48 protein-coding genes (1 of these 48 running past the window's edge) are annotated in these 57,671 nt (G+C 74.6%); 18 read left to right on the forward strand and 30 right to left on the reverse strand.

The annotated features are described in order from the left end of the window. Positions 1-858, reverse strand: an 858-nt coding sequence (locus tag FB00_RS11755) for a DNA polymerase Y family protein (RefSeq protein WP_047233120.1), incomplete at its 3' end; no start/stop codon positions are given. Then, the gene (locus FB00_RS11760; protein ID WP_052877622.1) at positions 855-1,874 is read right to left on the reverse strand and encodes a hypothetical protein; all 1,020 of its coding nucleotides are present in this window, start codon (positions 1,872-1,874) and stop codon (positions 855-857) included. The genes FB00_RS11755 and FB00_RS11760, both read right to left, overlap by 4 nt. A 374-nt stretch (positions 1,875-2,248) precedes the next feature. Here FB00_RS11760 and FB00_RS11765 point away from each other — a divergent pair, with 374 nt between their 5' ends. Beyond that, positions 2,249-2,830 carry a YbaK/EbsC family protein gene (locus FB00_RS11765; protein ID WP_047233121.1) on the forward strand — a complete coding sequence of 194 codons (582 nt, stop codon included), beginning with the start codon at positions 2,249-2,251 and terminating at the stop codon, positions 2,828-2,830. 60 nt (positions 2,831-2,890) lie between these two features. On the opposite strand, the gene helR is transcribed toward FB00_RS11765, so the two are convergent. The 6 genes from helR to FB00_RS11795 all read right to left on the reverse strand — a co-directional run bounded on the left by helR (position 2,891) and on the right by FB00_RS11795 (position 11,710). Beyond that, positions 2,891-5,125, reverse strand: coding sequence for an RNA polymerase recycling motor ATPase HelR (gene helR, locus FB00_RS11770; protein WP_047233122.1), 2,235 nt, complete (start codon positions 5,123-5,125; stop codon positions 2,891-2,893). A 293-nt stretch (positions 5,126-5,418) separates the two neighbouring features. Continuing rightward, entirely contained in the window at positions 5,419-6,411 is a 993-nt protein-coding gene (locus tag FB00_RS11775) for a siderophore-interacting protein (protein ID WP_047233123.1), read from the reverse strand. Positions 6,412-6,491: 80 nt separating this feature from the next. Next, positions 6,492-8,555, reverse strand: a complete 2,064-nt coding sequence (locus tag FB00_RS11780; protein WP_047233166.1) for an iron ABC transporter permease — start codon at positions 8,553-8,555, stop codon at positions 6,492-6,494. Between the two features lie 214 nt (positions 8,556-8,769). Beyond that, entirely contained in the window at positions 8,770-9,771 is a 1,002-nt protein-coding gene (locus FB00_RS11785; RefSeq protein ID WP_047233124.1) for an iron-siderophore ABC transporter substrate-binding protein, read from the reverse strand. Positions 9,772-9,882: 111 nt separating this feature from the next. Further along, a complete protein-coding gene (locus FB00_RS11790; protein ID WP_047233125.1) occupies positions 9,883-10,743 on the reverse strand; it encodes an ABC transporter ATP-binding protein in 861 nt (286 codons plus the stop codon). 82 nt (positions 10,744-10,825) lie between these two features. Beyond that, complete coding sequence (locus tag FB00_RS11795) at positions 10,826-11,710, reverse strand: endonuclease/exonuclease/phosphatase family protein (RefSeq protein WP_082141248.1); 885 nt, start codon at positions 11,708-11,710, stop codon at positions 10,826-10,828. 130 nt (positions 11,711-11,840) lie between these two features. On the opposite strand from FB00_RS11795, the gene FB00_RS11800 reads away from it, so the two are divergent. From FB00_RS11800 to FB00_RS11810, 3 genes are all read left to right on the forward strand, one after another. Continuing rightward, complete coding sequence (locus FB00_RS11800) at positions 11,841-12,473, forward strand: nucleotidyltransferase family protein (protein ID WP_082141249.1); 633 nt, start codon at positions 11,841-11,843, stop codon at positions 12,471-12,473. An 82-nt stretch (positions 12,474-12,555) separates the two neighbouring features. Continuing rightward, positions 12,556-13,005 carry an SRPBCC family protein gene (locus tag FB00_RS11805; RefSeq protein WP_047233126.1) on the forward strand — a complete coding sequence of 150 codons (450 nt, stop codon included), beginning with the start codon at positions 12,556-12,558 and terminating at the stop codon, positions 13,003-13,005. A 198-nt stretch (positions 13,006-13,203) separates the two neighbouring features. Next, positions 13,204-13,908, forward strand: a complete 705-nt coding sequence (locus FB00_RS11810; protein WP_047233127.1) for an esterase/lipase family protein — start codon at positions 13,204-13,206, stop codon at positions 13,906-13,908. 9 nt (positions 13,909-13,917) lie between these two features. On the opposite strand, the gene FB00_RS11815 is transcribed toward FB00_RS11810, so the two are convergent. The 3 genes from FB00_RS11815 to FB00_RS21125 form a co-directional block, all read right to left on the reverse strand. Then, the gene (locus FB00_RS11815; RefSeq protein ID WP_231581819.1) at positions 13,918-16,128 is read right to left on the reverse strand and encodes a HelD family protein; all 2,211 of its coding nucleotides are present in this window, start codon (positions 16,126-16,128) and stop codon (positions 13,918-13,920) included. 101 nt (positions 16,129-16,229) lie between these two features. Then, the gene (locus FB00_RS11820) at positions 16,230-17,108 is read right to left on the reverse strand and encodes a TrmH family RNA methyltransferase (RefSeq protein WP_047233128.1); all 879 of its coding nucleotides are present in this window, start codon (positions 17,106-17,108) and stop codon (positions 16,230-16,232) included. A gap of 9 nt (positions 17,109-17,117) precedes the next feature. Further along, a complete protein-coding gene (locus FB00_RS21125) occupies positions 17,118-20,477 on the reverse strand; it encodes a hypothetical protein (RefSeq protein WP_156186387.1) in 3,360 nt (1,119 codons plus the stop codon). 137 nt (positions 20,478-20,614) lie between these two features. On the opposite strand from FB00_RS21125, the gene FB00_RS11830 reads away from it, so the two are divergent. Beyond that, positions 20,615-23,512 carry a cation-translocating P-type ATPase gene (locus FB00_RS11830; RefSeq protein WP_082141250.1) on the forward strand — a complete coding sequence of 966 codons (2,898 nt, stop codon included), beginning with the start codon at positions 20,615-20,617 and terminating at the stop codon, positions 23,510-23,512. Here FB00_RS11830 and FB00_RS11835 read toward each other — a convergent pair. Both FB00_RS11835 and FB00_RS11840 read right to left on the reverse strand, forming a co-directional pair. Then, the gene (locus tag FB00_RS11835; RefSeq protein WP_082141251.1) at positions 23,421-24,584 is read right to left on the reverse strand and encodes a glycosyltransferase; all 1,164 of its coding nucleotides are present in this window, start codon (positions 24,582-24,584) and stop codon (positions 23,421-23,423) included. The two genes, FB00_RS11830 and FB00_RS11835, sit on opposite strands and share 92 nt — an antisense overlap. After that, positions 24,584-25,612, reverse strand: a complete 1,029-nt coding sequence (locus tag FB00_RS11840) for a phosphodiester glycosidase family protein (RefSeq protein ID WP_082141252.1) — start codon at positions 25,610-25,612, stop codon at positions 24,584-24,586. Before FB00_RS11840 ends, FB00_RS11835 begins: the two co-directional genes overlap by 1 nt. 151 nt (positions 25,613-25,763) lie before the next feature. Between FB00_RS11840 and FB00_RS11845 the strand changes: the two genes are divergently transcribed. From FB00_RS11845 to FB00_RS11855, 3 genes are all read left to right on the forward strand, one after another. Next, positions 25,764-27,530: an FAD-dependent oxidoreductase gene (locus tag FB00_RS11845; protein WP_047233130.1), complete on the forward strand. Its 1,767-nt coding sequence runs from the start codon at positions 25,764-25,766 to the stop codon at positions 27,528-27,530. Further along, complete coding sequence (locus FB00_RS11850; RefSeq protein ID WP_047233131.1) at positions 27,527-27,886, forward strand: rhodanese-like domain-containing protein; 360 nt, start codon at positions 27,527-27,529, stop codon at positions 27,884-27,886. The genes FB00_RS11845 and FB00_RS11850 overlap by 4 nt, the downstream gene beginning before the upstream one ends. Before the next feature lie 277 nt (positions 27,887-28,163). After that, positions 28,164-28,436, forward strand: a complete 273-nt coding sequence (locus FB00_RS11855) for a metal-sensitive transcriptional regulator (protein ID WP_047233132.1) — start codon at positions 28,164-28,166, stop codon at positions 28,434-28,436. A gap of 98 nt (positions 28,437-28,534) precedes the next feature. Here FB00_RS11855 and FB00_RS11860 read toward each other — a convergent pair whose 3' ends face one another. From FB00_RS11860 to FB00_RS11885, 6 genes are all read right to left on the reverse strand, one after another. Next, positions 28,535-30,664, reverse strand: coding sequence for an ABC transporter ATP-binding protein (locus FB00_RS11860; protein ID WP_047233133.1), 2,130 nt, complete (start codon positions 30,662-30,664; stop codon positions 28,535-28,537). Then, a complete protein-coding gene (locus FB00_RS11865; protein WP_052877624.1) occupies positions 30,661-32,394 on the reverse strand; it encodes an ABC transporter ATP-binding protein in 1,734 nt (577 codons plus the stop codon). Before FB00_RS11865 ends, FB00_RS11860 begins: the two co-directional genes overlap by 4 nt. 126 nt (positions 32,395-32,520) lie before the next feature. Beyond that, positions 32,521-33,315 carry a TetR/AcrR family transcriptional regulator gene (locus tag FB00_RS21130; RefSeq protein ID WP_052877625.1) on the reverse strand — a complete coding sequence of 265 codons (795 nt, stop codon included), beginning with the start codon at positions 33,313-33,315 and terminating at the stop codon, positions 32,521-32,523. Positions 33,316-33,560: 245 nt separating this feature from the next. Continuing rightward, entirely contained in the window at positions 33,561-34,886 is a 1,326-nt protein-coding gene (locus FB00_RS11875; protein ID WP_047233134.1) for an SPFH domain-containing protein, read from the reverse strand. 64 nt (positions 34,887-34,950) lie between these two features. After that, a complete protein-coding gene (locus FB00_RS11880) occupies positions 34,951-35,421 on the reverse strand; it encodes an NfeD family protein (protein WP_308463674.1) in 471 nt (156 codons plus the stop codon). 79 nt (positions 35,422-35,500) lie between these two features. Continuing rightward, positions 35,501-36,289 carry an ABC transporter ATP-binding protein gene (locus FB00_RS11885; RefSeq protein WP_047233136.1) on the reverse strand — a complete coding sequence of 263 codons (789 nt, stop codon included), beginning with the start codon at positions 36,287-36,289 and terminating at the stop codon, positions 35,501-35,503. 27 nt (positions 36,290-36,316) lie between these two features. On the opposite strand from FB00_RS11885, the gene FB00_RS11890 reads away from it, so the two are divergent. Both FB00_RS11890 and FB00_RS11895 read left to right on the forward strand, forming a co-directional pair. Continuing rightward, positions 36,317-37,150 carry a hypothetical protein gene (locus FB00_RS11890; protein WP_231581821.1) on the forward strand — a complete coding sequence of 278 codons (834 nt, stop codon included), beginning with the start codon at positions 36,317-36,319 and terminating at the stop codon, positions 37,148-37,150. Positions 37,151-37,423: 273 nt separating this feature from the next. Further along, positions 37,424-37,891, forward strand: coding sequence for a hypothetical protein (locus tag FB00_RS11895; protein WP_047233137.1), 468 nt, complete (start codon positions 37,424-37,426; stop codon positions 37,889-37,891). Between the two features lie 90 nt (positions 37,892-37,981). Here FB00_RS11895 and FB00_RS21690 read toward each other — a convergent pair whose 3' ends face one another. The 4 genes from FB00_RS21690 to glgA form a co-directional block, all read right to left on the reverse strand. Then, the gene (locus tag FB00_RS21690) at positions 37,982-38,614 is read right to left on the reverse strand and encodes a hypothetical protein (RefSeq protein ID WP_156186388.1); all 633 of its coding nucleotides are present in this window, start codon (positions 38,612-38,614) and stop codon (positions 37,982-37,984) included. Positions 38,615-38,874: 260 nt separating this feature from the next. Next, a complete protein-coding gene (locus FB00_RS21135) occupies positions 38,875-39,444 on the reverse strand; it encodes a DUF6318 family protein (protein ID WP_052877626.1) in 570 nt (189 codons plus the stop codon). A gap of 191 nt (positions 39,445-39,635) precedes the next feature. Then, entirely contained in the window at positions 39,636-40,118 is a 483-nt protein-coding gene (locus FB00_RS11910; RefSeq protein ID WP_047233138.1) for an SRPBCC domain-containing protein, read from the reverse strand. Next, a complete protein-coding gene (gene glgA, locus FB00_RS11915; RefSeq protein ID WP_047233178.1) occupies positions 40,115-41,326 on the reverse strand; it encodes a glycogen synthase in 1,212 nt (403 codons plus the stop codon). Before glgA ends, FB00_RS11910 begins: the two co-directional genes overlap by 4 nt. 173 nt (positions 41,327-41,499) lie before the next feature. On the opposite strand from glgA, the gene glgC reads away from it, so the two are divergent. Next, positions 41,500-42,741: a glucose-1-phosphate adenylyltransferase gene (gene glgC, locus FB00_RS11920; protein WP_047233139.1), complete on the forward strand. Its 1,242-nt coding sequence runs from the start codon at positions 41,500-41,502 to the stop codon at positions 42,739-42,741. A 116-nt stretch (positions 42,742-42,857) separates the two neighbouring features. After that, positions 42,858-43,526, forward strand: coding sequence for a phosphoserine phosphatase SerB (serB, locus tag FB00_RS11925; RefSeq protein ID WP_255365124.1), 669 nt, complete (start codon positions 42,858-42,860; stop codon positions 43,524-43,526). Positions 43,527-43,601: 75 nt separating this feature from the next. On the opposite strand, the gene FB00_RS11930 is transcribed toward serB, so the two are convergent. The 3 genes from FB00_RS11930 to fabG all read right to left on the reverse strand — a co-directional run bounded on the left by FB00_RS11930 (position 43,602) and on the right by fabG (position 45,776). Beyond that, a complete protein-coding gene (locus FB00_RS11930) occupies positions 43,602-44,138 on the reverse strand; it encodes a SixA phosphatase family protein (RefSeq protein ID WP_047233140.1) in 537 nt (178 codons plus the stop codon). Between the two features lie 14 nt (positions 44,139-44,152). Next, the gene (gene fabI, locus FB00_RS11935) at positions 44,153-44,920 is read right to left on the reverse strand and encodes an enoyl-ACP reductase FabI (protein WP_047233141.1); all 768 of its coding nucleotides are present in this window, start codon (positions 44,918-44,920) and stop codon (positions 44,153-44,155) included. 130 nt (positions 44,921-45,050) lie between these two features. Beyond that, the gene (gene fabG, locus FB00_RS11940; RefSeq protein ID WP_047233142.1) at positions 45,051-45,776 is read right to left on the reverse strand and encodes a 3-oxoacyl-ACP reductase FabG; all 726 of its coding nucleotides are present in this window, start codon (positions 45,774-45,776) and stop codon (positions 45,051-45,053) included. A 210-nt stretch (positions 45,777-45,986) separates the two neighbouring features. Here fabG and FB00_RS11945 point away from each other — a divergent pair, with 210 nt between their 5' ends. The 4 genes from FB00_RS11945 to FB00_RS22765 are packed head-to-tail and all read left to right on the forward strand — an operon-like array spanning position 45,987 to position 47,633. Further along, positions 45,987-46,355: a DUF3099 domain-containing protein gene (locus FB00_RS11945; protein ID WP_082141254.1), complete on the forward strand. Its 369-nt coding sequence runs from the start codon at positions 45,987-45,989 to the stop codon at positions 46,353-46,355. Then, complete coding sequence (locus tag FB00_RS11950) at positions 46,352-46,600, forward strand: hypothetical protein (RefSeq protein WP_047233143.1); 249 nt, start codon at positions 46,352-46,354, stop codon at positions 46,598-46,600. Before FB00_RS11945 ends, FB00_RS11950 begins: the two co-directional genes overlap by 4 nt. Further along, positions 46,597-47,127 (forward strand): SURF1 family protein, encoded by a 531-nt coding sequence (locus tag FB00_RS22760; RefSeq protein WP_231581822.1) that lies wholly within the window; start codon positions 46,597-46,599, stop codon positions 47,125-47,127. Before FB00_RS11950 ends, FB00_RS22760 begins: the two co-directional genes overlap by 4 nt. Then, positions 47,124-47,633, forward strand: coding sequence for a hypothetical protein (locus FB00_RS22765; protein ID WP_231581823.1), 510 nt, complete (start codon positions 47,124-47,126; stop codon positions 47,631-47,633). Before FB00_RS22760 ends, FB00_RS22765 begins: the two co-directional genes overlap by 4 nt. Here FB00_RS22765 and FB00_RS11960 read toward each other — a convergent pair. Continuing rightward, complete coding sequence (locus tag FB00_RS11960) at positions 47,606-49,204, reverse strand: ABC-F family ATP-binding cassette domain-containing protein (RefSeq protein WP_047233144.1); 1,599 nt, start codon at positions 49,202-49,204, stop codon at positions 47,606-47,608. The two genes, FB00_RS22765 and FB00_RS11960, sit on opposite strands and share 28 nt — an antisense overlap. A gap of 257 nt (positions 49,205-49,461) precedes the next feature. Here FB00_RS11960 and FB00_RS11965 point away from each other — a divergent pair, with 257 nt between their 5' ends. Continuing rightward, positions 49,462-50,364 carry a neutral zinc metallopeptidase gene (locus FB00_RS11965; RefSeq protein ID WP_047233145.1) on the forward strand — a complete coding sequence of 301 codons (903 nt, stop codon included), beginning with the start codon at positions 49,462-49,464 and terminating at the stop codon, positions 50,362-50,364. A 33-nt stretch (positions 50,365-50,397) separates the two neighbouring features. Here the strand turns inward: FB00_RS11965 and FB00_RS11970 are convergent, their stop codons facing one another. Next, complete coding sequence (locus tag FB00_RS11970) at positions 50,398-51,531, reverse strand: GNAT family N-acetyltransferase (protein WP_047233181.1); 1,134 nt, start codon at positions 51,529-51,531, stop codon at positions 50,398-50,400. A gap of 194 nt (positions 51,532-51,725) precedes the next feature. Here FB00_RS11970 and metH point away from each other — a divergent pair, with 194 nt between their 5' ends. Then, complete coding sequence (metH, locus tag FB00_RS11975; RefSeq protein WP_047233146.1) at positions 51,726-55,319, forward strand: methionine synthase; 3,594 nt, start codon at positions 51,726-51,728, stop codon at positions 55,317-55,319. A 53-nt stretch (positions 55,320-55,372) separates the two neighbouring features. Here metH and FB00_RS11980 read toward each other — a convergent pair whose 3' ends face one another. Continuing rightward, entirely contained in the window at positions 55,373-56,377 is a 1,005-nt protein-coding gene (locus tag FB00_RS11980) for an NAD-dependent epimerase/dehydratase family protein (RefSeq protein WP_047233147.1), read from the reverse strand. Then, positions 56,374-57,671: the final stretch of an alpha/beta fold hydrolase gene (locus FB00_RS11985; protein ID WP_156186389.1), read on the reverse strand. The gene runs 1,357 nt beyond the window's last position; only the last 1,298 of its 2,655 coding nucleotides appear in the window; the start codon falls outside the window, past its right edge; it ends in the stop codon at positions 56,374-56,376. Before FB00_RS11985 ends, FB00_RS11980 begins: the two co-directional genes overlap by 4 nt.

A 57,671-nucleotide genomic window follows, 5' to 3' on the forward strand; every position in this document is an offset into this window, starting at 1 on the left:
CCCGGCGACGAGCGAGCGCGCGACGAGCTGGTCGTGCAGGTCCTCGGAGAGCCGGCGCGCGGCGAAGGTCGCGACGTCGACGCGCTCGGCGGGCGGGTCGAGCTCGGCGCTCACCGCGACGTCGGGCTCGACGCGGCGGCGCGCGGGCGGGCGCAGGTCCTCGCCGCGCGCGAGCCGGTGGGCCCACGCGCCGAGGTCGCCGAAACGCCCCTCGACGGTCGCGGGCGGCAGGGCCGCGAGCGCCCCGAGCGTGCGCACGCCGAGCCGGCCCAGGAGGTCCACGAGCTCGTCGACCGCGACGGCGGCGTCCGGCCGGGCGGTGACGTGCACGAGTTCGCGCGCCGGCCGCGGCGCGAGGAACGCGGCGGAGCGGCCGGGCGGGACGACGGCGGCGTCCCGCGCGGCGAGAACGGCCGCGAGGATGCCGTCGGCGACGCCCACCTGGCTCTCGTGCCCGGTGCGCTCGGCGACGCGCGCGACGAGCGCCTCCGCGAGCGCGGCGTCGGAGCCGTGGTACCGGCTCGCCCCGGCGGCGGGCAGGAGCAGCAGGCCGGGCCGGGTGATCTCCAGCCCCGCGACGACGGTCTCGGCCGCGAGCGCGACGGGCTCGAACTCGCGGGCGTCGCGCGCGTCGTCGACGTCGAGCAGCTCGAGCTCGGGGCAGCACTCGCGGGCCCGACGGCGGCGCATGCCCCGGCGCACGCCCTGGGCGCGGGCGGTCGCGGAGACGGCGACGACGCGGCGGCCGTCGTGCGTCGCGGCGGGGACGTGCGCGGGGACGTCGCGCACCGCCATCGCCGCGAGCACCGGCCAGTCCGGCACCCACAGGGCCGCCGTGCGGGTCGGGCTCGTGGTCATCCGACGAGCCGGAGCCGGGAGGGCCGGTCAGGGTCGTCGACCCGGCCGGCGTCGGTGACCACGGCCTCGGCGTCGGGCCGGGTGCCCCGGACGTCCTCGGCGAGGAACGCGGGCCAGTCCTCGTGGGCGAGCGGGAGCTCGACCTCGACCCGCGTGGGGCGCGCGGCACCCCCGCGGCCCGCGCGCTCGACGACGAGGGTGCGACGGCGCAGCCAGCCCGCCCCGCGGTCCGCACCGGACCAGCCGCCGCCGGTCACGGTGAGCGCGACGTGCGCGCCCGGCCACGTCCCCGCGGCGACGAGCAGCGCCCCGCGCTCCCGCGCCCGCGCGGCCAGGCGCCGTCGGTCGGCGTCGGTGAGGGCGGCGTCGGGCCCGACGACCACGACGTCCAGGCCGTCGACGAGCGCAGCGATCGCGAGCGCCGCGTCCGGCCCGGGCCGCGGGACGAGGACGACGCGGTCGAGGTCCGCGCCGGCGTCGGCGGCCGCGAGCAGCCCGACCGCGGGGAACCCGACGGCGGCGGTCCACGCCCCGGCCCGCGACGGCCGCGCGACGAGCGCGAGCAGGAGGCTCGTCGACCCGCGCACCGCCAGCACGGTGCCGCGCTGCAGGGCACCGAGCGGCAGGAGCGGGGCGAGCGCGTCGTGCACCGGCCACGCCCGCTCGTCCGGGATCACGTCCCGGCTCGGGTCACGCCTCGCGACGTGGCGGCCGCGAGCGCGCGCCGGGCGCTCGGCCGGCGCGACAGGGGCCGGGCGGGCGGCCGCCGCCGAGGAGACGTCGACGAGCGGGACGTCGGCGAGCGAGACCGTGTCGGCGAGCGGGACCGTGTCGGCGCGCGGGACGGCGGCCGGTGCTGCCGGGACCGCGGGTGCGACGACCGGGCGGTGTCGGCGGACGCCCGTACGCTCCTCCGCGCGGCGCAGGACGGCACGGGCGCGCTCGGCCTTGTCGACGGCCGCAGCCGTCGGGCCTGGTGCCCCCGCCCGTTCGGCGGGGTCGGCGAGAAGGGTCATCTCGCCTCCCGGGATGCTGCTCGGACGGGACGCGCACCGCGCGTCGACTGCTGGGGGCGTCGTTCTGCACCCGCCATCGTTCGAACAGACGTTCGAACACTTCCAGTGAACGACCGCCGTCGCGGGGTGTCAACTCCGCAGGTGAGAGCCGTCGGCTTCGTCCGAGATGCCCGCCGCAACTCTCGACCGTCGATCGAAGGTTGACCCCAACCCTCGACCTCTACCTGAACCTCCTCCCTGCCGAACCTGGGGTCGCAGTCCGTCCGGCGTGCGGCACGAGCCACGAGCCACGAGCGCATGCCCGGCGAGAGCAGGCGCATGCTCGGCATCCGGCCCTCCCCGCACGGTGCCCCGCCGGATGGCAGGCTGACGCCATGGACGCCCGCACGACCCTGCCCACGCTCGGCTCGCTCACCTGGGAGCCGGCGCTCGACCACCTCGACCTCGTCGCCCCCGTGACCGCCGACGCGCTGCGCCGCTGGGCCGAGGCCGACCCGGACGTCGCGGCGCTCGTCGCCGTGACGGAGATCGATCCCGACCTCGCGGACACCGCGACGCTCAACGCCGCGTTCGACCTGCCCGTCGAGGCGTCGGCGAACTGCGTCGTCGTGGGCGGCGCACGCGCGGGCGACGAGCGGATCGCCGCCGCCGTGGTGCGCGCGCACACGCGCGCCGACGTCAACACGCGCGTCCGCAAGCTGTTGGACGTGCGCAAGGCGTCGTTCCTGCCGACCGACCGCGCGACGGCCGAGTCCGGGATGGAGTACGGCGGCATCACGCCCGTCGGGCTCCCGGACGGGTGGCGCGTGCTCGTCGACTCACGCGTCGTGACGGACGGTGAGCTCGCGCTGATCGGCAGCGGCGTGCGGCGTTCGAAGCTGCTCCTCCCCGGCGGCCTGCTCGGGCTCCTGCCCGGCGTCGAGGTCGTCGAGGACCTGGCCGTCCCGGTCGCCTGACCCGCCCCACCCTGCCGAGCACGACATGACGACCTCCATGTCGTGCTCGGCGGGGGATCGTCAGCGTTCGAGGACGACGAGCCGCTGCGTCGCGCGCGTCATCGCGACGTAGCGGTCCACGGCGCCCTCGACGCCGTCGCCGAATCCCTGCGGGTCCACGAGGACGACGAGGTCGAACTCGAGGCCCTTCGCCGTCTCGGGCGTGAGCACCTGCACGCGCGACGCCCCGTCCTCGCCGAGCCGCGCCGAGACCGACTCGGTCGACACCGCGACGGAGCCCGCGCCACCGATCACGCAGGCCGTGCCCTCGGCGTGCTCGGCGAGCCAGCCGTCGAGCACCCCGTCGAGGTCCGCGACCGCGCCGTAGGCGACCGGCACGCCCGTGCTGCGGACCGACGTCGGGACGTTGGCGTCCGGGAGCGCGGCCCGGATGACGGGCTCCGCCGCCGCCATGACCTCCTGCGGCGTGCGGTAGTTGACGCTCAGCGACGTTTCCGCGACCCGGTCGAACCCGACGCGCCCGAGCCGTTCGCTCCACCCCTCCGCGAACCCGTGACGCGCCTGCGCGCGGTCCCCCACCACCGTGACGCTGCGGGACGGGCAGCGGCTCAGCACCATCTGCCACTCGGCGTCGGTCAGTTCCTGCGCCTCGTCCACGACGACGTGCGCGAACGGGCCGGCGAGCCGGTCGGGCGTCGCCGTGACCATCGCCCCCTCGTCGACGAGCGCGTCGCGCAGGTCCTGCCCCTTGAGCATCGTCATGACCATGAGCTCGCTGTCGTCGGACGCGACGAGGTGGTCGACGACGTCGTCCATGCGGGCCCGCTCGGCCGCCGCGGCCGCCGCGTTGCGGCGACGGCGACGCGACGCCCCCGGGTCGCCCAGGCGCTGCCGGGCGGCGTCGAGCAGCGGCAGGTCCGCCGTCGTCCAGGCCTGCGCGTCCGGGCGCTGGAGCGCGCGCACCTCCTCGGGCGTGAGCGACGGCGCGCACAGGCGCAGGTAGGCGGGCACCGACCACAGGTCGGCCACGAGGTCCGTCGCCTCGACGAGCGGCCACGCGCGGTCGAACGCGGCACCGAGCGCGCGGTGGCCGCGCAGGGCACGGCGCACGTCGTGGGCGTCGAGGTCCACGCCGTCCTCCGCGGCGCCCCCGCACGCCTTGTCCACGAGGATCTCGACGAGCGCGGCCCAGACGTCGTCGCGCGCCTCGTTGTGCGGGGTGCCGGGGTCCACGGACTCGAACGCCTCCGCCCAGTCGGCGGTGGAGAGCCAGACGTCGGCCCACGGCGTCTCGACCTCCATCCCCTCGGTCGGTGGGCGCTCGGAGAAGCGCACCGCCGGCTCGATCGCGGCGACGAGCTCGGTGGACGCCTTGAGCCGGGCGACCTCGGGGTCGGTCTCCTCGCGCGCCGCGGCGCCCTCCGGGACGAGGTCCCGGAGCGTGCACGTCTGCACGCCCTCCTCGCCGAGCCCCGGCAGCACGTCGGCCACGTACGCGAGGTACGGGCGGCTCGGCCCGACGACGAGGACGCCCCCGTGGCCCTCGCCCACCCGGGGGTCGGCGTAGAGCAGGTAGGCCGCGCGGTGCAGCGCCACGACGGTCTTGCCCGTGCCGGGGCCGCCGTCGACGACGAGCGCGCCGCGCGAGCCCGCGCGCACGATCGCGTCCTGGTCCGCCTGGATCGTGCCGAGCACGTCGCGCATGCGCGGCGACCGGCTCGCACCGAGGCTCGCGACGAACGCCGACTGGTCGTCGAGCGCCGCGCCCGACCCCGCGCCGTCGGGCACGAGCTCCTCGTCCCAGTAGTCGGTGACACGGCCGCGCGCCCAGCGGTAGCGGCGGCGCGCCGCGAGGCCGAGCGGGTGCGCGGGCGTCGCCGCGAAGTACGGCTCGGCGGCGGGCGAGCGCCAGTCGACGAGCAGCCGCTCCCCCGCCGGGTCCGTGAGGCCCACGCGACCGACGTACACGGGCTCCGACCCGTCGGCGAAGGTCATGCGACCCAGGCACAGGTCCACGCCGTAGCGCTGGAGCAGCCGCAGCCGGCTGCTGAGCCGGTGGATCTCCTGGTCGCGCTCGAGCGCCCCGGTCCCGCTCCCGCCGGGCGCGCGGCGCGCCGCGTCGAGGCGCTGCGAGAGGTCCGCGACGGAGTGCTCGAGGCTCGCCGCGATGGCGGCGAAGTGCCGCTCGTCGGCGTCGACGAGCGCGGGGTCGGCCTTCGCGGCCAGGCGGTCGGGGAGGTCGAAGACCCGTGCGGGCCTGGGGGTGGGACGGTCGGTCGGGCGGTCGGCGGTCACGGGGGCGTCGGGCAACGTTATCAGCTCCGGTCCGAGGTCCAGCGGGGACGGCGCGGACCACGACGACCCACGCACGAGCGGAGATTCTGCGCCCCCAGGGGGGCCTTGCCGCAAGACCCCCCGTGCGCTATACCTTGGAAAGGGAGGCCGGTCGGCCTCCCTTTCCTGTTCCCGTCGCCGACCAGGATCGGACCCGCGCGGACGCGGCCACGTCCACGACGATGAGCCGAGATGCGAGAAGTGGCCCCTCACCGCGCTCGGTGAGGGGCCACTTTCTCGTCTCGTGGAGCGCGTCAGCTCTCGGCGCGGCCCTCTCGCCAGTAGCCCATGAACGCGACGGCGCGGCGGTCGACGCCGAGGTCGGTGACGAGGTGGCGGCGCAGCGTCTTGATCGCGCTCGCCTCGCCCGCGAGCCACGCGTAGAGGACGGTGTCCTCTTCGAGCAGCCCGGGGACCTCCCAGAGGATCGACGCGTCGACGTCGACGTCCTCGAGGTCCTCGGCCGTGCGGCACTGGGCGGGCGGGTCGGTCCCGAGGACGCCCGCGCCGAGGATGCGCTCGGCGGCCTCCTTGACGGCGGGCACGAGGCGCGCGCCATGGGCGTCGCGCTCCCCGCCGGGGGCGTCGTCGCGGGCCAGGAACGTCACGCGCACCCCGGGCGGCGTGACGAGGTCGCGCGCGTCGCCCACGTGCGGCACCTCGACGTAGACCTCGCCCCACGCGTGGGCGGGCAGGTCCTCGCAGATCGCGGCGATCGCGGGCAGCGCCGTCTCGTCGCCCGCGAGCAGGAGCGCGTGCGGGCGCGTGGGCGGGCGGAACTCGATGCCGCCGGCCGGGCCGTCGAACGTGGCGTCCGGGCCGAGCAGGACGAGCGGCGTGCCGACCTCGGCGGCGAGCGCCCAGCGCGACGCGGGGCCGGCGTCGCCGTGCAGCACGACGTCGACGTCGACCTCGCGCGCCTCGGGGCGCACCGCGACGGTCGTGTAGGTGCGCAGCGGGTTGCGGCGCTCCTCCGGCTGGTCGCGCCACGCGGCGTACCAGGACTCGGCGTCGCGCACGAGGTGCTCGTAGCCGCCGTCGGGCGCGGGGAGCACGAACTTGATCCGCACGTCGAGGCCCGGGTCCCCGAAGAGGTCGAGCTCGGGGCCGGTGAACGTGAACCGGCGGAAGCTGGGCGTGAGCTGCTCGACGCGCGCCACCTCGACGTCGAAGAAGCGCCACGGCGCGGTCGCCCGAGCGACGGGGCGACGGGCTCGGGTGCGGGGTGCGACGACGGTCTGGCTCACACAGGTGAGGCTAACCTACGCACCCTCACCGGGGTCAACCCGTCCGGGACGCGGACCCGGCTCCGGCACCGTGAGACGCGTCACGCTCCCCGACCGCGGCTGCGCCACAGCAGGTAGACGAAGTACGGCGCGCCCAGGAGGGCCGTGCCGAGGCCCGCGGGGATCTGCTCGGGGGCGATGACGACGCGACCGAGCGTGTCCGCGACGGACACCAGGAGCGCGCCGAGCAGCATCGCGACCGGGACGACCCGGCCGTGCCGCGCGCCGACCAGCGCCCGTGCGGCGTGCGGCGCGACGAGGCCCACGAACGCGAGCGCCCCGATCGCGCACACGGCCGCGGCCGTGAGCAGCGCCGCAGCCGCGAGCAGCAGCAGGCGCGTGCGGTCGAGCGCGACGCCGAGGACGCGCGGGGTGTCGTCGTCGAGCGCCAGCACGTCGAGGTCGCGGCGGTAGACGGCGGCCAGCGGCGTGAGGACGAGCAGCGCGAGCGCGACGGGGATGAGCTGCTCGAGCGTGCGCCCGTACGTGGAGCCGGAGAGCCACGTGAGCGCGAGGTTGACGTCCCACGGCGCGACGACGACCACGAGGAGCGTGATGAGCGCCATGACCCCGGCCTGGGCGCCGATGCCGATGAGCACGAGCCGGTCGGAGCTGAGCCCGCCGCGGTAGGAGAGCCCGTACACGAGGCCGAACACCACGAATGCCCCGATGGCCGCCGCGGCGGACATGGGCCAGATCCCGACGCCGGGGACGAGGAGGATCATCGTCACGGCCCCGAGCCCGGCGCCCGACGTCACACCGAGCAGGCTGGGCTCGGCGAGCGGGTTGCGGCACACGGCCTGCACGATCGTCCCGGCGAGCGCGAGCGCCGCACCGGCCAGGAGCGCAGCGAGGACGCGCGGGAAGCGCTGGTCGAGGACGAACGTCACGTGCCGTCCGGCGAGCCCGTTCCACCAGTTGGCCACGTCGCCCAGCAGCACGACCCGGTCGCCGAGCAGCAGGCCCGCGACCGCGGCCGCGGCGACGGCGAGCGACAGGACGACGACGACCACGAGCACGGCCCGTCGCGCGCGCGGGCGGGACAGCGACCCGTGCGCGCCGCGCGACGACGCCGGCCCGGAGTCGCGCAGGCGCCGCGCGAGCCAGATGAGGAGGATCGCGCCGAGGACGGTCGTCACGATGCCGGTCGGCACGGCGATGGACAGCATGCCCGGCAGCAGCAGGCGGAGCAGCACGTCGGCGCCCAGGACGACGACCACCCCGACGATCGCCGCGAACGGCAGGAGCAGCACGTGCCGCCCGAGCCCGGGCACCCGGCGCGCGACGAGCCGCGCCACGACCGGTGCGGCGAGTCCGACGAAGCCGACCGGTCCCGCGACCGTCACCGCGATCGAGGCCAGGAGGACGGCCACGAGGACGGACAGGACGCGCGTGCGGCGCACGTCGACGCCGAGGACGGTCGCGGCGTCGTCCCCGAGACCGAGGAGGTCGAGGCGGCGGGAGAGGAGGAGCGCGGCGAGGACGCCGACCACGACGACGGGCGTCGCCATCGAGACCGTGCGCGTGCCCGACTGGACGATGGACCCGCTCCCCCACGCGAACAGGCCCATCGTCTCCTGCTCGAACAGCACGAGGAGGACCATCGTCAGGGAGTGCAGCGCGAGCATGATCGCCGACCCGGCGAGCACGAGCCGGGTCGGGCCGTCGGCGCCGCCGCGCGCGAGGACGAGCACGAGCCCGGCCGCGGCGAGCCCGCCGAGGAACGCGAGGCCGCCCTGGAGGTAGAACGGGATCGAGATGCCGAACGCCGCGACGACCACGACCGTGAGGTAGGCGCCCGCGTTGACCGCGAGGGTGTCGGGCGACGCGAGCGGGTTGCGCGCGACCGACTGGAGCACCGCACCGGCGACGCCGAGCGCGACGCCCAGCAGCAGGCCCGCCAGGAGCCGCGGCACGCGCGAGGCGACGAGGACGGCGACCGTCTGGTCGACGCCGTCGCCCCCGGTCGCCAGGCGCAGCAGGTCGAGCGGGCCGACGTCGGCCGTGCCCTGCGTGAGGTGCACGGCGGCGAGCACCGCCGCGACGACGACCGCCACCACGAACGCCCCCGCGATCCCGAGGCGAGACGTCCTCGGGCGGGGCACGGTCGTCGCCGTGCCGGCGCCGTCGCCCGCGCGCCCGCCGTCGGCGGTCCCGTCGGTGCCCGGGACGACGGCCGGAGCCGGGTCCTCCAGGAGGAGGGTGTCCGGCTCCGCCGTCGTGCGCTGCTCGCGCCGCGTCACGGTGTCCTCGTCAGCACTGTGGTTCTCGTCAGCCTTCTCGTCGTCCGGGCGCGGCCGGTGGTGGTGCGGAGGGGTCTCAGGCGGCCGTCAGCGCGTCCACGACCGCGTCGGCGTAGGCCGCGGCGGACAGCGGGCCGCCGAACATCCAGATGCCGTCGGGCAGACGGTGCACGTTCCCGGCCGTGACGAACGGGAGCTGCTCCCACACGGCGTTGCCGGCGAGGCCCTCCTCGAACGGGTTGGCCTCGGAGTCGCTCGCGACGTAGAGGAACTGCACGTCGCCGAGCTGGGTCAGGCCCTCGACGTCGGTCTGCGCGAGGCCGTAGTCCGGGTCGCCGCCCTCGGTCCAGGCGTTGACGAGGCCGATCTCCTCGCCGATGGCGCCGAAGAACGAGCCCGGCGTGTACATGCGGATCGAGACGGCGCCGTTCGTCACCCAGCCGTCGGCCATCGTGAACTCGGCCCCGGCGAGGCCCGCCTCGTCGAGCGCCGCGGTGGCCTCGGCGATCTTCGCGTCGTAGGTCTCGAGCGCCGCGGCGGCCTCGTCCTCGCGGCCCGTCACCGTGCCGAGCGTCTCGACCGTGGAGCGCATGTAGCCGATCGGGTCCTCGCCGTCGGAGCCGCGCAGCGTGAGCACCGGCGCGACCTCCTCGATCTGGGCGATGACGTTCTCGGGCAGGTCCGTCGTCGTGACGACCAGGTCCGGCTCGAGCGCGGAGATCGCGTCGAGGCTGGGCTCGCCGCGCGTGCCGACGTCGGGCGTGCTCGCGTCGATCGGCGCGACCGTGTCCCACGTGTTGTAGCCCTCGACGTCGGCCTGGCCGACGGGCTCGACGCCGAGCGCGACGAGGTTCTCCGTGAGGCCCCACTCGAGCGAGACGATGTCGGTCGCCGGGGCGTCGAGCGTGACCTCGCCGCGCTCGTCGGTGACGGTGACGGGGCCGGACGCCGCGTCGGTCGTCGCGTCGGCGGCGTCGTCCGCGGCCGCGGGGTCCTCGGTCGTGCCGCACGCGGTGAGCGCGAGCGCCGTGGCGAGCGCGAGGGCGCCCGCGGCGAGGGAACGGGTGGTCGAGCGCATGGGTGTCCTTCGGGTTCGGTCGGTGCCCGGGCGTGCTCCGTCGGGGCGGGGCCGGTGGCCGCGCGTCGGGGCCGGGCGAGGGGTCGTGGAGGTACGTCGGGGTGGTGCGGGTCAGACGAGGACGGCGGTGTCGAGGCGCGCGGCGTGCCGCCCGAGCGGCTCGCAGCACGTGCGCCCCGTGAGGGGGTGCGTGTAGACGTCGACGTGGATGCCGTACACCTCGGTGAGCAGCTCGGACGTCAGGACGGCGTCGGCGGGTCCCGTGGCGCGCACGACGCCCGCGTGGAGCAGGACGACGCGGTCGGCGACGGCGGCCGCCTGGTTGAGGTCGTGCAGCACGACGCCGACGGCCACGCCGTGCTCCGTGGCGAGGTCGCGCACGAGGTCCAGCAGCTCGACCTGGTAGCGCAGGTCGAGGTACGTCGTCGGCTCGTCGAGCAGGAGCACCTGCGTGTCCTGCGCGAGGCACGTCGCGAGCCACACGCGCTGCAGCTCGCCGCCGGAGAGCTCGTCGACGCCGCGGTCGGCCATCGCGGTGATGCCCGTGACGTCCATGGCGTGCGTGATCGCGCGCGGGCCGTCGGGGTCGTTCGAGCGGAACCGGCCGCGGTAGGGGTGGCGCCCGTAGGCGACGACGTCGCGCACGCTCACGCCCGACGGCGTGGGCCGGCTCTGCGACAGCAGCGTCACCCGCCGGGCGAAGTCCTTGGGGTGCAGGGCGAGCGCGTCGGGCGCGTCGTCGAGCGCCACGGTCCCGGCGTCGGGGCGGTGCAGCCGCGCGAGCGAGCGCAGGAGCGTCGACTTGCCCGAGCCGTTGGGCCCGATCAGGGCCGTGACGGCCCCCGGTGCGAGCTCCAGAGCGGCGCCGTGCACGACGGTGCGCGCGTCGTAGGACAGCCGCAGGTCGTGCCCGGCGAGCGCCGGGGCTCCGGTCGCGGCGACCGGGCTCGGGACAACTGAGGGTGCACTCACATAGGTGAGGCTAATCTATGCCGCCCTGTCGGAACCAGCCCCTCCGACGCGTGTGACGCGGTTCACGGGCGACGCGCCCGCGTCAGTCCTCGACCGTCCGCGCGGGGCGCCGACGCGGCTCGCCCACGGCGGCCGTCGGGGGCGCATGGTCCTCGTCGGCTGCGTGGGCGCGCGTCGGGGAGGCGTGGTGCTCCCCGCCCAGGGCCACGGGGACCACGAGCGCGCGATGGTCGGACAGGCCGGTGTCGACCGCGACCCCGGGCTCCGTCGCGCGCACGGCGCCGTGGGCGAGCACGTGGTCGAGCTGGCGTGCGGGCTCGCCGACCGGGAACGTCGCGGCCGAGGCCAACGGCCGCCACCCGCTCGTGCGGGCCGCCTGCGGGGCGTCGATGTTGAGGTCGCCGAGCAGCACGACCGGCTCGCCGTCCGGGGTCTCCGCGGCGAGCGACCGGGTGAGCCGCACGAGCTGGGTGAGGTTGCGCCCGGGCACGAACGTCAGATGCGTGCACGCGACGGTCAGCGGACCGCCCGGGGCGTCGACGCGCGCCACGAGCGCCGCGCGCGGCTCGTCGCGCACGAGCGTCGGCAGGCGACTGCCGGGGAACCGGACCGGGACGCGCGTGCGGGGCGCGGGCAGCAGGACCGTGCGCCATGCCGAGACGGGGAACCGGCTCACGACCGCGATCCCGTAGGCCGCCCGGCCCGGCTGGTGCTCCCCCGTCGGCGCGGTCCACACGCCGGGCTCGCCGACGAGCGTCGCGACGAACCGGTGCTCGACGGCGCCCGCCGCCTCCGCCGCGACCGCCGTGAGGTCGGCACGGTGCGAGCGCGGCTGGTCCCGGTCCACCTCCTGGAGCGCGAGCACGTCCGCGTCGAGAGCGCGGACGGCGTCGGCGAAGCGGTCGACGTCGACCCGGTCGTCGACGAGCGACCGCCCGTGCAGGATGTTGAACGTCGCGAGGCGCACCCTCCCGATTCTGGGCACGGCGGCGCGGGGTCGCACGCGCTCGGGACGGTCCGACGCCGCGCCACGGACGGCGCGGCGTCGGAGGGCCGCGCGACGTGCCAGCGCACCGCGGGTGGTGTAGACCCTGGGCATGGTGGACGACAGGGACGCGCTGCACGACGGCCTCCGCATGACCGCCGCGGCGCTCGCCGAGGCGGAGATCCCGCACGCCCTCGTCGGCGGGTACGCCGCGTGGGCGCGCGGAGCGCCGGAGCCGAGCCACGACGCCGACTTCGCGATCCGCGAGGTCGACGTCGACCGCGCACGCGAGGTGCTTCGCGCCGCCGGGCTCGAGATCACGGAGCCCACGGAGAACTGGCTCTTCAAGGCGTACCACGGCGGGGAGCTCATCGACATCCTCTACCGGATGGTCGGCGAGCCGATCGACGACGACCTCCTCGCCCGCACCGACGAGCTCGAGGTGCTCGCGGTCCGCATGCCCGTGCTCTCGGCGACCGAGATCATGACGTCGAAGCTGCGCGTCGTCGGCGAGCACTACTGCGACTTCTCGCGGCTGCTGCCGGTCGCGCGCGCGATGCGCGAGCAGATCGACTGGCCCGAGGTCCGCGCGCGCGTCGACGACAACCCGTATGCGCGCGCGTTCCTCTTCCTCCTCGACGAGCTCGGCGTCGTGGACGCGGAGCAGATGGAGGACGCCTCGCTCGGCGGGCGCCGTGCGTCGGCAGAACCGGCGTCCGGGGACCCGTCGAACGCCCTCGAGTGAGCGGGGCGCGTTCGACGCGCGAGCGAACCAGACCCCGGACAGGGTGAAGAGGTACCGCCCGCTACCTCACGAGGTCACACCGATGAGCACGGTCACCCAGTCGATCGACGTCGACGTCCCCGTCCGCACGGCCTACGACCAGTGGACGCAGTTCGAGGAGTTCCCCCGCTTCATGGAGGGCGTGGAGGAGATCCGGCAGCTCGAACCGACGCACACGCACTGGAGGACGAAGATCGGCGGTGTCGAGCGCGAGTTCGACGCGGAGATCACGGAGCAGCACCCGGACGAGCGCGTCGCGTGGAACAGCACGTCCGGCCCGGACCACGCGGGCGTCGTCACGTTCCACCGGCTGAACGACACGCAGACCCGCGTGACCGTCCAGCTCGACTGGTCGCCCGAGGGTGTCGTGGAGAAGGTCGGCGACGTCCTCCAGCTCGACGAGCGCCGCGTCAAGGGTGACCTCGCGCGGTTCAAGGAGTTCATCGAGTCGCGCGGGACCGAGACGGGCGCCTGGCGCGGAGACGTCGGCTGACGCCCCGACGCGCAGCCCCGCCGGCCACCGGCGACATGACGGAGCGGGTCCGGGTCCCCGGGCCCGCTCCGTCGCGTCCGGCGGCTGCCGCGCGCGAGGCCGACCCGCCCGCCATCCTGGTGCGATGACCGCGCACGCCCCGACCCGCTCGGGACCGGACACCGTCGACGCGGCCGTCCTCGCCGCGGGAGGGATCGCGTGAGGGCGCCCCGGTGGGCCGGGACGCTGCGGCTGCGCGACCGCGCGGCGGACTACGCGTACGTGGCGGCGCGCCAGGTCGCGGGCGTCGTCCGGCCGCGACGTCCCGTCCCGCGCGGCCCGGGCGGCCGCGACCCCGTCGTGCTGCTGCCGGGCGTCTACGAGACGTGGCAGCTCCTCGCGCCCGTGGCGACGGCGCTCGCGCGGGCCGGGCACCCCGTGCACGCGGTGCCCGGCCTCGGGTACAACCGGCGCCCGTTCGCCGAGGCGGCCGACCGCACCACCGCCTTCCTCGTGGAGGCGGACCTGCACGACGTCGTCCTCGTCGCGCACAGCAAGGGCGGTCTCGTGGGCAAGCGTGTCATGCTCTCGCCCGCCGGGTCGCGCGTGGCCGGCATGGTCGCCGTCGCGACGCCGTTCAACGGCTCCAGCTACGCGCGCTACCTCCTGGGCCGCACGCTGCGCGCGTTCTCACCACGGGACGCGGCGCTGCTCGCGCTCGCCGCGGAGCACCAGGTCGACGCCCGCATCACGGCCGTCTACCCGCGCTTCGACCCGCACATCCCCGAGACGGGCCGGCTCGAGGGCGGGCGGAACGTCGAGCTGCCCCTCGCGGGCCACTTCCTCCCGCTCGGCGACCCGTCGCTCGTCGAGGTCGTGGTGCGGGAGGTCGACCGGCTCGCCCGGTCGACCTCCCGCGACTGAGCGGGGACCTCAGACCCGGCCGGACGGCGCGCCGACGGTGACGCGCGCGAGCTCCTGCGTGCAGCGGGTCATCGCGACGTACAGGCCGTTCCAGCCGCGCGGCTCGGCGGCGATGCCGTCCGGGTCGACGACGACCACCGCGTCCCACTCGAGCCCCTTCGCCTCCGAGGTGCTGAGCACGGGGACCCCGCGCACGGCGGCGCCCAGGTGCGCCAGCCGGTGGCGCGGCGCCACGACACCGACCGAACCGCCGTCGTACCGCTCCGCGAGGCGCACGACCTCGGCGGCGACGGCCGTGCCCAGCGCCGCGCCAGCGGTGCCGGCGGGCACGACGACGTCGCGCGGCTCGACCCCCGCGTCGCGCACCGCGCGTGGGGGTGCGTTGCGGCTGCCCGCCGCGCGCAGCACGGGCCCCACGAGCTCCATGACCTCGCGCGGCGTGCGGTAGCAGATCGTCAGGTCCGCGCGGTGCCAGCGGTCCCCGAAGACCGGGCCGACGACGTCCGCCCAGTCCGTGTGGCGGTGCGGCGCCTCGGTCTGGTCGACGTCCCCGACGGCGGTCACGGACCGGGTCGGGCAGCGGCGCAGCACCATGTGCCACTGCATGGGCGAGAGCTCCTGCGCCTCGTCGACCACGACGTGCCCGTAGACCCAGTCGCGGCGCGTCGAAGCGCGCTGCGCGAGGAACTCGCCCTGCTCGCCGGGGGCGTCCGGGGTGCCCAGCGCGTCGGCGAGCGCGTCGAGGAGGGGGACGTCGCTCGGCGCGAGCGCGGCAGGCTCGCCCACCACCCGGCGGACCTCGTCGGGCGAGAGCTCGGGCGCGTGCCGCGCGAGCAGGGCGGCGTCCCCCAGCAGGTCCGCGAGCGCCGCGCGGGCGTCCGCGACGGGCCACCAGGCGTCGACGACGGCCGTGAACCCGGCCTCGCGCGCGAGGTCGCCGCGGAGGCGCTCGAGGTCGTCCTCGGTCAGCTCGCCGTCGACGTCGCCGCCGCGCGCGCCGGTCGTCGGGGCGCGGTCGTCGCGCGCGGCGAGGCCGGCGTCGAGCTTCCCGAGGACGTCCTCGTACCCCTCCTCGACACGTTCGAGCAGCTCCGCGTGCCGCGCCGCGGCCTCGTCGACGAGCGTGTCGAGCAGGAGGTCCACGGCCCGGCGCCGCGCGGCGAGCACGCTCCGGCCGCCCGCCCGGGCCGCGCGCAGGACCTGCCCGACCCGGGCGGCGTCGAGCGTGAGCGCCTCGCCGTCGAGGCGCACCGTGAGCGCCCGGGCGTCCGGGACGAGGGAGTCGGCGTACCGGGCGACGACGTCCTGCCACAGCGCGCGCCCCTTGAGCTCGGCCACGTCCCGGTCCTCGCCACGCTCGGGCGCGACGCCGGGGACGAGCGTGTTGCACGTGGTCGACACGACCGCCGTCTCGCCGAGCGCGGGCAGCACCTGGGCGACGTACTCGAGGAACCTTGAGGTCGGGCCGAGCAGGAGCACGCCCCGCTCCGCGAGGTGCGGGTGCGTGAACAGCAGGTACGCGACCCGGTGCAGCGCGACGACCGTCTTGCCCGTCCCCGGACCGCCCTGCACGACGAGCGTCTGCTCGGCCGGGGCGCGCACGATCGCGTCCTGCTCGACCTGGAGCGTCGCGACCGCGGTGCCCATGCGGCCCGTGCGGCGCTCCGACAGCGCGGCCAGGAGCGCCCCCTCGCCGACGAGGCCGTCCTCGTCGTCCGGCCCGGTCGCCGAGCCGTCGAGCGGCTCGTCGTCCACGCCGGTGACCCGGTCCCCCGCGGTCCGCACGTGCCGGCGCCGCGCGAGGCCCTGCGGCTCGCGCGCGGTCGCGGTGTAGAAGGCGCGAGCACCCGGGGCGCGCCAGTCGAGGACGAGCGGGTCCGCGTCGGCGTCGGACGCGGCGATGCCGACGCGCCCGACGTGGCGCGTGACGCCGTCCACGGTGTCGACGCGCCCGAACACGAGCCCCCTCTCCGCGCGCTCGAGCTCGGTGCGTCGACGGCGCAGGCCGGCGCGCCGGGAGCGTTCGACGACGTCCTCGGCTCCGGGACGGTCCGGGTCGGCCGGAAGGGCGAGCTGTGCGTCGAGCTCCGCGAGGAGCTGGGACCGGCGCGAGAGCGCGGCGTCGAGGTGCTGCTGCTCCTCGGCGACGGCGTGCGTCGCAGGACCGCGCTGGTCGTGGTGATCGGTGTCAGGCAGGGACGGGGAGGGATGGACCGGCACGGAACCTCTTCTCGTACGACGTACGGACACGGGCCCAACGCGCCGCCACGCCCGATTGTTCCCCGAGGCCGGTCACCGTCCTCCGAGACGGAAGGTCGAGGTCAGGGCACGCGCGTCGCCCAGAACGCGACCGCCGACGCCGCGGCGACGTTGAGCGAGTCCACTCCCCCGGCCATGGGGATGGTCACGACCCGGTCGGCCGCCTCGATCGCGCCGCGGGACAGGCCGTCGCCCTCCGTGCCGAGCACGAGCGCGAGCCGCTCGGGCGGGTCGGCCACGACGTCGTCGAGGCTCACCGCGTCGTCGGCGAGCGCGAGCGCCGCGGCGACGAAGCCCTCCTCGCGCAGCACGTCCAGCCCGCCCGGCCACGTCTCGAACCGCGTCCACGGCACCTGGAACACCGTGCCCATGCTCACGCGCACCGAGCGCCGGTAGAGCGGGTCCGCGCAGCGCGGCGAGACGAGCACGGCGTCCACGCCCAGCGCGGCGGCCGAACGGAAGATCGCGCCCACGTTGGTGTGGTCGACGATGTCCTCCAGCACCGCGACGCGCCGCGCCCCGGTGCCGCCGCGGGCCGCCGAGAGCAGGTCGTGGACGGTCGCGAGGGGCGGGCGGTGCATCGCCGCGAGCGCACCGCGGTGCAGGTGGAACCCGGTGATCGCCTCGAGGACGTCGGGCGCGCCCACGTACACCGGGACCGGCTCGCCCGTGCCGCCGGGCGCGTCGTCGACGGGCAGCGCCGCGATGTCGTCGGCGAGGTCGTCGAGCCAGCGCTCGGCCATGAGGAACGACCGCGGCCGGTGCCCCGCGGCGAGCGCGCGCCGGATGACCGTCGAGCTCTCCGCGATGTAGAGGCCCTTCTCCGGCTCGTGCTTGGACCGTAGCGCGACGTCGGTCAGGCGGTTGTAGTCCGCGAGGCGGTCGTCGGCAGGGTCGGTGACGTGCACGACGTGCGGGGTCTCGGAACTCACGGCCCCCATTGTCCCCGATCAGCCGACCACGACGGGCTCCTGCGGTGCGGCGGCCTGGCCCCCCGCACGCGCCCCGCACGGGACCGGCACGCCGAGACGGACGAGCACCGTGTCGAGCGCCTCGTGGTAGGCCCAGGCGCGGAAGTAGGTGCTGTGCGTCGCGACGGTGAACAGGTACGCGCCGCGGTCGACCTCGTCGGCGCCGCGGTCCACGTCGTTCGCGGTGTACGACACCACGGGGAAGCCGAGGTAGTCGGTCCGACGCCAGAGGTTCACCCAGGCGGGACCTCCGTCCGAGCTGCGCAGGAGCCGCACGAGCGTGGGCGACGCGGGGTCGAACCGCGTGCTGCCGGGACCGCGCACGGCGTCGGACCAGGCGGTGTCAGCGGCTCGCCGCAGGCTCGTCAACGGCTCACCGCCCGGGGTGCCCGCCTGCCGCGCGTCCTGGTATGCCGCCTCAGCCACGCGCGCGGCCTCCTGGCGGTCGCGCTCGGCGACCAGGTCCCCGATCGCGCTCTCGAACCGCTCGAGGACGCGACGCTGGTCCTCGAGCCGCTCCGCGGTCGCCGCGACCTCGTCGCGCCGCACCGCGAGCGGGCCGTCTCCTCCCTGCTCGCCGGCCTCGGCCGCGACAGCGGCGCGCCACGCGGCGCGCGCCTCCCGGACCCGCGCGCGCTGCTCCTCGTGCGCGGCGATCTCGCGCGACGCGACCGCCCCCCGTCGCTCCCGGAGCGGGAGCTCGAGCAGCGCGGCCCGCAGCAGCGAGCGCGCGCTCGACGTCTGCCGCACCCACGGGTCCCCGCGCCACCGGGGCGCGCCGCACGGCGGGGTGCCGAGCACCTGCGGTCCCAGGAGGGACGGGAAGAACCGCCCGAAGTACGCACGCAGCTGGACGCCGTAGGTGACGACGCCGAGGCGCCCGTCGCCGTCGGTCCGGGGCGCGGGCTCGCGGGTGCCGCCCGTCCGGACGGGGTTGCCCGCTCGACCGAGCACGACGGCCGTCGCGATGACCGCGCCCAGCGAGTGCGCGGAGAGCACGACGCGACGCCCCTGTGCGGCCGCTGCGCGCTGCTCGACCGGCAGGTCCGCGGCGGCGAGCCACGACTCGACCCGGGCGGCGACCTCGGGGACGGTCCGCTCGGCGTAGCAGGGCGGACCGAACGGGTGCGCGCTGCGCGGCAGGAAGCACATGAGGTCCCACAGGAGGCCCCAGGGCCGGGCGAACCCGTCGGACCCCGCCGCGACGAAGCTCGCGACGAGCGCGGCCGCGAGCGCCCCGACGAGCGGGACGGAGAGGTCGGTGAGCCACGTCCCGCCGAGCACCCACACGCCCGCGACGGACTCGCCCGGACGCCCGAGCAGGACGGTCACGACGAGCGTCGTCCACGAGGCGAGCGCGAGCACGCCCACGGCGATCTCGGCGCGGTGGGTGACGGCGGCCACCTGGCGGGTCCGCAGGGCACGGCGGACGGCGAGGGGCATGTCCGCCACGCCCTGCTCCGTGCCGGCGGTCCGCTTCCTCTCCTCGTCGGCGAGGACGGCGGCGGCCCACCCGGTGGGGCCCAGGGCGTCGGACGTCGTGCCGACGGCACGCGGCAGCCAGCGCGTCGAGGACCGGACGAGGTCGTGCAGCGCGGGCGCGGCGAGGACGAGGAGCCCGACGACGGCGGTCGCGCCGAGCACGACGGCGCCGATGCCGAACTCGGTGTACGCCGACGGGACGGGCAGCTCCTCGTACCCGGGCACGGTCCGGACGATTTCGACCAGCAGGGCCCCCGCGGGGTCGGGCCGCGTGGCACGTCCGCCGGTGAGGTACACCTGGACGCCGAGGACGAGAAGGCTCGTGAGGACCGCGGCGGTCGCGGTCGCCACGAGCAGGAGGACCCCGGGGCCCGTCCCGTGCCAACCGACCCAGCGGTCCGCGCCCTGCGACCGCACCGGCCTCGCCGCCCGGCCGAGCGCGCCGACGAGCGGGACGGCGAGCGCCGCGACGGCGACGAGGATCAGCGTCCGGGTCGTCGACTCGCCGTACGTGGCGACGGTGCCGTCCGGGGTGGCCCGGCGCGCGACGGCCACGACGCCGAGGCAGCCCGTGACGACGACGGGCACCGCGGACCACAGCGCGACGCGCACGCGCGCCCGTCGTGCGGCCCCGGGGACGCGCGGACGCCAGAGGAGCCCCGCCGCGGCGATCCCGGTGAGGACGGCGCCCAGGACGGTCGGGGCGACGTCGACCCCGACGTACGCCGTGGTCCCGGTGCCGTCGCGCCGCGCGCTCGACCACGCCGCGAGAGCCCACGTGGCGACGGCGAGCACGAGGGTCGCGACGGCGAGCGCACCCTTCCAGCGTGGCGGGGTCACCTGGATGCCGTCGTCGTCGTTGCGCGTGGCCACGACGACGACGGCCAGGCCGAGCACGACCGTGCCGGCCGCCACGACGGCCGTCCCGGCGGCGGTGCGGTCGCTCGTCCACGCGAGGAGGACGGCGACGAGCGCGACCGCGCCGCCGAGGTGCGCCAGGAGCGCGGCCGGCCCGGCGACCCGCCGGCTCCAGAAGCCCGCCCGGTACAGCAGCGGCCCGGTGACCGACCCTCCGGTGCGCTGCCCCGCACGGGCGATCGACACGCGCTCGTCGAACCGGACCTGCCCGGCGCGCGCGAGAAGCACCAGTCCGACGACGGCGGCGACCGGGACGAGCGAGAGCACGGCGGCACGGTCGCCCGGCGCCATGCGCGCGAGACCGTCCAGCACCGACGGCACGCGCGCGCAGACCTGGACGGTGTCCGTCCCGTCGGCTCCCGGGCGCATGCACCGGGCGCCCACCATGACGACCGCGACGGTCGTGACCGCGGCGGTGAGCAGGAGCGTGAGCGCGAGACCGAAGACGCGGACGGCCGCGGCGGTCGGCTCGGGGCGGGCGCGCGGGACGGTCTCGCCTGACGACCGGACGGGCGCGTGGTTCACCGCGCCCTCCTCGGCGCCCGGGACGCGCCGCGCCCAGTAGGCGACGTTCGCGAGGCCGAACGGAACGTTCAGGGCCCATAGCGCGCGCGTCACGCCGCGCGCGACGGCGCCGACGAGCCCGGCCAGAGGGAACGCGCCGAACCGTGCCATCGCGCCCCACGAGTACGCCTCGCGGCGCACGTCCGCGCGGATCGCGTGGAGGTCGCCGCCGCCGACCGGGGACGCGAGCGTCCCCGGAGCACGGTCCCGTGCGTCCGCAGCGGCGGTCGGCACCCAGAAGCTGCCCAGACCGTCGCCGTCGCACTGCTCGACCTCGCCCGGCGGAAGGTCGAGCATGCCGTGCGGCGGCGTGTTCGCCACCCCGTGGATCCGCAGCTCCAGGACGTTCTGTCCCGCCGCGCCCGCGTGCGTCATCGCTCCACCTCCGACGTCGGCGTCGCGCGGCTCGCCGCGCGGCGCTGCCACCTGAGAGAGAGGGACGAGGCGGTTCGCCCGGACGTGACGGACGTTCGTCTCTCGCGCGATCCGGGCATCGGGGGTCGAATAGGGTCATGGGATCCGCGCCGGACGCTGCACCGACCCCCGCCACGGCGGTCTCCTCGAGCTCCGCGGGCACCGCCGAGCGCACGCTCGACGCGCCGTGGTCGCGCCCGCCCGACGACGTCCTGGCCGAGCTCGGCACGGACGCGGGCGGGCTCTCGAACGCCGACGCCGCGGCACGGCTCGCGGAGGTGGGGCCCAACCGGCTGCCCCCGCCGCAGCGCGACCCGCTGTGGAAGCGGATCCTCGTCCACTTCGACGACGTCCTCATCTACATCCTGCTCGTCTCGGCGGTGCTCAAGGCGATCCTCGGCGACTGGGTCGACTTCACGGTCATCCTCGCGGTCGCGGTGATCAACGCGGCGATCGGCTTCATCCAGGAGGGTCGCGCGGAGAGCGCGCTGGAGGGCATCCGCAACATGCTGTCGGTCAACGCGGAGGTCCGGCGCGACGGCGCGTGGGCACGCGTGGACGCCGACGATGTCGTGCCGGGCGACGTCGTGCGCGTGCGCTCGGGCGACCGGGTCCCGGCGGACGTCCGGCTGATCCAGGCGACGAACCTGCGCGTCGAGGAGTCGGCGCTCACGGGCGAGTCGGTCGCGGCGGCCAAGAAGGTCGACGCGGTCGGTGCGGACGCGGGCGTGGGCGACCGGTCGAGCATGCTCTTCTCGAGCACGCTGGTGGCCGCGGGGCAGGGCGTCGGGGTCGTCACCGCGACGGGCACCGCGACGGAGATCGGCCGGATCCAGACCATGATCTCCGAGGTCCGCAGCCTCGCGACGCCGCTCACCCGGCAGCTCGACCGGTTCGGGAAGCTGCTCGCGGTGCTCATCCTCGCGATGGCCGTCGTCATGGTGATCATCGGCCGCGTCTTCCACGACTTCACCGTCCCGGAGCTGATCTCGGCATCGATCGGGTTCGCGGTCGCCGCGGTGCCGGAGGGCCTGCCCGCGCTCGTGACGATCACGCTCGCGCTCGGCGTGCAGCAGATGGCCCGCCGCCGCGCGATCACGCGCAAGCTGCCCGCGGTCGAGACGCTCGGGTCGGTGACGACGATCTGCTCGGACAAGACGGGCACGCTCACCAAGAACGAGATGACGGCGCGCACGGTCCGCACGAGCGGGCGCACGTTCGCGGTCGCGGGCGCGGGGTACGCGCCCGTGGGGGACGTGACCGTGCCCGACGACGCGTCTCGCCCCGGGCCGACCGGCGCACCGGGCGACGCACCGGCGTCGGGCACGAGGCACGCGGACCTCTCCGACGACCGCGACCTCGCCGCGCTGGCGACCGTCATGATGCTCTGCAACGACGCGCGGATCGTCCCCGACGAGTCGGACGCCGACGGCTGGCGGCTCGTGGGCGAGCCGACCGAGGGCGCGCTGCGCACGCTCGGCATGAAGGCCGGCGTCGACCCCACGGGGTGGCGGCGCGTCGCCGTCGTGCCGTTCGAGTCCGAGAACAAGTTCATGGCGACGCTCGACGCGGACCCCGACGGCGGCCTGCACGTGCACGTCAAGGGCGCGCCGGACCGCGTGCTCGACCGCTGCGCGACCCAGGTCGGCGCGGACGGCGGCACCGAGCCGCTCGACCGCGCGTTCTGGGACGCGCAGATCGACGCGCTCGGCGGGCGAGGGCTTCGGGTGCTCGCGGCCGCCCGCCGGACCGCCGCGGAGGGCACGGAGGACCTCGACGTCGACGACGTCGCGGACGGCCTCGAGCTGTGCGGGCTCGTCGGCATCGTCGACCCGCCGCGGCCCGAGGCGATCGAGGCCATCGCCGAGTGCCGCGACGCGGGCATCCGCGTGAAGATGATCACGGGCGACCACGCGGGCACGGCCCTCGCGATCGGCCGCGAGATGGGCATCGTGGACCCCCACGACGGGACCGGCGAGAACGTCGCCCCCGCCGTGCTCACCGGCCCCGAGCTCGAGGAGATGAGCACGGAGAGGCTGCGCCAGGTGGTGCGCGACGTCGACGTCTACGCGCGCACGAGCCCCGAGCACAAGATCCGGATCGTCTCCGCGCTCCAGTCGCACGGCGAGGTCGTCGCCATGACGGGCGACGGCGTGAACGACGCCCCGGCCCTCACCCAGGCGGACGTCGGCGTCGCGATGGGCATCAAGGGCACGGAGGCGACCAAGGAGGCCGCGGAGGTCGTGCTCGCGGACGACAACTTCGCGACCATCGAGCGCGCGGTGAAGGAGGGGCGGCGGATCTACGACAACATCCGCAAGTCCGTGCTCTTCCTCCTGCCGACCAACGGCGCGCAGTCGCTCGTCATCCTCGTCGCGGTCCTGTTCGGCCTCACGCTGCCGCTCCAGCCGGTCCAGGTGCTCTGGATCAACATGATCACCGCCGTCACGCTGTCGCTCGCGCTCGCGTACGAGAAGGCGGAGCCCGACGTCATGCGCCGCGCCCCGCGCGACCCCCAGGCGTCGATCCTCGACGGCGCGTACGCGCGGCGCATCCTGCTCGTCTCGCTCCTCATCGGCGGCGCGACGATCCTGCTGTTCTACGTCGAGCGGGCCCAGGGCGTCCCGATCGCCGAGGCCCAGACGACGGCCGTGACGATGCTCGCGCTCGGACAGCTGGCGTACCTGTTCAACTGCCGGTTCCTCGACCGGTCGAGCCTCACGCTCGACGTGCTGCGCGGCAACCGGGTGGTCTGGATCTCGGCCGTGACGCTCCTCGCCCTCCAGGCCGTGTTCGTCTACGCGCCGTTCATGCACTCCTGGTTCGACTCGGCCCCCATCGACGTCGTCGAGTGGGGCAAGACGCTCGGGCTCGCGCTCGTCGTCTTCCTGCTCGTCGAGGTGATCAAGTGGGTCGGCCGGCGCTGGACCGCGCGCGACCACGTGCCCGCTCTCGTCGAGCGCCACGACGCCGGTCAGCGCGCCGTCCAGGGGTGAGGCGAGCGAACACGACCCGCCGCTGCACCTCATAGCTCGTCGCGAACAGGGCCGCGTCGGTGCCGACCTTCGCCGCGAGGAGCGGCACGCCGAGCCCGGTCAGCAGCGCGAGCAGCCCGTAGCTCGCCGCGAGCAGCACGACCGCGAGCGCCGCGTACCGCACGACGGCGGCGCGCAGCGGGACGTCGCGCCCGCCCGCGAACACGAGGCGACGGTTGACGGCGAAGTTCACGCCCGCGCTGAGCAGGCGCGCGCCCACCACGGCCGCGAGGAGCGACCCGGTGAGCGCGTGCAGCACGAGCAGCGCGACGACGTCGACCGCGGCCGACCCGAGCGACGACGCGGCGAACCGCAGCAGCGGAGCCCACACGCGCAGCGAGTCGGCGACGGGCCGGAAGTGGGAGGACGCGTTGTCGTCGAGGTAGACCGTCGCCACGTCCACCTCGACGATCCGGCGGCCCGCGCGGGTCGCGTCGAGGAGCGCGCGCAGCTCGTACTCGTACCGGTCGCCGCGCACGGCGAGCAGGTCGTCGAGCAGGCCCGGCCCGTAGGCGCGCAGCCCGGTCTGGGTGTCGCGCACGCGGGTCCCCGTCGCGGCCGTGAACGCCCAGCGCGTCGCGGCGTTGCCCACGCGGCTGCGCAGCGGGACGTCGCCCGCGAAGCGTCGTGCGCCGAGCACGACGGCGTCGGGCTCGCTCTGCGACCGCGCCGCCACGCGGAGCACGTCGAGGACCGTGTGCTGGCCGTCCGCGTCGGCGCACACGACGCCGTGCCCGGGCAACCGGTCGCGCACCCACCGGACGCCGGTGCGCAGCGCGTGGCCCTTCCCGCGGTTCACCGGCACCGCGAGCACGACGGCGCCCAGCGCCCGCACCGCGCGGAACACTCCCCCGCACCGCCGGTCGCTGCCGTCGTCGACCACCACGACCGGCAGCCCGGGGACCGCGGCCCGCAGCGCGTCGACGAGCGCGACGAGCCGCGCGTCGGGCTGGTACGCGGGGACGACGACGGCGGTCCGGGCGGCGTGCGCAGCGGGCACCGCGGCAGCAGCGTGCGTGGTCGCGGCCACCATCAGGCACCGTCCGCGACGTAGAGCACGTCGGACGTGCCGCGCTCGCGACCCTGCGACGGGCTGTTGACGACCTCGCCGTCGAAGTACAGGGTCGAGGACCCGCCGCCGTCGATGTTGTACGCGGTCGTCGCGCCGAGGTCCTGCAGGATCCCGGCGAGCTCCGTCATGGTCACGCCGCGGGAGTAGCCCTCCTGACGGCCGTCTACGACGACGAGGACGAGGTGGTTCTCGTCGACCACCCCGACGGCCGTGCGCGGCTGCTCCCCCTGGATCGAGTGGTTCCCGACGTTCGTGTCGACCTCGACGTCGTCGATCCCGGCCACGACCTCGCCGTCCTCCACGAGCGCGGGCCCGAACGACAGCGTGTTCCAGACCCCGGCATCCACGAGCGACTGCGCGTCGGTCGACGTCTCGTCGTAGACCTCGACGTGGCCGTCGCGGTAGAGCGCGAGGCCCTCGCGCGCGCCCTCGTCCCGGTAGACGACGCCGTTGCGGATCACGATGCCCGTGTCGCGGAACCCGTAGTAGTCGCCGTTGATCGCGAGGACCGCGTCGTGGTCGGCGGCGATGTCGGACGTCGCCTCCGTGATGTTCGTGCCGAACGCGTCCTGGGCGAACGCGGAGCGCAGGTCCGTCATGTCCGAGAGCACGACGTCGGCCACGTAGTACGTCACGGTGTCGTCGCCCGATCCGGTGGTCACCCGGGAGACCGTGATGCTCGTGCCGTCCGACGTGTACGTGTCGCCGTCGACGGTCGCGGTGCTCGCGCCGTCGTCCGCCGTGGTGTCCTGGTCCGACGCCACGCTCGCGTCGAGGCCCCGCGACGCCTCGTACGCCGACACGTCGGCGATCTCGACGTGCTCGACGACGAACCGGTCCAGCGCCCACGCCGTGGCGCCTCCCAGCGGGAGCAGCACGGCGAGGACGGCGACGAGCGCGGCACGCCACCGTCGTCGGCGCCGGGACGCGGGCGGCGCGGACGAGGCAGGCGGGGCGGGAGGGGCGGGGTGCGGCGTGGGGGTGCTCATGGGCCGTGTCTACGGAGCGGGCGTGTGCCGCCGGGATGGCACGGCTGTTCGCCGGCTGTGAGCGGCCGCGCCGGCGACCGAGGCGTCCCGTGACCGACCTCTCAGCCTGTCGACTTGTCTCGATCGATACCCCCGGGGGTATCGTTGGAGCATGATCCCCTCGACCCCCGGCTCGACGACCCACCCGTCCGACCCCGACGGCGCGCGCCGCATCGTCGTCGTCGGCGGCGTCGCGGGCGGCATGAGCGCCGCCGCGCGCGCCCGCCGCCTCGACGAGCACGCGTCGATCGTCGTGCTCGAGCAGTCCGACCACGTCTCGTTCGCGGGCTGCGGCCTGCCGTACCAGGTGTCGGGCGAGATCGCGCACCGCGACACCCTCCTGCTGCACTCCCCCGGGTCGCTGCGCGCGAGCCTCGACCTCGACGTCCGGACCCGCCATCGCGTCACGGCGATCGACCGCACCACGCGGACCGTCACCGTCGCGGCCGAGGACGGGACCTCCGAGCTCGCCTATGACGCGCTCCTGCTCGCGCCGGGTGCGACCACCGTGCTCCCGCCGGTCGCGGGCCTCGACCACCCGGCGGTGCACACGCTGCGGACGATCGCGGACCTCGACGCGCTCGCCGCGCGGCTCGCGGGCCTCGAGGCCGAGGTCGCGGCGGGGCGCACCGCACCGGTGCGGGCCGTCGTCGTCGGCGCGGGGTTCATCGGGCTCGAGGCCGTGGAGGCGCTCGTCACCCGGGGGCTGTCCGTCGACGTCGTCGAGCGCGCCGACCAGGTGCTCCCTCCGCTGGAGCCCGACCTCGCGCCGCTGCTCGCGGACGAGCTGCGCGACCACGGCGTCGGGCTCCACCTCGGGACCTCCGCGACCGCCGTCGTGCCGCGGCCCGCCGGTGCGGACCACGCCGTCGCGCTCGAGCTCGCGGACGGCACCGTCCTCGACGCCGACGTGGTGCTCGTGAGCGTCGGGGTGCGGCCCGCGAGCGACCTCGCGGCGGCGGCCGGGCTCGCGCTCGGCGAGCGCGGAGCGATCCGCGTCGACGCCGACCAGCGCACGTCCGACCCGCACGTGTGGGCCGTCGGCGACGCCGTCGAGGTCGTGCACGCGGTCACCGGCGCGACAGGCCCCGTCCCGCTCGCCGGCCCGGCCAACCGCCAAGGCCGGCGCGCCGCGGACGCGATGACCGGGCACCGCACCACACCGCAGGCGCCCGTGCTCGGGACGGCGATCGTGCGCGTGTTCGGCCTCACCGCCGCCGTGACCGGGCCGAGCCACGCGACCCTGGCGGCGGCCGACGTCGCGCACGAGCAGGTCCGCGTCCACGCGGCCCACCACGCGGGCTGGTTCCCCGGGGCTGAGCCCGTGCACGTCACGGCGAGCTTCGCACCCGACGGCCGCCTGCTCGGCGCGCAGGCCGTGGGCCGCGCCGGGGTGGACAAGCGCATCGACGTGCTCGCGACGGCGCTGCGCGCCGGGCTCACCGCGGACGACCTCGCCGAGCTCGAGCTCGCCTACGCCCCGCCCTACGGCGCCGCCAAGGACGTCGTCAACATGCTGGGGTTCGTCGCGCAGAACGTGCTCGACGGCACCATGCCGCAGTGGCACGCGACCGACCTCGACGAGGTCGTCGCGACGTCGCTCGTGCTCGACGTCCGGTCGCCCGCCGAGCACGCCGCCGGACACCTCGACGGCGCCCTCAACGTGCCGCACACCGAGCTGCGCGAACGGCTCGACGAGGTGCGCACCGCCGCGGCGGGGCGCCCCGTCGCCGTGCACTGCGCGAGCGGCGTGCGCTCCTACCTCGCCACCCGCGTCCTGCTCGCCGCCGGGCTCGACGCGCGCAACCTCTCCGGCGGCTGGCTCACCCTGACCACCACGCCGCACGCCGCGCGCACCCTCGAAGGAGTCCCCGCATGATCGACCGCCTCCGCCGCCTGTTCTCCCGCTCGTCCGACGACGACCGCGTGCGCCCGACCGTCGACGCCGCCACCGCGGTGCAGCTCGTCCGCGACGGCGCGACGCTCCTCGACGTGCGCGAGCGCGACGAGTGGCGCACCGGGCACGCACCCCAGGCCGTGCACGTGCCGCTCGCCGACGTCCCCTCCGCCGCGCCGCGGCGCCTGAAGGACGGCGCGACCGTCGTCGTCGTGTGCGCGTCCGGGATGCGCTCGCGCACCGCGGCGCGCCAGCTCCGCTCGCTCGGCTACGCCGCGACGAGCCTGTCCGGGGGGCTCGGCGCGTGGCAGGCCGCGGGCGGAGCCGTGCGACGCTGATCCTGCACGACCCGCCCCCGACCGAGCAGCGCACCCCGACCCGAGACCGAACCCACCCCACACCCGAGGAGACACACCGTGTGCAGTCCCGCCCTGTGCCGCACGTGCGGCAAGACCACCTGGACCGGCTGCGGCATGCACGCCGACGAGGTCATGGCCGAGGTGCCGCCCGAGAAGCGCTGCACCTGCGCCTGACCGCCGCCGGCCCGACCCTGACGCAGGCCCTCCGGCAGCACTCTCGCTGCCACCCTTCCGAGACGAACGCAGGAGAACACCCGTGGAGCTCGACCGCACCGACATGGACAAGGTCGTCAACCGGCTCAAGCGCGCCCAGGGCCAGCTCGCGGCCGTCGTGCGCATGATCGACGAGGGGCGGGACTGCGAGGACGTCGTCACGCAGCTCTCCGCCGTGTCGCGCGCGCTCGACCGCGCGGGCTTCGCGATCATCGCGTCCGGCATGCGCCAGTGCCTCACCGAGCCGGCCGAGGACGGCGAGGACCCGACGCTCGACGTGGCGAAGCTCGAGAAGCTGTTCCTCTCGCTCGCCTGAGGGCCTGGGCGGACCACCGCCCGGTCGCCGGCCCTCGTCGTCCCAGCGACGGCCCGCGCCGGTCCACCCGAGGGTGGGCCGGCGCGGGCCGAGCCGCGTCAGGCGCCTGCCGGCCGCCCCGCGGGGGTGACGGCGTCCACCGCGTCGTCCTGCGCCTCGGCGCCGACCGGCGCCGCGAACTGGCTCTCGTACAGCCGCGCGTACGCGCCGCCCGCCGCGAGCAGCTCGTCGTGCGAGCCCTGCTCGACGATCGACCCCTGCTCCATGACGAGGATCGTGTCCGCGTCGCGGATCGTCGACAGGCGGTGCGCGATGACGAACGACGTGCGCCCCTCGCGCAGCGCGTTCATCGCCTGCTGGACCAGCACCTCGGTGCGCGTGTCGACCGAGCTCGTCGCCTCGTCGAGCACGAGGATCGCCGGGTCGGCGAGGAACGCGCGCGCGATCGTGAGGAGCTGCTTCTCCCCCGCGCTCACGCTCGAGCCCTCGTCGTCGATCACCGTCGCGTACCCGTCGGGCAGCGTGCGCACGAACGGGTCGACGTGCGTCGCGCGCGTCGCCGCGAGGAACTCCTCCTCGCCCACGTCGCGCCCGTCGCGCACGCCGTAGCGCAGGTTCTCCTCGATCGTGCCCTTGAACAGCCACGTGTCCTGGAGCACCATCCCGATGTCGGAGCGCAGGTCGTCGCGCGTCATGGCGCGCGTGTCCACGCCGTCGAGCGTGATCCGGCCGGAGCCGACGTCGTAGAACCGCATGAGCAGGTTGACGAGCGTGGTCTTGCCCGCCCCCGTCGGCCCGACGATCGCGATCGTCTGGCCGGGCTCGACGACGAGGTCGAGGTGCTCGATGAGCGGCGTGTCGGGGCTGTAGGAGAACGACACGTCCTCGAACGCGACGCGGCCGCGCACCGGGTCGACCGTCTCCGCGGGCGACGGGTCCGGCGTCTGCTCCTCGGCGTCGAGCAGGTCGTAGACCCGCTCGGCCGACGCGACGCCCGACTGGAGCAGGTTCATCATCGACGCGATCTGCGTGATGGGCTGCGTGAACTGGCGCGAGTACTGGATGAACGCCTGCACGTCGCCGAGGGTCATGGTGCCCGACGCGACGCGCAGCCCGCCGACGACCGCGACGATCACGTAGTTGAGGTTCGCGATGAAGCCCATCGCCGGCTGGATGGTGCCGGAGATGAACTGTGCCTTGAAGCTCGCGTCGTACAGGTCGCCGTTCTCGCGCTCGAAGTCGTCGATCGCGGCCTGCTGGTGGCCGTAGACCTTGACGAGCGTGTGCCCGGTGTACATCTCCTCGATGTGCGCGTTGAGGCGTCCCGTGGCCGCCCACTGCTGGATGAACTGCGGCTGCGAGCGCTTGGCGATCTGCGCCGTGATGAGCACGGACAGCGGCACCGTCACGAGCGCGACCACCGCGAGCAGCGGCGAGATCCAGAACATCACGCCGAGCACGCCGACCACGGTGAGCACCGACGTCACGAGCTGCGAGAGCGTCTGCGTGAGCGTCTGGGAGATGTTGTCGATGTCGTTCGTGACGCGCGAGAGGATCTCGCCGCGCGGGTTGCGGTCGAAGTACGACAGCGGGAGGCGCCCGAGCTTGGTCTGCACCTCACCGCGCAGCCGGTAGACGGTGCGCTGCACGACGATCGCCGTGATGCGCCCCTGGAGCCACCCGAACAGGAACGAGCCGACGTAGACCGCGAGCACCCACGCGAGAACGGTCGCGAGCGCCGTGAAGTCGATGCCCTCGCCGGGAACGAGGCCGGGTACGCCCGAGACGAGGTCCGCGACCTGGTCCTGCCCCTGGGCGCGCAGCGCGTCGACGGCCTGCGCCTGCGTGACGCCCGCCGGGAGCTGGGACCCGACGACGCCCGCGAAGATGATGTTCGTCGCGTTGCCGAGGAGCTTGGGGCCGGCGACCGCGAGCGCCACCGAGACGATGCCGAGGATCACGACGGCGACGATCGGCACGCGCTCGGGTCGCAGCGACGCGGCGAACCGGCGCAGGGAGCCCTTGAAGTCGAGCGCCTTCTCGCCCGGGACGCCCATGCCGCCCATCGGGCCGTGCCCTCCGCCACCGCGGGGACGTCCGGCGAGCCGTGTCCGGGCGACGTCGCCACCCTTCGCGGTGGGCTTGTCGGAGCCGGGCGCGGCGTCGGGCGCGGGGGTGTCCCGGCCCGACGGCGCGGGCGTGCGCGAGGCGTCCTGCTCGCCGCTCATGCTGCCTCCTCGATCGAGAGCTGGGAGTAGACGATCTCCTGGTAGGTCTCGTTGGACTCGAGGAGCTCGGCGTGCGTGCCGCGGCCGACGATGCGGCCGTGGTCGAGCACGAGGATCTGGTCGGCGCCGCGGATCGTCGCGACGCGCTGCGCGACGACGATCACCGTGGAGTGCCGCGTGCGGGGCGCGAGAGCAGCGCGCAGGCGCGCGTCCGTCGCGTAGTCGAGCGCGGAGAACGAGTCGTCGAACAGGTAGACCGCGGGGTCGCGCACGATCGCGCGGGCGATGGCGAGCCGCTGGCGCTGGCCGCCGGAGAAGTTCGTCCCGCCCTGCGCGACGGGCGCGTCGAGCCCGCCGTCGAGCGCCTCGACGAAGTCGCGGGCCTGGGCGACGTCGAGCGCCTCCCACATCTGCTCCTCGGTCGCGTCCGGCCGCCCGTAGCGGAGGTTGTCCGCGACCGTCCCCGAGAACAAGTAGGCCTTCTGCGGCACGAGGCCCAGGAGCGAGCCGAGGTCCGCGCCCGTGAGGTCGCGCACGTCGGTCCCGTCGATGCGCACCGACCCGCCCGTGACGTCGAACAGCCGGGGCACGAGGTTGAGCAGCGTCGTCTTGCCGGAACCCGTCGAGCCGATGATCGCCGTCGTCTGCCCGGGCTCGGCCACGAACGAGACGTCGTGGAGCACCGGGTCCTCGGCGCCCGGGTAGCGGAACTCGACGCCGTCGAGCTCGACGCGCCCGGTCCGCGACGTGAGGGCGACGGGACGCTCTGGCTCGACCACCGTGGCGGTCGTGCGCAGGACGTCCGTGATGCGCTCGGCGGAGACCGCCGCGCGCGGCACCATCATGAACATCATCGTCGACATCATCACGGCCATGAGGATGTACATGAGGTACGACAGGAACGCGGTGAGCGCGCCGACCTCCATGTCGCCCGCGTCGATCTGACGACCGCCGAACCACAGCACCGCGATGCTCGACGCGTTCATGACGAGCATGACCGTCGGGAACATGAGCGCCATGAGCTTGCCCGCCTTGAGCGAGACGTCGAACAGCGCGTCGTTCGCGACGTCGAAGCGCTCGGCCTCGCGACGCTCGCGCACGAACGCCCGGATCACGCGGATGCCCGTGATCTGCTCGCGCAGGACGGCGTTGATGCCGTCGATCTTCTTCTGCATCTGCCGGAAGTACGGGACCATCCGCCAGATGATGAGCCCCACGCTCACGCCGAGCACGGGCACGATGACGAGCAGCAGGGCGGAGAGCTCGACGTTCTCCTGGAGCGCCATGACCACGCCGCCGACCAGCATGATCGGCGCCATGACCATGATGGTCAGCGACAGCAGCACGAGCATCTGCACCTGCTGCACGTCGTTCGTGGTGCGCGTGATGAGGGACGGCGCACCGAACTGGCCCATCTCCTGGGCGGAGAAGCGCTGCACGTTGGTGAACAGCCCGGCGCGCACGTCGCGGCCGAACGACATCGCGACCCGCGCGCCGAAGTAGACGGCGGCGACCGCGCACACGACCTGCCCGAGGCTCACGAGGAGCATGAGCCCGCCGGTGCGCATGATGTAGGCGGTGTCGCCCTGCGTGACGCCCTGGTCGATGATGTCGGCGTTGAGGCTCGGCAGGTACAGCGACGCGAGCGTCGCGAGGAGCTGGAGCACGAGGAGGATGAGGATCGGTGTCAGGTAGGGACGCAACCGCGTCCGCAGGAGGCTGACGAGCATGGGGTTCCTGTCCGGGTGGGGGCTACGGGACGGGCGGTCGGGCCGTGGACGCTCCAGGTGCGTCAGGGGCTCGGACCGGGGACGGAGCCGGGCGAGGGCTGCCGCGGGGCGCGGTGGCGAGACCCGTCAGGGCGAGGGGTCGGTCGTGACGTCCGCTCCGATGCCACCCAGGATCAGGTCGGCGAGCTGCACGGCGTCGAGCCTGTCACCGCCCGAGAGGTGCGGCAAGGCGTTTCCGAAGACGAGGGAGAACACGGCGCGGGCCGCGAGCCCGGGTTCTACGCGCAGCTCCGCGCCGTGAGCGGAGAGCTTGCGCTCGATCGCCCCGACGATCTCGCGCGCGGAGCGCTCGCGCGCGTCGAAGCCCGCCCGGCGGGCGTCCGGGCCGTCCCCGGCCCGCATCCGGCGCACGGTCTCGACGCGGTCCGCGGTCGCGCGGTCGGGCACCGCGTCCCCGTGCGGGCCGGCCGCGCGCCCTGCGGAGTGACGGTGCGGGTCGAGCACCTGGTGCGCGGCGGCGAAGATCCGCATGCCGACGCGCTGCGCCTCGAGCAGGAACTCGACGATGCTCACCACGAGCGGGCGCAGACCGTCGTCGTCCGGGAGCAGGCCGATCGCCGCGACCGCGGGCGCCGGGTCGAGCGAGCGCACGACGGCGGCGTGCAGGATCTCGTCCTTGTCCGCGAACGCGCGGAACAGCGTGCCCTCCGCGACGCCCGCGGCGTCGGCGATCTGGCGCGTCGTCACGGCGGCGCCGTGCTCGACGAGCAACGGGATCGTCGCGGCCGCGATCGCGTCGCGGCGCTCCTCGCGCGACAGCGGACGGGCGCGCGTGCGCTCGGGGGCAGGCGCGCCGGGCGCTGCCTCGGCGCCGGACGGCGCGTCGGGCGGTGCGTCCGATGGGAAGGAGACCGGTGCCACGACCTCGACGCTAACTGAGTGAGCACTCACTCTCAACCTCGTCCGCTCACGGCGAACCGCTCGCGGCCTGTGGGAGCGTGGCGCCGTCAGGGTCCTACGGACCGGGAGGGCCGGGCGCTGCGGAACTGGCCGCGCACGACGAAGCCCCCGCACCCGGGTGGGTGCGGAGGCTGCGTCGTGCGTCCCCGCCGGGCTGCACTGCGGGTCGCGGACGCGGTACCGCGATCCGTCAGTGCGGCGGTCCGTCAGTGGCGCGGCGGGAACGACGGCGGTCCGCCCGCGGGCGGCTCGTCGGCGGGCGGCTCGTCCGTCGCCGGAGCGTCCTCCACGATCGGCTGCGGGGGCGGCGCGTACTGCGAAGCTCCGCCCAGCGGGCGCGGCGTCGCGGCACCCGGCTCCGGCGGGCCCGCGCGGTGCTCGCCGGAGCCGCCCGGGTGCTGACCGCGCTCCGTCTGCGGGTCGAACGGGAGGCCGGACCGCGTCCCCGCGCTCGTCGCGTCGGCGGTGGCCGCCTCGGCCTGCCGCCGCGCCTCCGCCAGCGCCTCCGACGGGTCGGTGAGCGACGGCACGCCGAACTTCACGCGGTCGCGCTCCCGCTCGCGGCGCGCCTCGGCGCTCGCCTCGGCCGCCTCCGCGTCCTGGGCGGGCGTCGCGCCCGGCACGCCCCCGCCGTCGATCCCCGGCACGCCGCCGAAGCCCTTGGCGATGGACCCGAGCGCGGCCGTGAACTCCGTCGGCACGACCCACAGCTTGCTGGCGCTGCCGTTCGCGATCTGCGGGAGCATCTGGAGGTACTGGTACGCGAGCAGCTTGGGGTCGGCGTCGCCCTCGTGGATGGCGTCGAACACCTGGAGGATCGCGCGCGCCTCGCCCTCCGCGGTGAGGATCTTCGACTGCGCGTCACCCTCGGCCCGGAGGATCGCCGCCTGCTTCTCACCCTCGGCCGTGAGGATCTGCGACTGCTTGACGCCCTCGGCGGTGAGGATGGCGGCGCGGCGGTCACGCTCGGCGCGCATCTGCTGCTCCATCGAGCCCTGCACGCTGGGCGGCGGGTCGATCGACTTGAGCTCGACGCGGTTGACACGGATGCCCCAGCGACCGGTCGCCTCGTCGAGGACGCCGCGGAGCTGGCCGTTGATCTGGTCACGGCTCGTGAGCGTCTGCTCGAGGTCCATCGAGCCGATGACGTTGCGGAGCGTCGTGACGGTGAGCTGCTCGATCGCGGTGATGTAGTTCGCGATCTCGTAGACCGCCGACTTGGGCTCCGTGACCTGGAAGTAGATCACCGTGTCGATGCTGACCACGAGGTTGTCCGACGTGATCACGGGCTGCGGCGGGAACGACACGACCTGCTCGCGCAGGTCGACCGAGGCGCGCACGCGGTCGATGAACGGCACCAGCAGGTGCAGGCCCGGCTCGAGCGTGCGCGAGTACCGGCCCAGGCGCTCGACGATGATCGCGACCGCCTGCGGCACGATGCGCACCGCCTTGACGAGCGCGACGATCACGAAGATCAGGATCAGCGCGAGGACGACGTACGCGAGGATCGTTCCGGGACTGGGGTCGTTCATCGACTACCTCCTGGTCGTCGGCGCGACCGGTCGCCCGGCGGCGCGTGCGGGTCGTGCCGGTCGGTCACGACCCGGTCGGGTGCTGCGCGGGCAGCGGCGCGACGACGGCCGTCGCGCCGTCGATCCGGACGACGCGCACCTCCGTCCCCACGGGGATCTGGGGGGCGTCCGGCTCGGTCCGCGCGGTCCAGACCTCGCCGACGAGCTTCACGCGACCGCCGAACTCGCTCACGCGGTCGACCGCGAGCGCCGTCCGGCCGACGTGAGCGGCGACGTTCGTCTCGGTGAGCGGGACCCTGGAGCGCAGGTGCCGCAGCAGCCACGGACGCAGCGTGAGCAGCAGGATGACGCTCACGACCGCGAACGTGACGATCTGGAGCCAGAGCGGCCCTCCGGCCGCGTTCACGCCCGCCGCGGCGAGCGAGCCGCCGGCCAGCATGATGAGCACGAGGTCGAGCGAGATGATCTCCACGAGACCGAGGAGCAGCGCCGCTCCGACCCACCACAGCCAGTCCATCTCGACCCCCGTTCCCACGTGCGCGCTTTACGTGTACTTTACCGAATTTCCGCCCGCGGTGCACGCATCCCGACGTACCTGGTCGACGACGGGTGCGTCACACCCGCGCGGCGCGCGCCATCCAGCGCCCGCCACCGTGCGCGACGAGGAGCGGCATGCCGAACGCGTCGCTGAGGTTCTCGGCCGTGAGAACCTCCTCGACCGGGCCTGCGCTGTGCACCACCCCGTCCTTGAGCAGGAGCAGGTGCGTGAACCCCGGCGGGATCTCCTCGACGTGGTGCGTGACGAGCACGAGCACGGGCGACGCCGGGTCGCCCGCGAGCTCGGACAGCGCGCCGACCAGCTCCTCTCGCCCGCCGAGGTCCAGGCCGGCGGCCGGCTCGTCGAGGAGCAGGAGCTCGGGGTCGGTCATGAGCGAGCGCGCGATCTGGGTGCGCTTGCGCTCACCCTCCGAGAGGGTGCCGAACAGGCGGTCCGCCAGGTGGTCGACGCCGAACGCGGCGAGCAGGTCGCTCGCGCGCTCCGCGTCGAACTCCTCGTACTCCTCGCGCCAGCGGCCCGTGACGCCGTACGCGGCCGTCAGGACGACGTCGCGCACGGTCTCGTCGCCGGGGATCTGCTCCGCGAGCGCTGCGGACGCGAGCCCGATGCGCGGCCGGAGCTCGAAGACGTCGACGCGTCCCAGCCGCTCGCCCAGGATGTCGGCGGTGCCCGCCGTGGGGTGCATCCGCGCGGACGCGACCTGGAGGAGCGTCGTCTTGCCCGCGCCGTTGCGGCCCAGCACGACCCACCGCTCGCCCTCGTTCACCTGCCAGTCCACCGCGTCGAGGATGGTCTTGGGGTGACGTCGGACGGTGACGCCCTTCAGGTCGAGAACCGCGCTCATGGTCACCGACCCTATAGGTTGGCCGTCGTGGTCTCACACTCGTCCGAAGGTCCGCACGACGCCTCCGGTCCCGGTCCCGGACCCGGCTCCGCCTCGAGCGCCGGCGCCCTCCCCCGCAGCGCGCTCCTCGCGCTCTGGCTGCGCGCGGTGCGCCTCGGCGACGACGACGGTCTGGCCCGCCTGCTCCGCGCGGTGCAGCGCGACGACGAGCCGCACGTCGCGTCCGGGGCCCTGGGCGACCTCCGGCTGGAGGACCTGGCCGGCGCCTGGGCCGGCGACGCACGCGAGGTCGTGGCGCTCGCCCCGGTCCCCGGCGACGTCGCCGGCGTCCCGCCGGAGGCCGCGGCGCGCGCGACCGACGCCGGCGAGTGCGTCGTCGTCACCACGTCCTCCGGGTCGTGGGCGCTCGTGCCCGAGGTCACCGAGTTCGGCAGCGACCTCGAGCCCGGTCACCTCGTCACCTGGCACGTGACCTCGGTCGGGCCCTGGAGCACGCGCGTGCTCGGCGCCCTCGGCACGCTCGCCGAGGCCGAGCGCGACCTGCGCACCGCCCTGCTCCTCGCGACCCGCGCCCTCGACGAGCTCGACGTCGCGCGCTGGCGCGACGACGCCGCGGGCGCCATCGCCGACCTGCGCGCGAGCGGCGCCCCGGCCTGGCAGCTCCCCGCGACCGTGCCGCCACGCGCCGTCCAGGTGCTGACCCAGGCCGTCCGCCTGCGCGCCATCGTCGACCTCGCCACCGCCGACGACGGCGGGTCCGTCAACCTCTGGCAGGCCGACCAGCGCTCCACCGCCCTGCGCGAGGTCGACCGCGCCTCCCGCCACGCCGTCGGCGCCGCCACCCTCTGGATCGCCTCCTGAAGTTCCGCGAGATCGACCCGTGCGTCGTGAGATCGACCTTCGGGGGGTCGATCTCGAACCCTGGGGTCGATCTCGCGAGGGGTGCCGCGCTCAGGCACGACGACGTCCCGCCTGCTGCTCGCCGGGGCGCCCCACGGAGGTGGACATCGGGCTGCGGGAGGTGGGCGGCGATGGCAGGAGAGAGGACGACGGCGCGCGTCGGCCTCGGGTGCGTCGACCAGGGTGGTGCTGCGTGGCTGAGAGTGTTGCGGTCCCTCCCGATAGGTTGAGTGCGTGCGCGAGGAGTATCTGTTCGGTATCCGCCTGTACGCGGCGACAGCGGGAGCGGACGTCTCTTCGGGGACTCGCGAGATCGGCAGTGTCCACGATGGAGAGTTCCTGGTCATGGAGGACAGTGACGGGACGACGTCGGTGTGCGACGTCGCAACAGGCGAACGTTCCCCGCTCAACCGCGACCGGAGGGCCACCGAGGGCTTCCTGGAGGCCTTCGCGGAGTATCTGAGCTCCGGGCCACCTGCCCCGGCACCGGTGACGATGACGGCTGAGCAGGCCGCGGAGCGTCTTCGTGCCTTCCGGGAGGGTCAGGTTCGTCCTCGCGTCCTCCCAGCAGGCAAAGGGCTCTCTCACCGCACGCGGCTGAGGAAGCTCCGCAAGCGGCTCCACGCGATCGATCGCACCGCGACCGGGCCGGACTCATGGTGGAGCGGCCTCATCGAAGAGGCGGAGAACGACCTGCTCTGAGGGCGCGGTAGCGGATCTGCTGCTGGGCACCGAAGACGATCGGCCGTCCGGGCCTTCTGCGGTTGGTCCGGCCCCGGGTGGGCGGCCGCGTCAGTCGGGCAGGTTGTCGGTGACGAGGCGGGATCGGGCCTCGTAGACGCGCAGGGGGTCGGCGGTGCTGGTGGTGGTGGCCGTGCCGGTGACGTCGGTCCAGGTGGGAGTGCCGGTGATACGGAACTGCCCAGACCAGGTCGTGGTGAGCGCGATCTGGACCTGGTCGGCGGGCTGGTCGTAGGTGTGCGCAACGGTGTGGTGCGGGTAGGCCGCTCCCGGGTCGGTCGTGGTGAGCGGGGCGGTGCCGTCTCCGTAGTCCCAGGTGAACGAGCGCGGAGTAGCGCGAATCTGCACCGAGATGCCGAGCAGGGTCGTGTCCAGGGTCTGGGTGCTGGGCTGGGTGTAGGTGATGGTGGGGACGTTGACCAGGGTCCACCCGTCGGGGGGCTGCACGACGATCGGCGACGGCGCGATCGTCAGGGTGCGGAACGCGGCCTCGGCGTGGGCGGCGAGGTCCGCGGCCCCGATGCAGGCGCCGTCGTCGACGAACTCCCAGCCCGAGACCGCGGTGCGAGACCCGTCGGGGCCGTTGGTCCACGTCTGACGGAACAACGGGTCCATCGCGAACTCGTCCGCCGTGCACTCCTGGGTGTGGTCGACCGGTGTCTGCCCGCCGGGGCACACCTGCACCAGCCCGGGATACGTCGTGGCGGTGTCCCCGTCGAAGCACCGGTACGCCGGCCCCCGCCGAAACGCCTCGGACGCAGGTCCGCCGTCTGTTGAGACCGGCACGTACTCGGAGCCACCCTGGGGAGTCTTCTCACCATGGATCATCGCCTGGTCCTTCTGAAATTCGGACGAGAAGACACCACCGTCATCCGATGCCCCTGGAGACACCGCTGCGACAATTGCAGACAGTGCCGAGATGAGAGTTGCCGTGGGCCCAGAGTTCACTCGGCATCCCCCACAGCGAGCACAAGCCATGCCCCTTCGCGGTTCAGGACGTCGATCTGCAGCCGACCCGCGTCCCCATCGTCTTCCGAAACAACAGTGCCGTCCTGCGCTACTCGGCGGTGAGGTGTTTGCTCAAAGTCAAAAATGATTGGATATCCACCTAGGAAATCGTCGAAAGCGCCGACATCGGGATTGGAGACCGAAATCTGAGCGCCGGTAAAGGTTTCCGCCTGGTCTTGCACCGTGGCCGCGTCCTGACTGACAGAGGTACAGAATGTGCAGGTCTCCGTCCACGTCATCGCGTCCCACTCGACGGTGTCGCCGGTCGCCATGACGTACGGGTACAGCTCGAGAAAGTACTCCGCCGCGGCCGCTGCTCCCTCCACGTCGTCACGCTCCATCGCCGCGGGACGTTCCGGTTTCGCCGGGCCGGTCTCGGTCGGCGTGGGCTCGGGCGTCTCCGACGGCGAGGTTACGACCGGCTCCTCGACCGTCGGCGACGGACCGGGGTCGCCGCCCCCGGTGCACCCGGCGACCACCGACCCCACCGCGACGACGGCACCCACGGCGAGCGACCGCCGTCGGGCACGGGACAGCACACGAGAACGACGCACGAGACCCCCTGCAGATCGATGCGAACCACCGCACGCCACGTCCATGAGGCGTGCGGGCTGCCCAGCAACCTAGCGAAACCGCGCGCCGGGCGAAACCCGCACGTCCCGTCTTGTGGACAACCCGCCGCCCGCCCCGGGGCGGCTCAGGAGCGCGACGTCACGTACGCGTCGAGGTGCGCGAGCGACGACGCCATGCCGGCGGTGTGGTCCTCCGGCGAGATGCCCGACGGCACGCCCGTGGCGCGGACGGTGACGCGCGCGCTGTCTCCGGCGGGCTCGACGGTCCAGGTCATCGTCATGGTCCCCGTGAACGCCGGGTCGTCGGACGCGAAGTCGACCTGCTGCACGACGCTCCGGTCCGGCACGAGGTCGACGATCGCGACGTCCACGACGTCGGTCCCCTCGCCGGTCTTGCCGGGGTCGGCGTGCGGGTCGTCGTAGGCGAGGACCATGCGGTAGCCACCGCCGGGGCGCAGGTCGAACCGCTCGAAGTGGCCGGTCATGCCCTCGGGCGGGAGCCACGCGACGAGCGCGTCCTGGTCGACGAGGGCCCGGTAGACGTCGCGGGGCGCGGCGGCGACGAGGCGCGACGCCTCGTCGACCCGGCCGGACCCCGCGGCGGTCACGACTGCCCCAGGACCGTCCGGTAGACCTCGAGCGTGCGCTCCCCGATCGCGTCCCACGCGAAGTGGTCCTCGACGCGCTGCCGTGCGGCGCGGCCCATCGCGGCGGCGCGCTCGGGATCGCGCACGACCTGGGTCAGCGCGGCCGCGAGGTCCGCGACGAACCGGTCAGGGTCGAGCGGGGTGCCCGTGCCGTCGTCCGCCTGGTCGATGGGCACGAGGAGCCCCGTGACGCCGTCGTCCACGACCTCGGGGATGCCACCAGTCGCGGTCCCGACGACGGGCAGTCCGACGGCCATGGCCTCGAGGTTGACGATGCCGAGCGGCTCGTACACCGACGGGCACACGAACACCGTGGACGCGGCGAGCACGGCGACGAGCTCGGCGCGCGGGAGCATCTGCTCGATCCAGACGACGCCGCTGCGCTCGGCCTGGAGCTCGGCGACGGCGCCGCTCACCTCGGCGGCGATCTCCGGCGTGTCGGGCGCGCCGGCGCACAGCACGAGCTGGACGTCGTCGGGCAGCGAGCGCGCGGCGCGCAGCAGGTAGGGCAGACCCTTCTGCCGAGTGATCCGGCCGACGAACACGACCGCGGGGCGGTCGGGGTCGATCCCGAGGTCGCGCACGACCCGCGCGGCGACGTCGGTCTGCGTCCCCGGCTCGGGGCGCCGCCAGCCGTCGAGGTCGATGCCGTTGTGCACCACGTGGACCTTCGCGGGGTCGACCTGGGGGTAGACCCGCAGGATGTCGTCGCGCATGCCACCGGACACCGCGACGATCCCGGCCGCGCCCTCGTACGCGGTGCGCTCGGCCCAGGACGACAGCGCATACCCGCCGCCGAGCTGCTCGGCCTTCCACGGTCGCAGCGGCTCGAGCGAGTGCGCGGACAGCACGTGCGGGACGCCGTGCAGCAGCCCGGCCAGGTGGCCGCCGAGGTTGGCGTACCAGGTGTGGGAGTGGACGAGGTCGGCGCCCGCGACGTCGTCGGCCATCTGGAGGTCGACGCCGAACGTGCCGAGCGCGGCGTTGGCTCCCGAGAGGACGCCCGGGACGGAGTAGCCGGTCACGCCGTCCTCGCCGCGCGGGCCGTCGAAGCAGCGCACGCGCACGTCGACGTGGCGGCGCAGGACCGCGGACAGCTCGGCGACGTGCACGCCGGCGCCGCCGTAGACGTGCGGCGGGTACTCACGGGTCAGCAGGTCCACTCTCACGCGCCACACCGTAGCCGAGTCGCCCGCCGCGGTCCCGCGATGACCGTCGGCGGGCCCGTCTCGCTGCGGGCGCGAGGGCGCGCGCCGACGCCACGAGCGAGCGCGCGGACGCGCCGCGCCCAGGATGCGGCTCCCTGCTGCGTGGCACCGCCCCGAGGGGCTACGGTCTGGGCATGGCCGCCGCACCACGAGTCCTCGCCATCGTCCTCGCCGGGGGCGAGGGCAAGCGCCTCATGCCGCTGACCGCCTCGCGGGCCAAGCCCGCGGTGCCGTTCGGAGGCATCTACCGCCTGGTGGACTTCGCGCTGTCCAACCTCGTGAACTCGCACTACCTGCACATCATCGTGCTCACCCAGTACAAGTCGCACAGCCTCGACCGTCACATCACCAAGACGTGGCGCATGTCGTCGCTCCTCGGCAACTACGTGGCCCCGGTGCCCGCGCAGCAGCGCGTCGGCAAGCACTGGTACCTCGGCAGCGCCGACGCGATCTACCAGTGCCTCAACATCATCGACGACGAGCGGCCGGACATCGTCGTCGTGGTCGGCGCCGACCACGTGTACCGCATGGACTTCTCCCAGATGGTCGACGCGCACGTCGAGTCGGGCGCGCAGCTCACCGTCGCGGGCATCCGCCAGCCGATCTCCATGGCGGACCAGTTCGGCGTCATCGAGACCGACCCGAAGGACCCGACGAAGATCGCGGCGTTCCGCGAGAAGCCCAAGGACCCGGTGGGCCTCGCGGACTCCCCCGACGAGGTGCTCGCGTCGATGGGCAACTACGTCATCGACACCGACGCGCTCATCGACGCCGTGACGTCGGACGCGGCGAACGCGGACTCGCGCCACGACATGGGCGGCGACATCGTGCCCGCGTTCGTCGAGAAGGGCACGGCCGCGGTCTACGACTTCATCCGCAACGACGTCCCGGGCTCGACGGACCGCGACCGCGACTACTGGCGCGACGTGGGGACGATCGACTCGTACTACGACGCGAACAAGGACCTCATCGCCGTCACGCCGGTCTTCAACCTCTACAACGAGGAGTGGCCGCTGCACACCGGCTACACGGGCCTGCCGCCCGCGAAGTTCGTGCACGCGGGCCGCGGCCGCCTCGGGCACGCCGCGGACTCGATCGTCTCCCCCGGCGTGATCATCTCGGGCGCGACGGCGGTCGGCTCGGTCCTCTCCCCCGGCACCTACCTGCACTCGTGGTCGTCCGTGTCCGACTCCGTGCTCATGGACGGCGTGCAGGTGCACCGCCACGCCCAGGTCCACCGCGCGATCATCGACAAGAACGTCGTCGTGGGCGAGCAGGCACGCATCGGCCTCGATCCCGAGCAGGACCGTGCCCGCGGGTTCACGGTCACCGAGTCCGGCATCACGGTCGTCCCCAAGGGGACGGTCGTCGAGTGACGCCCCTCCCCGCCGGCGTCGTGCCCGACGCCGTCCGCGTCGCGCTGCCCGTCGACGCGCCCGCCGAGGTGCCCGGCCCGGGCACCGACGAGACCGACACCGCGAGGAGCCCCCGCGTGACCCCCGACCCCCCGAGCGGCCCCGTCCGGCTCCTCGTCATGGACGTGGACTCGACGCTCATCGAGCAGGAGGTCATCGAGCTCCTCGCCGACCACGCGGGCACGCGCGCCGAGGTCACCGAGGTGACCGAGCGCGCGATGCGCGGCGAGATCGACTTCGGCGCCTCGCTGCGCGAGCGCGTCGCGACCCTCGCCGGCGTGCCCGTCGAGGCGTTCGCCGACGTCCGGGCGCGCGCGACGTTCACGCCGGGCGTGCGCGAGCTCGTCGCCGAGGCGCACCGCCGCGGGTGGGAGGTCGGTCTCGTGTCGGGCGGCTTCGAGGAGATCGTCGCGGACCTCGCGGCCGAGCTGGGGATCACCCGCTTCCGCGCGAACCGGCTCGAGGTCTCCGACGGCCGGCTCACCGGTCGCACGACGGGCCCGGTGGTGGATCGCGCCGCGAAGGAGGTCGCGTTGCGCGAGTTCGCGGCCGAGCTCGGCCTGCCGATGAGCGCGACGATCGCCGTGGGCGACGGCGCGAACGACCTCGACATGATCGGCGCCGCGGGCATCGGCGTCGCGTTCGCCGCGAAGCCGGTCGTCCGGGCCCAGGCGCCCTACGGCGTCGACGGGCCGCGCATCGACGCCGTCCTCGACGTCGTCGACCGGGTGGACGCCACCCGCTGAGGCGCGCCCCGCACGCGAGAGAGCCCTGGTCCGCACGGACCAGGGCTCTCTCGTGTCACGAGCAGGACGGGACCGTCAGGACGGGCGACCCACGTAGGTGAGCAGGGCCCCGCGAGGCACCCAGGAGTCCCAGGCCGTCGCGGACTCCAGGACGGAGTACGTCGCGGTCGGCACGCCGACGCGCACCTGGGCGAGCGCCCCGCCGTCGGAGGACGGGTCGGCCAGGTGCGACGCCGTCGCCGCCATCGTGGGCTCGTGCCCGACGACGAGCAGCGTGCGCACGCGCGAGTCCGTCGACCGGACGAGGTCCAGCACGTCGGTCACGTCGGCCGCGTAGAGGTCGTCGCTCACGACGACGTCGGGGTCGACGTCGCCCAGGTGCGCGGACAGGAGCTCCCAGGTCTGACGCGTGCGGAGCGCCGACGAGCACAGCACGCGCTCGGGGACGAGCCCCGTCTCGCGCAGCGCGCCGCCGACGCGCACCGCCTGCCGGCGGCCGTTGAGGGCGAGGGGGCGCAGCACGTCGTCGACGCTCCCGCCGCCCGGCTCCGCCTTCGCGTGGCGCAGGAGGACGAGACGGCGCACGCCGCCGTCGGTGGTCTCCGCGCCCATGCGCTCCTCCTGAGTCACTGCCCCATGGCGTGCACGCCGCCGTCGACGTGCACGATCTCACCGGTCGTCGCCGGGAACCAGTCGGACAGGAGCGCCACGACCGCGCGCGCGGCGGGCTCCGCCGTCGTCTGGTCCCAGCCGAGGGGCGCGCGCTTGGGCCAGCCGTCCTCCATCTGCTCGAAGCCGGGGATGGACTTGGCGGCCGTCGTGCGGATCGGGCCCGCGGAGACGAGGTTGGCACGGATGCCGTCCGGGCCGAGGTCGCGCGCGAGGTAACGGTTCGCGGACTCGAGGCCGGCCTTCGCCACGCCCATCCAGTCGTAGACCGGCCACGCGAACTGCGCGTCGAACGTGAGACCCACGACGGCCCCGCCGTCGGTCATGAGCGGCTTCGCGGCGACCGCGAGCGACTTGTAGGAGAACGTCGAGACCTGGAGCGCGGTGGCCACGTCCTCCCAGGTGCCGGAGAGGAAGTTGCCGCCCATGACGCTCTGCGGGGCGAAGCCGATCGAGTGCACGACGCCGTCGAGGCGGTCCGTGTGCTCGCGGAGGGCGTCGGCCAGGCCGGCGAGGTCGTCGTCGTTCGTCACGTCGAGCTGCACGACGGGCGCCTCGACGGGCAGGCGCTTGGCGAAGGCCTGCGTGAGCTTCATCTGGCGGCCGAACGAGGAGAGCACGACCTCGGCCCCCTCCTCCTGCGCGAGACGCGCCGCGTGGAACGCGATCGAGGAGTCGGTGAGCACTCCGGTGATCAGGAGCTTCTTGCCGTCGAGCAGACCCATCGGTTTCCTTCCGTCGTGCACCCGCCGTGCGGGCGCGCTGAGGCTGAGCGTACTGAAAGAGAGGGGGCGCGGGCGCGCCGATGACCGTGCCCGTGACGAGGCCCACGTGCGGGCCGTGTCGCAGGTCCGCTCAGTGACCCATGCCGAGGCCGCCGTCCACGGGGATGACGGCCCCGGAGACGTACGCGGCGTCGTCGGACGCGAGGAACTGCACGACCCCGGCGACCTCGTCGGCCTGCGCGAAGCGCCCGGCGGGGATCGCGGCCTTGTACGCGGCCTGGCGCTCCTCGGGGAGCTCGGCGGTCATCGCCGTGTCGATGAACCCGGGCGCCACGACGTTCGCCGTGATGTTGCGCGACCCGAGCTCGCGCGTGATCGAGCGCGCCATGCCGACGAGCGCGGCCTTGGAGGACGCGTAGTTGACCTGGCCGGCGCCGCCGTAGAGGCCGATCACGGACGACACGAGCACGATGCGGCCGCGGCGCAGGCGGATCATGCCCTTGCTCACGCGACGCACGCAGCGGAACGTGCCGGTCAGGTTGACGTCGATCACGGACTCGAAGTCCTCGTCGGTCATGCGCAGCAGGAGCTGGTCGTGCGTCACGCCCGCGTTCGCGACGAGCACCTCGACCGGCCCGAGCTCCTTCTCGATCTCGGTGAACGCGGCGTCGACGGCCGCGGTGTCGGTGATGTCCGCCACGGCGCCGAACACGCCCTCGGGGAGGTCACCGCCGCGGTAGACGGTCGCGACGCGGTCGCCGTTCGCCACGAACCGCTCGGCGATCGCGCGACCGATCCCCCGGTTCGCGCCGGTGACGACGACGGTGCGCGGGGCGGGTGCGGTGGCTTCGGACACGGTGCGGCTCCTCGGGACGGTCGGGTGGGTCGGCGGCCGGGGACGGGTCCCGCACGGCCGGTGCCGGGTGGGCCTGGTGCGGGCTCGTGACAGGCCCGCGCGAACGCGCCGCACCGACCGTACCGTGCGCCGAGGCCGCCGTGCGCGGTGCGGCAGGGTCACAGCGCTCCCCCACACTTTGTGGGGTCCCGACAAACGTAGACTGGACGGGTGAGCACACGACGCACGGCCCGGAGGTCGGCCGAGGCGGTCCCGAGCATCACGTCAGCCCCGGAGCCGCTGGCCGCCGACCAGTCACGCCGCGAGCGCAAGTACCTCATCCAGATGGGCATCCGCATCGTGTGCTTCGTGGCCGCGATCCTCGTCGCGCCGAGCTGGCTGACCTGGGTGTTCGCCGCCGCGGCGATCGTCCTGCCCTACAGCGCGGTGCTCATCGCCAACGCCGGGCGCGACCAGGCCCACTACGACACCTCGCCGATGGAGCACCGCGCGCTGCCCGCGGCAGGGGTGCCGGGATCCCACGGGATCGCCGGCGCAGGACCGCGCGACGCGCAGGACCACGAGGAGGACAACCGGTGACCGACGTCCTGGGCCTCGCCGACCCCGTCGGCGAGGAGGATCTGGTGTGCAGCGCCAAGGGCTGCCGCGAGCCGGCCGTCTGGGGCCTGCTGTGGAACAACCCCAAGATCCACACGCCCGAGCGGCGCAAGGTCTGGCTCGCGTGCGACGCGCACCGCGAGCACCTCGAGACGTTCCTCGGCGCCCGCTCGTTCTGGCGCTCGACCGTGCCCGTCGACGAGCTCGAGCGCCGGGCGGCCCCGTGACGCAGACCGCGCCGTCGAGCCCGGCGCCCGGCGCCCCAGCAGGCCCGACGCCGGAGCGCGCCACCGCGGACGCCCACCAGCCGCGCACGCCGCGGCAGTGGGTCACCCTCGCGGTCGGGGTCCTCGTCCTCGTCGCGCTGTGCCTCGTGGCGGGACGCTGGCAGTGGAACCGCTACGTCGCGCGCGAGGCGGAGATCGAGCGCATCGAGACGAACTACGCGTCCGAGCCGGTGCCGGTCGACGCCGTCCTGGACGGTCCTGGTGCCACGCTGGGCGAGGCCGACCTCTGGCGCCCCGTGACGCTCGTCGGCCGCTACGAGACCGACGCGACCGTGCTCCTGCGCAACCGCCCCGTGGGCGGCAGCCCCGGCTTCCACGTGCTCGTCCCGTTCATGACGAACCCCACGCCGTCCGCGCCCGACGGCCTCGTCGTGGTCGTCGACCGCGGGTTCGTCCCGCTCGGCAGCGACGCCGTCACGCCGGGCGACGTCCCGGCGCCCCCGGAGGCGAGGTCGAGGCGACCGTGACGCTCCGGGGCGACGAGCCGCCGTCGGGCCGGGACGCTCCCGAGGGGCAGGTCCAGGCGATCTCCACCGACCAGGTGCTCACTGCCGGCCCCGACGGCGCCGCCTGGGCGGACGGGCGCACGGTCGGCGCGTACGGGCAGCTCCGCACGGAGGTGCCACCGGCCGACGAGACGCTCGAGGCCCTGCCCAAGCCCGACACCGACCCCGGGTCGCACTTGTCGTACGCGTTCCAGTGGGCGGTGTTCGCGATCGGCGCGGTCGCCGGGTTCTGGCTCCTGGTCCGCCGCGACCGGCGCGACGCGCGCGGCGAGGAGACGACGCTGACCGCGGGCGACCTGCTCGCCGCCCAGGACCCGGAAGCCGCCCGGGCGCGTCGCGAGCCGCGGCCCCGCCGGCCGAGCGCCGAGGACGAGGAGGACGCCCTCATCGACGCCCAGCTCGACGGGCACGTCGGGGCCGCCCAGGGCCGGCGGCCCGGTCAGGCGAGCGAGACGAGCTCCGCGTAGTCGTCGCTCCACAGGTCTTCGTCGCCGTCGGGCAGCAGCAGGACGCGCTCGGGCTCGAGCGCCTCGACCGCCCCGTCGTCGTGCGTGACCATGACGACGGCGCCCTCGTACGTCTTGAGCGCCCCGAGGATCTCGGCGCGCGACGCGGGGTCGAGGTTGTTCGTCGGCTCGTCGAGGAGCAGCACGTTCGCGGCCGAGACGACGAGCGTCGCGAGCGCGAGGCGCGTCTTCTCCCCGCCGGAGAGCACGTTCGTCGGCTTCTCCGCGTCGTCGCCCGAGAACAGGAACGACCCGAGCACGGAGCGCACCTGGGTGTCGGTGAGGTCGGGCGCGGCGTGGCGCAGGTTCTCGACGACCGTCGCGTCCATGTCGAGCGTGTCGTGCTCCTGGGCGTAGTAGCCGATCTTCAGGCCGTGCCCGGGGTGCACCTCGCCCGTGTCCGGCTCCTCGACGCCGCCGAGGATGCGCAGGAGCGTCGTCTTGCCGGCGCCGTTGAGGCCGAGCACGACGACGCGGCTCCCCCGGTCGATCGCGAGGTCGACGCCCGCGAAGACCTCCTGCGACCCGTACGCCTTGGACAGCCCGCTCGCGGTGAGCGGCGTGCGCCCGCACGGCGCCGGCTTGGGGAAGCGCAGCTTGGCGACCTTGTCGCTCTGGCGCTCGCCCTCGATGCCCGCGAGCATCTTCTCGGCGCGGCGCATCATCTGCTGCGCGGCGACGGCCTTGGTCGCCTTGGCGCGCATCTTCTCGCCCTGGGCGAGCAGCGCGCCCGCCTTCTTCTCGGCGTTCTGCCGCTCGCGGCGGCGGCGGCGCTCGTCCGACTCGCGCTGCGCGAGGTAGGCGTCCCAGCCGAGGTTGTACTGGTCGAGCTCGCCCCGGTTCGCGTCCAGGTGGAACACCTTGTTCACGGTCGCCCGCAGCAGCTCGACGTCGTGGGAGATCACCACGAACCCGCCGCTGTACGACTTGAGGTAGTCGCGCAGCCAGATGATCGAGTCCGCGTCGAGGTGGTTCGTCGGCTCGTCGAGGAGCAGCGTCTCGACCCCGGAGAACAGGATGCGCGCGAGCTCGATGCGGCGGCGCTGACCACCGGACAGCGTGCTCAGCGGCTGGCCGAGCACGCGGTCGTCGAGGCCGAGGTTGCTCGTGATGCGGTGCGCCTCGCTCTCGGCGGCGTACCCGCCGGCGGCGAGGAAGCGCGCCTCGAGCTTCGGGTACCGCTCCATGGCGGCCTCGTGCGTCTCGACGTCGGCGCTCGCCATCGCGCCCTCGGTCTCCCGCATCTGGCGCACGATCTTGTCGAGGCTGCGCGCCGAGAGCACCCGGTCCATCGCGATGACGTCGAGGTCGCCCGTGCGCGGGTCCTGCGGCAGGTAGCCGATGTCGTTCCCGCGCGTGATCTTCCCGGCCGTCGGCTGGGTCTCCCCCGCGAGCGTCTTGGTCAGGGTCGTCTTGCCGGCGCCGTTGCGCCCGACGAGACCGATCCGGTCGCCCGCGGCGATCTGGAAGGTCGCCTCGTGCAGCAGGACGCGGGCGCCGACGCGCAGCTCGACGCCGTGAGCGGTGATCACGGGAGGGTCCTCTCGGGTGGTGCGGGTGCCCGACGACGGCCCTCGCCCGGCCGGTCGGCCGGCGGCTCGTCATGGGGCCGGGTGCGTGCGCCCCGGCGTCCGGGCCTCGTCGATTCTACGGGCGCCCGGCGTCGCGTCCCACCCCATTCCGCCGGGGGGACGTGCGAGGCGGCTGCTCGACACCGGGATCGCGCTCGCGCGGCGGTCGGACACCCCACCAGGACGCCTGGTGCGCGGCCCGGCGGTAGCGTTGACCTGTGACTTTCCAGGAGGGTGGCTCGTTCGAGGGCGGACGCGTCCGCAAGGGCGGCGGTCGGCGCGGCACGATGATCGCGGGCGGCGGGATCGGGGCCGTGCTGGTCGCTCTGCTCATCGCGTTCGTGGGCAACCAGACCGGTGTCGACCTCAGCGCGCTCACGGGTGGCGACGGGTCCGACTCGGGCGCGTACGGCGAGGGCCAGCAGGAGTACATCGACACGTGCACGGCCGAGGAGGCGAACACGACGCGCGAGTGCCGCCTCAACGGCACGGTCCAGTCTCTCGACGCCTACTGGGCCGAGGCGCTCCCGCAGCAGGCGGGCGTCCAGTACGCGATCCCGGAGGTCGTGAGCTTCACCGGGCAGGTCTCGACGGGCTGCGGCGCGGCGACCAGCGCCGTCGGGCCGTTCTACTGCCCGCCCGACCAGACCGTCTACATCGACCTCGGCTTCTACGACGACCTCACGAGCCGGTTCGGCGCGAACGACGGTGGCCTCGCGGAGATGTACGTCGTGGCGCACGAGTTCGGGCACCACATCGAGCAGCTCGTCGGTGCGATGGACGCGGCCGACCGGCAGGGCACCGGTCCCGAGTCGGACTCCGTGCGCATCGAGCTCATGGCCGACTGTCTCGCGGGCATGTGGGCCGGCCACGCCGCGAGCACCGTCGACCCGGACACCGGCGTCACGTTCCTCGCGCCGATCACCGACCAGGAGCTGAACGACGCGCTGTCCGCCGCGTCCGCCGTCGGCGACGACCGCATCCAGGAGGCCGCGACCGGCCAGGTGAACCCTGAGGGCTGGACCCACGGCTCGAGCGAGCAGCGCCAGCGCTGGTTCACCATCGGCTACAACGGCGGCACCCTCCAGGACTGCAACGCCCTCTCCGCCTCGACGCTCTGACCGCTCCCGCCGAGTCGATCTCGTGGGCCGCCGTCAGAGCTCGATCGAGTACATCCGCGAACCGGTGACCTTCTCGTAGCCCAGGCTCGCGTAGAGGCCGTGCGCGCCGGACGGGTTCTCCGTGTCGACGTCGAGCGCGGCGTACTGCATGCCGTCCGCGGCGAAGGCGCGCATCCCGGCCGCGAGCGCCGCGACGGCGACGCGACGCCCCCGGTACGCGCTGCGCACGCCGAGGAGCTCGGTGTAGCCGAACGTGTAGCCGCGCACGGGGAAGTCCTCGTCGTAGCGGCCGGCCATCTCGTAGCCGACGACGAGCGGCTCACCCGCGCGGAGCGCTGCCGCCGTCTCGGAGTCCGTCGTCGGGTCCGCGAGCAGCGCGTCGACGTCGGGCGCGTCGTCGACTACAAGGAACGACCACTGCGGCGCGAACTCGCTGCGCCCGTGCGTCCACGCCTCGGAGGTGCGGGGCTCGCTCCCCCAGTGGTCGCGGAACGCGTCGTTGTGCGCGAGGCGGGTCGCCTCGTCGAGCTCTGCCGACCACGGGACGAGCCGGAGCGACCCGTCGAGCGGCGCCTCGGGGATGGGCGTGGAGAGGTCGCGACGCAGGTCGGAGTAGAAGCGGCGGGTCTCGAGCCCGAAGCGCGCGTAGAGCCGCGCCTTCGCCGGCGGGTCCGTGTCCTCGCCGTAGGTGAGCAGACGCGCGGGCAGCTCCTTGCCGCTCGCCGCGAGGAGCTGGCGTCCGCGCGCGATCTCCCACGAGAACAGCTCACGCCCGACGCCGCGCCCTCGGTGGGTGGGGTGGACGCCGCCCCAGAGGAACGCGCGCACGGTGTTCGCGTCCCCCGGGTTGGTGTCGACCAGGGCGTACGCGCGCAGCGTCCCGTCGGTGTCGACGCCGACGAGCGAGTCGGCCGCGAGGTCGCGCCACGGCGCGGTGAACAGCTCCTCGATCTCGCCGATCGTCTCGCGGTACGGCTCCTGGTCCGCCTCGGCGATGCCGTTGCGCAGGGCCAGCAGCGCGGGCGCGTCGGCCGGCTCGGCGGGGCGCCAGGTCAGGTCGCCGGCGGTCACGACCGGGAGGGTCGACGGCGCGGCGGCGCGCTCGGCGATCGGGGCGAGCGTCGTCGGGGCCGGGTTCTCGACCTGGTCGGTCGCGGGAGAGGACATGCCGACCACGGTAGGTGCGCGCGCGCCGTCGGGCACGCGCTTTTCCCGCCCACCGCGGACGCCGAGCGATGCGTCCCGGCTCGAGCGATGCGTTCCCGGACGCATCGCTCGCCCCGAGACGCGTCGCTCGGCGACGGTCAAGTGCCGCTGAGACGCCATCCCACGACAGGGCGCGCGCGATCTACGCTGCGAGCATGCCGATCGTCGCACCCCAGGATCTCGCCGACGCCCGCTCCCGGGCCCTTGCCGACGCGCTGCGCACGCGCGTCGTCGTCGCCGACGGCGCGATGGGCACGATGATCCAGGAGCAGGACCCGACGCTCGAGGACTACCAGGGGCTCGAGGGCTGCAACGAGATCCTCAACGTCTCGCGACCCGACATCATCGCCGCGGTGCACGACGCGTACCTCGAGGTCGGGGTGGACGCGATCGAGACGAACACGTTCGGCGCCAACTGGTCCAACCTGTCGGACTACGACATCGACGACCGGATCCGCGAGCTCGCCGCGGCCGGGGCGCGGATCGCGCGCGAGCGCGCGGACGCCCACGCGACCGCCGACCACCCGCGCTGGGTGCTCGGCTCGATGGGTCCCGGGACCAAGCTGCCGAGCCTCGGGCACACGACGTACGCGCACCTGCGCGACACGTTCGCCGAGCAGGCCGCGGGTCTGCTGGAGGGCGGGGCCGACGCGATCCTCATCGAGACGAGCCAGGACCTGCTCCAGGCGAAGGCCGCGGTGACGGGGTCGCGGAGCGCGATGCGCGACGTCGGGCGCGAGGTCCCCGTGATCGTCCAGGTGACGGTCGAGACCACGGGCACGATGCTTATGGGCTCCGAGATCGGGGCCGCGCTGACCACGCTCCAGGCGCTCGGCGTCGACGCGATCGGTCTCAACTGCGCAACCGGCCCGGCCGAGATGAGCGAGCACCTGCGGCACCTGTCGCGGCACGCAGAGATCCCCGTGACGTGCATGCCCAACGCGGGGCTGCCTGTGCTCGGCGCGAACGGCGCGTCGTACCCCCTCACGCCCGACGAGCTCGCCGCCGCGCACACGCAGTTCGTCACCGAGTTCGGCCTGGGGCTCGTCGGAGGCTGCTGCGGCACCACGCCCGAGCACCTGCGCCGCGTCGTCGAGGCTGTGCGTGCGCGGCCCGTCGTCGAGCGGCACCCGGAGCGGGAGAACGGCGTCGCGAGCCTGTACTCGCACACCGACCTGCACCAGGACGCGTCGTTCCTCGCGATCGGCGAGCGCACGAACGCCAACGGTTCGAAGGCGTTCCGCGAGGCGATGCTCGCGGAGAACTGGGACGAGTGCGTCGAGATCGCGCGGGCGCAGACCCGCGACGGAGCGCACCTGCTCGACGTGTGCATCGACTACGTGGGGCGCGACGGCGTCGCGGACGTGAAGCAGGTCGTCTCCCGCCTCGCGAGCGCGTCGACGCTGCCGCTCGTCATCGACTCGACCGAGCCCGAGGTCATCGCGGCGGGCCTTGAGCTCGTGGGCGGGCGCGCCGTCGTGAACTCGGTGAACTTCGAGGACGGCGACGGGCCGACGTCGCGGTTCGCACGGATCATGCCGCACGTGGTCGAGCACGGGGCGGCCGTCGTCGCGCTGACGATCGACGAGGAGGGCCAGGCGCGGACCGCGTCGGGCAAGGTGGAGATCGCGACCCGGCTCGTCGAGACGCTCACGCGCGACTGGGGCATGCGGGTCGACGACATCATCGTCGACGCCCTGACGTTCCCCATCGCCACAGGCCAGGAGGAGACCCGGCGCGACGCGATCGAGACGATCGAGGCGATCCGCGAGATCACGCGCCGCTACCCCGGCATCCACACGACACTCGGCGTCTCGAACGTGTCGTTCGGACTCAACCCCGCGGCGCGCACCGTGCTCAACTCCGTGTTCCTCCACGAAGCGGTCGAGGCCGGGCTCGACTCCGCGATCGTGCACGCCGCGAAGATCCTGCCGCTCGCGCAGATCCCCGCCGAGCAGCGCGAGGCCGCGCTCGACCTCGTGTGGGACCGGCGGCGGTACGACGACGAGGGGAACTTCGTGCACGACCCGCTCGCCCGGTTGCTCGAGCTGTTCGAGGGCGTGGACTCGGCGGCGCTCAAGGACCAGCGCGCCGCGGAGCTCGCGGCGCTGCCCGTGGGCGAACGGCTCGAGCGACGGATCGTCGACGGCGCGCGCAAGGGTCTCGAGGAGGACCTCGACACCGCGATGGCGTCCGGGCTCAAGGCGCTCGACATCGTCAACGACCACCTGCTCGAGGGCATGAAGGTCGTGGGCGACCTGTTCGGGCGCGGCGAGATGCAGCTCCCGTTCGTGCTCCAGTCCGCCGAGGTCATGAAGACGGCGGTCGCGTACCTCGAGCCGCACATGGAGAAGATCGAGGGCTCGACCGGGTCCAAGGGCACGATCGTGCTCGCGACCGTGCGCGGCGACGTGCACGACATCGGCAAGAACCTCGTCGACATCATCCTCACCAACAACGGCTACACGGTCGTGAACATCGGCATCAAGCAGCCGATCTCCGCGATGATCGAGGCCGCCGAGGAGCACGACGCCGACGTCATCGGCATGTCCGGGCTGCTCGTGAAGTCCACCGTCGTCATGAAGGAGAACCTCGCGGAGCTCGCGTCGCGCGGGCTCGCCGGCCGCTGGCCGATCCTGCTCGGTGGCGCGGCGCTCACGCGCACGTACGTCGAGGACGACCTCGCGGGCCAGTTCCCCGGCGTCGTCCGGTACGCGCGCGACGCGTTCGAGGGCCTGCGCCTCATGGAGCCGCTCGTGCGCGTGGCGCGCGGCGAGTCGCCCGACGCCGTCGGGCTGCCCGCGCTCAAGAAGCGGCGGCATGCGGTGGTCACCGTGACCGAGACGCCCGTCGAGGACCTGCCCGCGCGGTCCGACGTCGCGGCCGACAACCCGGTGCCCGCTCCCCCGTTCTGGGGCACGCGCCTCGTCAAGGGCGTCCAGCTCGCCGAGTACGCGGCGTTCCTCGACGAGCGCGCGACGTTCATGGGCCAGTGGGGCCTCAAGCCGGGTCGTGGCGACGACGGGGCGTCGTACGAGGAGCTCGTCGAGACCGAGGGCCGCCCGCGGCTCAACGCCTGGTACGAGCGGATCCGCACCGACGGCGTCGTCGACCCGTCGGTCGTGTACGGGTACTTCCCGGTGTGGTCGGAGGGCGACGACGTCGTCGTCGCGCACCACGGTGCCGGGCTCGCGGGCATCGGCGCGCCCGACGGCGGGTCGGGCGGCGGGCCCGGGACCGAGCGGCTGCGCTTCACGTTCCCGCGCCAGCGCCGCGACCGGCACCTGTGCCTCGCCGACTTCGTCAAGCCGCGGTCATGGGTCGAGGAGACCGGCCGCTACGACGTGCTGCCCGTCCAGCTCGTCACCATGGGCGCCTCGGTCGATGAGCACACCGCGAAGCTGTTCGCGGGGAACCACTACCGCGAGTACATGGAGCTCCATGGCCTGTCCGTGCAGCTCACCGAGGCGCTGGCCGAGATGTGGCACTCGCGCGTGCGCGCCGAGCTCGGGTTCGCCGACGAGGACCCGATTGAGGTCGAGGGCATGTTCAAGCTCGAGTATCGCGGCGCCCGCTTCTCGCTGGGCTACCCGGCGTGTCCGGACATGGAGGACAGGACGAAGGTCGTCGAGCTCCTGCGGCCCGAGCGCGTGGGCGTCGAGCTCTCCGCGGAACTCCAGCTCCACCCGGAGCAGTCGACAGATTGTTTTGTGTTTCATCACCCCGAAGCGAAGTACTTCTCCGTCTGACGTTTCCCGCTCCGCGCGCGGTCGGGGGAACGGACGGGCACCACGGACCGGCGTCAGGCGGCGGTGCCGCCGTAGTGCGCGGCCAAGCGCCGCAGCCCTTCGTCCACGCTCACAGCCGGACGCCAGTGCAGGTCGCGGCGCGTGGCCCGCTGGTCGAACCAGTGCGCGGTCGACAGCTGCTCGGCGAGGAAGCGCGTCATCGGTGGCTCGTCGGCGCCCGGCCGCACGCGCCAGACGGCCTCGACCAGGCTGCCCGCGGCTCGCGCGACCCCGGCCGGGACGCGCCACCGCGGTGGCTCGACGCCGCCCGCCCGGCAGATGCCTGTGAGCAGGTCGGCGACGGTGCGGGGCTCGCCGTTGGTCAGCACGTACGCGCGGCCGTGCACGTCGTGGGCGCGGTCGAGCGCGGCGAGGATGCCGTCCGCGGCGTTGTCCACGTAGAGCGTGTCGATGAGCGCCGCGCCGTGCCCCAGCAGGGGCAGGCGCCCGCCCCTCGCGCGCTCGAGCACGCGCTCGACCAGCTGGGTGTCGCCCGGCCCCCACACGAGGTGCGGACGTACGGCGACGACGCTCGGCCCGGTCCCGCCCGACCCGTCGGGTCGCCGACGGCGGTCGCGACCCAGGGCGAGCAGCTCGCCCGCGGCCTTGGTGCGCGCGTACTCGCCGCGCGCGTGCCGGGGGTCGGCCGGCGTCGTGCCCGCCCCGACCAGGGACGAGCCCAGGTGGGCCACGGACGGCGAGGACACCTGCACGAACCGCTCGACCCCGGCGCGCTCGGCCGCGTCGAGGAGCGCGCCCGTGCCCTCGACGTTCACGGCGCGGAACTCCGCGGGCTCGCCCGCGAGCGACACCTTCGCCGCGAGGTGCACGACCGCGTCGACGCCCTCGACGGCCCGCGCGACGGCCGCCGGGTCGGTCACGGACCCTTGGATGTCCTCCGCGCCCGGCACACCGGAGGCGCGACGCTGGAGCGTGCGGACCTCGTCGCCGCGCGCCACGAGCGCGCGGGCGACGGCACCTCCGAGCAGTCCCGACGCCCCGGTCACGAGCACGCTCACGGCTGCCCCACCCGCCCGCCGGCGAGGACGCCGTCCGCCCAGGCGGCGAGGCGCGTCCGGTCGATCTTGGAGTTGTGCCGCACGTCGGTGGGCATGCGCGGCACGACGAGCACGGCCGCGAGCGCCACGGGCGACGCGGCGCGCACGGCGGCGGTCAGCGCCTCGGGCGCCAGCCCGGGGCGCCGGACGTCGGGCACGGTCTCGACCACCGCGACCGCCTGCTGCAGGCCCGCGGGCCCGACGCCGACGACGGCGGCCCGCCGTACCTGCGCGACCCGCTCCACGTGCTGCTCCGGTCCCACGGGCGCCAGCGGGCCGTCGGCGGTGCGGAGCACGTGCCCGAGCCGCCCCTCGATCCACAGGCGGCCCTGCGCGTCGAGGTGCCCGACGTCGCCGGTGCGGTGCCAGCGCCCGGGCGGGGTGCCGCGCTCGGCGGCCTGGTCGGTGAGCCACAGCCGGTCGTAGCGCTCCTTGAGGTGCGCGGCCCGCACGAGGACCTCGCCGAGCACGCCGGGCGCGGCCGACGGCGTGCCGGTCGCGGCGCCGTCGTCGTCGAGCGCGCTGACGAGCACCTCCGCACCGGGCACGGGGCGGCCCACGCACACGCCCGCGTCGGGGGCCGCGGCGGCGTCGCGGATGCCGTCGAGCGTGACGTCCGTGACCAGCAGGCACTCCGTCATCCCGTACGGGGTGTGCGCGGTGGCGGCGGGCATGAGCTCGGCGGCCGAGCCGAGCAGCTCGGCGGAGATCGGCGCGCCCGTGGAGAGGAACGTGCGCACGCGCGCGAGGGCGGTGCGGTCGGCGGTGTCGAGCGCGTCGGCGGTCGCGACCACGTTGAGGATCGCGGCGGGTGAGAGAAACACGATGCGCGCGTCCGACGCGCGCACGGCGTCGGCGACGGCCCGGGCCGTGAGCGTGCGCGGCGAGGAGACGTCCATGCGCGGCGTCACGGACCGGGTGCCGAGCGCGGGTCCGAGCAGCGCGAACGGGGCGAAGCCGGTGACGATCCCGGTGTCGGGGCCGACGTCGAAGTGCTCGGCCAGCGTGTCCCGCAGCGCGGAGAGGCGGGCATGGGAGTACACGACCCCCTTGGCCGGGCCCGTGGACCCGGACGTGAACAGCACGGCGGCCTCGTCGTCGGGGCCGGGCTCGGGCGGCAGCGTCGCGCCCTCCCCGGCGCGCGCGACGTCGACGAGCTCGTACGCCACGCCCAGCGCACGACGGACCGCGGGCGCGAGCGGGTCGGCCGAGATCCGCACCCCGGGCCAGCCGAGCGCACGCGCCGCGGCCAGTC

It is taken from the genome of Cellulosimicrobium funkei, from assembly GCF_001019615.1.
GTDB lineage: Bacteria > Actinomycetota > Actinomycetes > Actinomycetales > Cellulomonadaceae > Cellulosimicrobium > Cellulosimicrobium cellulans_E.

What these genes read in the sequence shown, in the direction of transcription:
- FB00_RS11760 (WP_052877622.1), bottom strand. Translation starts at nt 1,874, where the DNA reads ATGACCCTTCTCGCCGACCCCGCCGAACGGGCGGGGGCACCAGGCCCG.
- FB00_RS11765 (WP_047233121.1), top strand. Translation starts at nt 2,249, where the DNA reads ATGGACGCCCGCACGACCCTGCCCACGCTCGGCTCGCTCACCTGGGAG.
- FB00_RS11785 (WP_047233124.1), bottom strand. Translation starts at nt 9,771, where the DNA reads ATGCGCTCGACCACCCGTTCCCTCGCCGCGGGCGCCCTCGCGCTCGCC.
- FB00_RS11800 (WP_082141249.1), top strand. Translation starts at nt 11,841, where the DNA reads ATGGTGGACGACAGGGACGCGCTGCACGACGGCCTCCGCATGACCGCC.
- FB00_RS11805 (WP_047233126.1), top strand. Translation starts at nt 12,556, where the DNA reads ATGAGCACGGTCACCCAGTCGATCGACGTCGACGTCCCCGTCCGCACG.
- FB00_RS11820 (WP_047233128.1), bottom strand. Translation starts at nt 17,108, where the DNA reads ATGGGGGCCGTGAGTTCCGAGACCCCGCACGTCGTGCACGTCACCGAC.
- FB00_RS21125 (WP_156186387.1), bottom strand. Translation starts at nt 20,477, where the DNA reads ATGACGCACGCGGGCGCGGCGGGACAGAACGTCCTGGAGCTGCGGATC.
- FB00_RS11830 (WP_082141250.1), top strand. Translation starts at nt 20,615, where the DNA reads ATGGGATCCGCGCCGGACGCTGCACCGACCCCCGCCACGGCGGTCTCC.
- FB00_RS11835 (WP_082141251.1), bottom strand. Translation starts at nt 24,584, where the DNA reads ATGGTGGCCGCGACCACGCACGCTGCTGCCGCGGTGCCCGCTGCGCAC.
- FB00_RS11840 (WP_082141252.1), bottom strand. Translation starts at nt 25,612, where the DNA reads ATGAGCACCCCCACGCCGCACCCCGCCCCTCCCGCCCCGCCTGCCTCG.
- FB00_RS11845 (WP_047233130.1), top strand. Translation starts at nt 25,764, where the DNA reads ATGATCCCCTCGACCCCCGGCTCGACGACCCACCCGTCCGACCCCGAC.
- FB00_RS11850 (WP_047233131.1), top strand. Translation starts at nt 27,527, where the DNA reads ATGATCGACCGCCTCCGCCGCCTGTTCTCCCGCTCGTCCGACGACGAC.
- FB00_RS11860 (WP_047233133.1), bottom strand. Translation starts at nt 30,664, where the DNA reads ATGAGCGGCGAGCAGGACGCCTCGCGCACGCCCGCGCCGTCGGGCCGG.
- FB00_RS11865 (WP_052877624.1), bottom strand. Translation starts at nt 32,394, where the DNA reads ATGCTCGTCAGCCTCCTGCGGACGCGGTTGCGTCCCTACCTGACACCG.
- FB00_RS11875 (WP_047233134.1), bottom strand. Translation starts at nt 34,886, where the DNA reads ATGAACGACCCCAGTCCCGGAACGATCCTCGCGTACGTCGTCCTCGCG.
- FB00_RS11885 (WP_047233136.1), bottom strand. Translation starts at nt 36,289, where the DNA reads ATGAGCGCGGTTCTCGACCTGAAGGGCGTCACCGTCCGACGTCACCCC.
- glgC (WP_047233139.1), top strand. Translation starts at nt 41,500, where the DNA reads ATGGCCGCCGCACCACGAGTCCTCGCCATCGTCCTCGCCGGGGGCGAG.
- FB00_RS11930 (WP_047233140.1), bottom strand. Translation starts at nt 44,138, where the DNA reads ATGGGCGCGGAGACCACCGACGGCGGCGTGCGCCGTCTCGTCCTCCTG.
- fabI (WP_047233141.1), bottom strand. Translation starts at nt 44,920, where the DNA reads ATGGGTCTGCTCGACGGCAAGAAGCTCCTGATCACCGGAGTGCTCACC.
- FB00_RS11970 (WP_047233181.1), bottom strand. Translation starts at nt 51,531, where the DNA reads ATGTCCTCTCCCGCGACCGACCAGGTCGAGAACCCGGCCCCGACGACG.
- metH (WP_047233146.1), top strand. Translation starts at nt 51,726, where the DNA reads ATGCCGATCGTCGCACCCCAGGATCTCGCCGACGCCCGCTCCCGGGCC.